Below are 57,462 nucleotides of genomic sequence, written 5' to 3' on the forward strand. Positions count from 1 at the left end.
GCCGTAATCGTCCAAAGAGTCCCTGCCCTTCCCTTGAGCATGCAAGACGATCCTAGCCAGCTCGGGGACAACGATTGCCTCGGCAATTCCTTCGACGAGGATCGCGCCTTTTGAGAAAAGAAGATTTGACTTGGTGACGTCGAGCCAGCGATCTACAAAACGCCGGCTCTGCTCAGGAAGCCCTGTTTTTCTCAGAGGAACGGCTGTTGGCATGCCTTCATTGGAGAGGTGAATCAGGTGCTCCACAGACACCGCAGCCGAAATCACAGTTGAGTGGGTTGTGATGATGACCTGGATACCTCGAGCTTCCGCCTCTGTTTTGAGGTGTCGTAGCAACCGTAGTTGGAGCTGCGGGTGTAGGTGCGCCTCCGGTTCCTCGATGAGCAGCAGCCGCAGGTAGGTCTCTTCACCACGACCCTCCTCTACCTCGAGGACGAGCTCCGCTAGGATGGATGCGATGTACAATAGGTTGTTGTACCCCAGGCTGTTCTCCCCCAGAGATCGGAACTGGGTGGGGTCGGCATTTGTGAGGTCGGGGAAGTAAAGTAGTCTCAATCCTTCAACGATACGGGAGAAGCTCACCTCGGAGAATTGGATCAACGTGCTTTGGGACAGATGCATTCCGAGCGCGGCCTTCAGGCTTTCACCGATGCGTTGGTTGGCCAGTTTGATAGCAAAGTCGTCGCTCTGAGAAAGCTCGCGGTTGAAGTCGCCAACGCGCTGCTCCAGCGCAGTTTGAGTACCGGCCTTTCTGGCAGCGTCCAGCTCTTTCCGACATAGGGCCTTCAACAGTCTGGACAAACGTGATTGGCGCCCCTCTCGGAGCTTGCTCTCTGCGTCGCGTAGTGGCGGCAGATAAACACAGTGAATCAAGTCGAGTGTTTCAGGATCTAAGGGCTGGGTGAATTCGTGACCGCCATAAGTGTGATACTTGAAGCGTCCACGTGACTCTTGGTTTTTGGCAATGAAGGTGAGCTTCGCTTCATCATAGTTCCCGCACCACTCATCAAAGGCAGTGGCATCCTTATCATCCAGGTCGGAAAACGTGGCCTGGATCTGGAGCTCCTCCGAGGCGAAAGCACCTGCCTCAAAACCCTTGTAGAAATCGTGCTCACCGATGATTCGTTTGCCCGACTCCGAGTCATTGAAGAGCTGACGCACCGCGCTGATTACACCGGTCTTGCCCGCGCCGTTTTCGCCCACCAACACGTTCAGCCCATCGTGAAATTCGATAGTGAAGGGTTCGCCAAAGCACTTGAAACCTCTAACGTCCAACGCGCGTAGATACATGAGAATCCCTTCTATCTGGAGTCATCCGGTGGCGAGCAGAGGCCGCGCCTAGATGGCGCTAGGCCTCGATGAACGACTCCTAGCTGAATAGTGGCAATACGTTACACCGGTTGGCTATCAGGGCCTACCTGTAGATGGGGCTTTAGCTTCCAGTTGAAGCGGACAAAAGCGCACGCAAGCCTGCCAATCCACAGAATCTCTGGGGCACATTAGCGCCGCTCTACGCGTGATGCCGGCAGAGCGGTATCATTTAACATCCTCAAATGGTGCGGCTCAGGTGTGGCCGAACCTCCAAAGAACGACCCTCACCAGGGTGCTGCTCAATTTTCAGTGGAGCCACGCGGCGTGATCGAAAAATTCATTGAGTTCAACGAAAAGCGAGGCAGAGAGCTGACTGAGCGCTACGTTCTCCATGTGTTCAACGTGTTCTCTCCCACTCAGCTGAAACGCAGGCTGGGGCACAAGCAACCGAAAGTGTGTCGGTATTGCGGGAAAGACGAGAGATCCACGACCTTCCGCGAAGAGTCGCATGCCATACCCATTTTTCTGGGGAACAAGACGATTATCGATGATCTGGAGTGTGATCAGTGCAATCACCACTTCGGGGATCATCTTGAAAACAGCTTCGCAGCCTACACCCACCCTCACCGTCCATTTCAGCGAATCCGGGGGCGCAATGGCATCCCAAAGTACAAAGCCCCAGACTTAGAGGTTTCGGCTGTCGACCAATCCAACCTAGTCATCTGTGTCGGTGATAAAGGTGGAGTCGATGCGTTGGAGGTCGAGGGCAAGAATCAACTCCGTTTCCAGGTTGTGCGCCAACCCTACTACCCGACCGCCATTCACAAGATGCTCATCAAAATGGCATTGGCCATGATGCCAGACGATGACCACCGCCAATTCGATTACCTGAAACCCTGGCTTCTGAGTAAAAACCATAAGCCTGGCTTGAGTGGCTCCGTGCCGGTTATCGAGTGGGGGATAAGCGGAGGCGTCAATCCAAACAAAATCACCTGCATCGTTGCCAAGGTGAGAGAGGCGTTTCAAGAATCGACATATAGGTATCAGTTCATATTTCAGTACGGGAATTTCCAGTACCAGATTGTGATTCCCCTGCCTGACGAGTGTGGCCATCGTAAGGATTTCGTCTACGCGCCCGTGTTCCTGCCTGATGAGCATTTCCGAGTATTTGGCCCATCCGACTATCAGGAGAAGCACTTCAACTCACCTGACCGGGTGCGTGGAGAAAAACTCAGCATCCTGCTTCAGTACAGCGACAAATCCTCTGGAGGGCCTGGGCAGGAGAACACTGCTGATTAGATTCTCAGTTTTCAGGCGGCGAGTTTCGCGCGTCGAAGCGCAACTCCTCGGAGTGAAGACCGGGCCGTAGTAAAACGAGCTCGTAGACCTAGACGCTGCCTGGCAAGGCATTCAAACCTAATACTAGGTACGTACTAGATCTCGCAGATTACTAATGATTTGGGCTGCAGCTTGCTCTGGCGATTGCTCTCGAAGCAGCGCCAGCGCCTGTACCGTTTTGGGGATATCGGTAGCAGGCCTGGTTGGCCGTCCTTCGATTTGCACGAACGGGCCATCGGTCTCGGTGAGAAGCCGGTCAGATGGCAGCGAGGCGACAAGGTTGCGATGCCTGGCGGAGCTCAGCATCTGCGAGTTGATCGAGAAATAGCATCCAAGCTCCACAGCCCGCCTGGCCTCGCTAGCGGAGCCGGTGAACCAGTGAAGCACCACCGTTCCCCGGTCAGTTGGAAGTAGGCGCTCGATATGGGACAGCACTTTTCCCACACTGCGTACGCTGTGGACAGTGAGGATCTTCCCGCCCTGCTCCGAGCAAGCCTCGAGCACCCTCTTGAACACCCGCTCCTGGGCCTCAAAGCTTCGATAGAACTGGGGCCCGGCATCAAGCCCCACCTCTCCAACGTATCGAGTCTCCTCAAGCAGGCGCTCCAGGAGTGGCAGCTCCGATTCACGCTCTGCCACCAGTTGGGGATGTAGCCCCAATGCCACCCGGACATGCCGAGCCGAGGCCGCAAGCTCACGATTGCGCCGCCATGCTTTCGGTGTAGTAGTCACGGCCAAGGTAGCGACCTCTGCCTGATCGCACTCCACGATGAGACGCTCGTGATCGGGATAGAGGTCAAGGTGGCAGTGGAAATCCACCCACTTTGGAATCGAGCTCTTCTGCGGTTTCATAGTGGTATGGCTGTCACACCCTCGAGGTAATTGTCGACTTCCAGCAGTCCATCTCGATAAACCTGTTCGAAGTCATCCAAGCTGTCAGGATGGTCGATCAAAGGCCCGGGCTCATGAATTGCGAATTTGGCGCGGTGTGGCGTACGTTTGAGGCGCGCGATGGCCAGCTGGAAAGAGCGCACATGTTCGCCATCAGATTTGTTCGTGTCCAGCGTTTGCGCATGTAGATCCGGGATGACATATCGGGTTTGATCCGGCCCGCACCCACGATGAATTGCTGCCCGCCTGATAATACAGGGGACGCAGAACCCGCAGTGCTTGGGTGATCGATTCGAGGGGTCGGGATGGTACCTTGCCTTTCCTGGCGAGGAGCACGACATCGTGAGATGCACATGATCCGCTAGGAACTCAGGGTCAGAGCACTGCTCTGCCATCTGGCCCTTGGTGAGATGGCTGAACATGTTGAATAGCCTCGTGCTCAGGCCCAAACGACCGAAAAGCTCATTCACCCGCGCCATGTAGTATGGATGAGTCGTGCGCGTGCTACATGCACCCAGGCGGCGCGGATCCAGGGGAACGTTCAGAGAGATCAGGCCATTTTCAGGCACATGGATGGTGATCGAGTCGCCGATCGCTTCCGCGGCCATGGCCGCCAGCGCGAAGAACAGGAATGAGCGCGCTCGAAGCGTATCTTCACTACCTCCCCCCTCCACGAGATCGTGCGGGAACCCCACACGGGCCTGGACGTGGTTGATCGACGTCTCGGAAAACCTCTCCTGCAGCGCTGCCCGGCAGTCGTTCTGATAGGTGCTGGTGCTGTTGGTGTCCCAGTAATGGCTCACAAGCAATGGTTTGCCGCCGCCACTGAGTAGATCGATCGCCCCAATGAAGCTGTCCATCCCCCCTGAGAACAGGCAGACGCTGTCCGACTCATCTGTTCTCAAGCTCTCCGGAGCGCGAGATAGCTCATCGATATCTGTGGGCCGCTCGCGGAAGACCAGGCGCCAGCGATCACCAGTGAGGAATTTCAAGGTCGAGGCCAGCAAGTCGGACGTTGCTGTCCATACTGCGGGATCTGCGACGGGGACGTAGAGGTCGATCTCCCTCGTCCAGGAATTCTCCGATTCGGTGTCTCGTGAGATTCTGGTGTCCGCCGCAGTAAGGGTCGCCGCCAACAGTGCCAGGTCGACGGCAGTCTCTCCTGGGCTAAGTCCCAGGTCAGCTAATTGCTCGATGGCTTGGCCGATCCCGAACTGCAGCCGTCCGTGTCCGTCGAGGAATTGGATATTGGTGATGACACTACCTGGCTCCAGCAGCGCTAGATCCTGGTCATCCGTTTCGCCGAGCCGGCAGATAATGCTGTGGTGCCTCATTCCAGCCCCTCCGCTGCACTCGCGATAAGATCGAATGCCGCCTCATAGATCGCAGACGTAACCTGATTGACCTCTTGGTCTGTGGGCGCCGGCCATTGCTCCAGCCGGTTGGCGAGCTGACCCCGCGTACAACCCGTGATGAACGAACTCAGCTGAGACTGGATGCGTTCAACCGCTTCCACATCATCTGGCATGGTGATGCCCCTACCACCCAAGTCCGCCATGATCATGCTCTCAATCGAATTCGCTACGAAGTCGAGGAAGAAGTTCTGCCGATCAGCTTGAGTCATGTCCTCGAAGCTACCGCTGCCTGCCTCGTCCAGTTCGGCGATCGTATTCAGTGCGGCCTGGCGAGCAACACCTTCGTCAATCGCGCCGCCAGGCGGGCAGATAAACTCAAGCAGTGTGAGCAGCACCTGGGATGCCGGTTGCCCTGGCGCCACGGTGAGCTGCAACCGCCGCAGTGTTTCCGCTGCCCCGTTGCGCTGAACATCTCCGAAGATGCTGAGCAGCTTTGCCGCAGTAGCGCGAGATGTCCCCATGCGGCGCGCGCCTCTCGATGATCCCCCTACGCCTTTACGCACATAGGAAGACAGGGCATTCCCCAAATCGCTGGGGCTTCCAGTGCGGGCGAACCGGGTGAAGCTGCTGCGAGCCCCTCGAAGTGAGCCAGTGCCGTCATTGTTCACCGGCCCTGACGGAGCTGAGCCTGGCTGAGATGGCGTAGAACCGGACTGAGATGGATTTGCTTGGCTTGGCCCGTTCGGTTGAGCGGCCGGGGCGGCTGGCTGCGCTACATCATCAATCCAGGAGGGCACCAAGCCGGAGCTCGGGCCTCCATATCCTTTGGAGGTACCCATATCAATCCTTATGATTTCCCGCTAAGCGTAAGTACGCGCTTAGCTGCATTCTGAAGATTCTCGTTCTCGATCTGCTGACTCCAACCTCTCAGAATTGCATCGAGACCCTGTATAGCATTTGTATCCTTGAGGCACTCATGCCATGGGGCGGGAGCCCACATCCCGAGTTTTGGCGTGGGCAGAGATCGGATAAATTCGACCAGGCGTTTCTGCAGCACGGGGCGTTGTTTGACAAGCTCGATCAACCCCGCGACACCTTTGGGTTGATCCGAAAAATCGTCCGCCTGGATTATCTGATCGCGGAGTGCGTCAAAAACATTCTCGGCATCAACCTCAGCCAATCCCACAATTTCTTTCTTCGTGGACGCTTGCCGGATCAGTAATGGTGGGCCCATTAGCTTGTCGACGAGCGCCTCGAGATGACTCACTACGACCTGCCCCATCAAGGAGCTGCGCTTATCGCGAGTCACGAAAATGTAGGGGCGCAGATCAACTCCGGTTAGCGCGGGGTCGATCGCCGCCCAGTTGCTGATCCAATCGCTCTTCTCCCAATCGTTCACATCGCCAGAATTGGCCACTGCCTTGAGCTTGCCAGAACTTTTCCCCTCATCCGGCTCTGAGGCGGCTCCCTTGGACTTCTTGGCCCGCTTTTCCAGTTCAGCGATGGCCGGTACCGCGCCGTCCGCATCCAGGCTCGCGATTCGAGCAAGTTGCTCGTAAAAATCAGGGTGGAAACGCTCAGCCAGCATGATTTTCGCAAGTATTGGACGCCGGATATCCTCAACAAACCCACGAGCCTCGGCGATGGCGTAGCGCAGCATCATTGAGTTCAGGAAGCGTTTGATCTGCCGGGGGTTGCCGCGGGTACCCTCACTCAAGATCCGGGCCAGCAAGGCACTGGTATCCAACGCTTCCTGGGCAAATTCGGGAAGCGGGTTACCGAACGCACCAGCTACAGCCTTGCGGTCGAGGCCTGTGCTCTTCCAGGGCCGGAGCATGTCCTGCTGCGCGGTGTTCAAGAGCGTCTTGAATCGATCGTCATCCGTTTTGACGAAGCTCTCGAGCTGGAGCAACGTGATGTAACTACGGGTTTCTGCCAGCCCCAGGGCCGGGATGCGGAACGGTACCTGAATGAGTTTTTCGAGGTAGTTACGTGCATAGGTCACTGGCCCGGTGCCCTGAGGTAGGTCTGGGAAGTGCTCGCGCACCGCGTACTCGATCATGGCCTCATCAGCACCTACCACGAATGCTGTCCGATTGACGAAGAGGAAGAGGCGGATGGCCTCAAGCGTGGCAATGGCTGTCTTGGGCAGGCATCGATCCAGGTCATCCACGATGACCACCAACTGGTCAATGTCAGCGGCTGTTAGAAGCTCTTCGAACTCGGCCCGGAACTGATGCATGTGCTCGGGAAGTTGCTCAGATTCGGTTTCAGCATCCTTTATGAAGCCCCCAGCCTTCTCAGCAAGGCCCGTGAGGCTTTCAATGCTCAGGTGGTCGCCCGGGTTCTGCACAAAGGCGGAAATCGACTCCACGGCCCCTTTTAGCTGGTCAATGCTGGGGAGGCCGGTCAACGCGGTAAGCCCAAGCCCTCCTGCTTGCTTGGCCAGCTTGAACCAATCAACGCGCCGCAACACCTTCTTCGCAGCATCAGCGACCTTTGTGGAGTTAGGGCGAGCGCGGCGCAGTTCATCGACAATGGTCTGGATAACGACAGTTTTCGCATCCTCAAAGCCTTCGAATGTCCACCCGTTGAACCAGATACAACATACGCGCTCATCAGCATTGAGGAGTTGCTGGGTCATCTTCAGGACACTGGATTTACCCGCCCCCCAATCACCGTGCACACCAATGGTTACCGGAGCTCCGCGTGATTCGCGAAGTAGGCGCTCCACTGTTTTGGCAATTGGGGTGTAATACAGCAGGTCAGTGGCTGTTTCCTGGTCGTTCAGGAACATGCAGAGAACTCCCTTCCTAGCATTTGAGATTAAACCACAAGCGTGAACTCAGCGCCGGAAAGCGCCCGTACTCACATCACGGTTACAGGTATGAAATTTATGCCGCGAGTAGGCCAAGCACACGCACCGATGTCAATACGCCATTCATCCACATCGTTGCTGAGGTGATTACGTAACAATGGTCTTTGAGTCAGCAGGGTGCGCCTGGTCAATCAAGCGTTACTTGCACCAAGACAGATCCAGGGACAACCTTTGATCGTCTGCTGGAGAAATGACTCTCTCGAATCTACAAGGGACTGCAAAACACGCCCGCTGGCGACCTGCCCCCGTACCGGATGACGCAGCCATAGTCAGAGTTCGTTGCGACGCTAACAGTGCGCTGGTGACAGCTAACCATTCGAAATCCCCTGATGCGCCGGCGCATGTCGGAAATCACATTGGCCTGTACCGAGCGGAGGACGATGGCCACGTTCACTACTTAGTGTCCCCATCCAGGCACCACAACAAGGAGTCGTCGCATCGCAATGCCAACCGGTACATCGCTGATGAATGGCTCGATAAACCATGGCATCAACTTGGCGTGACTGAGCTGGTTGTGCTCAAGTCGGGGGTTTTCGGAAGTGACGCCGTCGTAGCGGAAGGGATCGGCCTGCTGTGCCGGCATGCTCCCCTCTGGGACTGGTACATCCGATTGCCCAGCCCGATGCATCTTGGCGAGAAAATAGCGGTTGACCATCCGTACTTCGAAGCGCAGAGAAGCTCATTTGCCTAAAGCGCCAACGGAGTACATCTGTACTCTCTCCGTGCATCGCACCACTCACGGATGCGTGGCGCTGCTGCTATGGCAACGAGTCGTCTACCGCCGAGGCAAGTCTCAGTTTAAGTCCGTAATCCGGAAGCGATCCATTTAGTTGTTAATGTCACGTGCGCAGAATACTTTGAACACAACCCCTCTTCTCCCCGCCGGCGAGGTTAGCCAAGTGCTGACGGATGTCGCACTCGGCAAACGCATCATGATGCGAAGCACCATTCAGTCATGGAATGAGATCTACCACGGTCTCATGCCCGTGGAAATTGATGGCTGGCGACTTACCCTCTTCAATGACTGTGACACCCTGGACTACTGCGAGTACTGCAGGTCGCCTGATGGTAGAGTCGGTACACTCGAGCTCTGGCAGCGCGACGGAGCCGATCCTGTCGAACTATTGAGTACCAGGGAGCATGAGCAGCTCGAGCGTTTACTCGCTGCGCTCTGAGCCTGTACGCAAAAGCACGGTACCATTGTTGACTTAAAGCAATGGAGACCACACGTGAGAAAGCCACCTATGAAAATCATGATCGAAGATTGGGATGGTGACGGTGCGATTCGAATTCCCGATGAGGTATTGCAGGAGCTCGAACTGGATGTCGGCGATGCTGTGTACTTGATAGAAGAATTTGTCGGCAACACGCGCTGCCTTGTCCTCTCAAAAACGCCTCAAATCGTGGATCGAATAGACGAACTCACTGAGACCTGGAATAGCGGACAATTATGATGATTGACGCGAATCGTCTCTGGCAACGCGAAAGGAAACGACGCTACGCCTTGTGGGATTTAGAAAGGCTGCAGCCTGGATCTGATCGAGCGATTCAGTACCTTGCGATTCTTGATGAAATTGAGCAACAAGATCGAGATGACCCCATTGGCGATGCAGTCGACATGTCGGTTGATGAGCTACGTGAACTTGTTCCAGAAACCGAGATCGAGGGAGTCAGCGGATCCCACTTTGTAGTCGTGCTTGACGAGCACATACCGGAACCGTGGAAGACTCGGTTCCAAGAAGCGAGTACTGGATCTACCCGTCTACGGCAGGGTAGCTATGCGGGAGATTGGCGTCGTTTTTTACGACTATGGGAGCGGGAGATGCAGCATCTCGCAGCACATAGAGAGATGCGTTAAACCCTGGCCTGACGAAACTCACACGAGTATCGCCCTCTCCAGTCGACCGATAAGGTCGATGACGGCCTCCGTTTCCACACTCGTCCTCATCATATCCAGAGGACGCTTCGAACCAAGCCCACGAACCGGCGTACTAATCCATTTCGCTGCAGCGGCGACATCGTTTTCGAACAGGGAAAGGGCTTCCTGAAAGACAGCTACCAATGCGATCAGGCGGTCGCTTTCTAAAGCGCTGAATCGTGCTGCTTTCGCCCTTCGCGCCATCGTTGAGGGAGATACACAAATAGCCTTGGAGATATCCACTCGCTGCATTTGCAGAACTCTCGCTATCCGCTCGAGGTACTCGAAAGGCAGTCCTTCGCGAACCAGGTCATGAAGCCTGGTGCCGCGTGACGGCAGCCCGAGGATCATCCAAATGCTCTGTGGGATCTGAGGCACTGGTTGGTATTCCTTGATCGATGACAGCACTTTCACCTCCACCTGAAAACCTACCACCGAGCCGGGCCAAGTGGCCCGAATCAGCGATATCCTCATTCCTCGCCACGTAGGATCTGTCCGCCCCAGGAGAACATGGTATCGAGAGGTAGTTAGTTCATCCTAGCTTGTGAGCTTTCGTGACCTCCCTCGAAACGCTATGCACCTCTAAGCTCGTTTTAGAAATCTACAGTTGTTGCATGACAAGCGCTCCAAGCATGGATAGTGTCAGCGCCATGAATGTCTCAAACCCGGCCCTTCCCGACTCCATTCCTCCGTCAATGCTGGCGAGCGCAGACTTGCTTGTAACGAAGACAGCGTACCTAGCCGGCATGGTCGCGCCTGAAACCGCAGCGTGCTTGAGCAAATTGTTGATGGACTCTGACGCCCATTATTCAAGGGTCATCGACGAGTACCACACAAAGCCAGAAGTTCTGAAGAATGCACTGAACTCAGCGAACCAGCATTCCACGCTGGAGAAGGTACCAGAGCTTCGTCGACGTATCGTAGCGGCGCTAGCCCACCACTATCGCCTTCTACAAACTCCAGCTGGGAATGGGGTTGTGGCGAGAATAATTGCTCACCAGCATTTGGCTCAGCTCCGGTTACATTCTCAACTCTGGTCACTTTCTCGCGGCTTGGCCCGTAGGCAAGAGGAGTATCACGCCGCCCTGAACACGACTGATAGCACTCAAGATTTACAGGTTGCCGGTGGTGTCCAGCTATCTGACAAAGCCTTTCTCGGCTTCATTGAGCTCATGCTTGATGTCTGCCATCAAGAAGTGGATTACATGACTACCGCTCTAAATCGTCACCAGCTTCGTCGGTCTGTTGCCCATGCGTACAGAACAAACCCGCGATTGACGGAAGCAGGCGTTAGCCTAAAAACGATGCCGGCGCTCCTAGCGTTGCTGATACAAGGCACACTACCTCGCAGCGTATTCATAACCTTTACGGGTCTTCCGCCCAAAATAGCGAGTGACCAGCTTAACCGGCTGCTTAACCTCGATATCGTGGTGAGCCCGCCATCGAACCTCCAAAGGCTGGAGGTTGGCTTACCGGCCTGGTTTGCCCAGGTTCTCCTTCCCGATGTTGATTTGGCATTAATTTGACGGTAAGGCGCGCTAATAGCCCGGAGAGTGCGATAACGATGATAGCGTTAATTTGGGCTGCCGAGGTTCTTAGATTTCAGACAAGCCCATGTGTCTTAGTACCGCCAGCGGCACTTGACTCACGTAGCTCTCGCTAGTAGTTTCCAGTACATCCAGTGGCTCACCTCCAATGGCTTCCATCAGACTGTTAGCTAGCCAAACCGCGTCAAGCATGCTGAACGAATAGCACATAAACTCGAATACAAGCTCCACTCCACCTTCATCAACTGTGTAGACGCCAACATTTTTAGTTGTATCATTCGCATCCGTAACGAGTTCAACAAAGTAAACGTCACTGTCCGAACCGTGACAGTTGAAATCTCCGTCGGCGTTGTAAGTCCATCCAAAAAACCCCTTTCGATATTTTCTCTTAAGTAGGCTGTTCCGCGCAGCCGGAGTAGGCGCAAATCCTGCCAGGTTTCCGACTGTGATGAGGACAGCATCGTAAAGACATCGCGCGATCTCTTCAGCTACGGCGCCGGCGAACACGATTGATACAATATCTAAGTTTAGATTTACAGTATTCTCGCCCTGCCTGAAAACCTGACATGGATATTGGTCGTTGTACTCACGATCGCGCCAGCATGTAAAATCGCGAGCCGCGTGGAATATTCGAGACTCGCTTTCATCTTTACCCATAAACACCGCCACAAATTATGATTCTTAAAATCAAATCGGATGGTTTTGGGTCAATCTTTAACGCTGAAGAGAAATAAACCTCCGCGATTGCCACATAAAACTGCTCTCGTGGCAGCGTGGTCGCGCCCGAAAGCCCATAAACTAAGACCTTTATCTCAGGCAGGGACTATCGAGCGAAGACGGATTTCGAGTAATGGAAATGCAAGATGAGCGCTATAGATGCATCTAGGCCAACGGTTTGCTCATTGCTCTGTAATTTTTGCTCCTTCCCCCCCAATGCTGCATAGGATCAATGGCTCGGTGTAACCTGACCAAACGCCAAGTAAGGTCTCCCATACTATGAGCATTGAAGCAGAGCTCCTTCATCTCCAAGCCATCCAAAGCCTCCTCGCGCCATACCGCTACCTCTATTGCGTAGACCTTGAGGCAACCTGTGACGAGGTTGAAAAATCGGAATCACCTAGGCCGCTTACAGTCGTCCCCGATCAAATGGAAACGATCGAGATTGGCCTGGTGGTAATCGATTTGGAGTCGCTTGAGATCGTCGACGAATTCCAGCGTTTCGTCCGGCCTCTGATCAATCCTACCCTCACCGATTTCTGCAGAAAGCTTACGACCATTCAACAAGCAAACGTGGACGGTGCCCGAACCTATCAAGAGGTTGGCGACGAGCTACGAATGTTTACAGTGCGATATTCAAACGCGGCCTGGGCGTCATGGGGTGACTATGATGCAAGACAGCTTGAGCGCGATGCTGGCTTAGCTGGGTGCCCTTCCCTGCTCGAAGACTTGCCACACTTCAATGCCAGAAAATGGCATGCCAGCTTATATGACGATCGACCTACATCACTTAAGCAAACAGTAGAGTCGTTAGGTCTGGAATGGCAGGGTATCTATCACCGAGGAATCGACGACGCCAGGAATGTTGCGTCCATCGTTATAGAAATGCTCTGCTGATTAGGTGAGCCGGGCCCATTGGCCCGAAGGAGCGATCCCTCCATTTACGTCACATCAAAACTTAGCTTTGAGCATGTGATGCCTCGAACGCGGAATGACTTGAACACAACCTTCCCTCTTACCGCCTGCGAAGTCTGCCAGGTGCTGAAGGACGTCGCGCTCGGCAAACGCATCATGATGCGAAGTTCCATCCAGTCTTGGAACGAAATCTATAACGGACACATGCCTGTTGAGATCGATGGCTCGCGGCTCACGCTTTTCAATGATTGCGACAGCCTGGAATACTGTGAGGAGTGCTGGTTGCCTGACGGCCGTGTCGGGTATCTTGAAACCTGGCAGCGTTATGGCACTGATCCTGTCGACCTATTAAGTGGCTGGGAACGTGAACGGCTTGAGCGCCTGCTCAATGCGCTCTGACTCATCATCGGCGCGCTAGCGCATGTTTTATGCATCCTTCGTAGTAAACCGCCCTCACACTGTTCGGCTTGAGACGAGATTCGCTATCTTAGGTTTCGCTCAATGCAACCAAGATGAAGGCCCGCCAAGGGCTTAGCGCTGATACTCGTGAATAGCAGCGAACAGTGCTTCTGCCTCAAGGCGCAGCTTCTCCACTTTCTCCGCAGGCTTCGTCTCTTGCACTTCGTGGTAGCGGCGTGACGCCTGCACCGCGCGTTCCATCAACGGCTCGCCCGCCTTCATCTTGTCGCCTAGGCTCTGGTCTTCCCTGATATTTCTATTCTTGTTCATCAAATCCACCGCTTTCGATTACTTTGCCAGCGGAGTATAGGCGTCGTTAGGGAAGACATTTCCATGAGCTATTTCAACCAACATTGTCGCCGTCAAGTTCCTCGCCCCACTCAAGTTTGCGAAGAGCTATTGATGCTTCTGCTGAACGGTTCTCTGCCGCAATCCGCTGATCATGAATGCGGATCTGTTCGGCGGCAAAACTTCGCACTAACTCGCTGGGGTCATCCATCCAACTACCTAGCAATGCCTTACGCTGTTCGTGGAGCTCAGCAAAGCCGAACTCACCTGACACCACCCCCGACTCCTGGAGCACAGCTCTAGCTTCTCGCAACAAAACGCTCCCTGGTGCCAAGGATGCGATTACCGCTCGCACCAGTTCGTACACGCAGGGCCGCCCCTCATAAGCAGAGAGCACTCCCAGAACAAACGCCATATCGTGCTCATTACCACCCGTGACTAACGCTTTCAGTCTCTCCTCAAACCCGTCCGAAAGGTCTGGAAACACTGAGGCGAGAAGCTTTCCACCGTCGTAAGGGAAATGTTTAGGAGATCGATTAAACCAGGTCTGCGCAGCTTCCAACATGATCTCAGGGGCAGCTGCGAGCGGTACCCGTAGCTCATAAACTGAAAATGGAACGGCATCGTACCGAGGTGGCGCTTCGTCGGTTTGTGCGAAAACTTGTCGCTCCCCAATGAAGGCGGCAACGTTTGCGGGCCAACGCTTTGCAATGGAGGCTGCAATATATTCGGCGCCATATCCGAGTTCTGGATAACTGACTAAGCCCTTGAGTACGACGCGGGCCTGTTCCTCGTCAAGCGCCTGAATCAATGGGTTTCCAAGCCAGGAAAACCATGGCATCCGAACCCAACTGAAGTCTCCCTCCACAACAAGAACGGAGAGCGCCGGCAGGAATACGTCTTCAATCAATTTCCCGGGATTTGCGGGGAACTGAGTAACCGCCGCCACCAAGACATTCCGCAACGCGTGTAGGTCACTATGGGCAATCGCACTGTCGAGAGTGCAACGTAGAAGGACTTCGTCAAACTGATCCGTAAACCTCAGATACCAAGCGATATCACCAACATACTTGCCCTCCGCCAACCATATATTGATACGGGATAATGCAGCCGTACGTTCAGTGCTACGCATGAGCCCCGAAAGCATCCCTGGCAGGAAGTTTTGAAGCGTTCCCTCGAGGTGATCAATAAACTTGAGGACAATCGATGGTTGCGACTCAGCCATTCGCTCAAGGAATTTGCCGAAGACAGGGAAGGTAGCGGCGTCATTGGACTCTGTCTGCGAATAGCGGCAGACCCTGTCGAACCAGACATCTGCACTACCCTCCTCGACCGACTGAAGAAGTTTATCCACCTGCTCGGCCCTATAGGCCTCTGCTTCTTCATAGTGGAAGTCTTTGTTATTCCAGGCGGGAGGAAACACCGAATTGAATCCCACCAACGTCTTGTAAATCACAAAATCCGGATTGGCGTTCGCCACATCCCGAAATGAAAGAGCGGCGGTTTGCACCCGTGCACGCGCGGCTTCCAGATCTACGTCATTAGCCATATAGGCGGGCAGTTCTCCGTGCATCCAAAAGCAGCGGTGAACCCTTTCCTCTGTCGCCTGTAACAGCTGATAGTTTAGCGTGGTGGCAATCGCGGCCTGGAACTCGAGGATGGTCTTCGTGTTTTCCAGCAAAATCTCTGCAAGCTCCTTGGTATACCCTGAGCCAAGCGGGCCGTGAGTCGCGGTCTGCAGAGCCAACAACACAGTACGACGTTCAACTTCACTGCCGGCCAACGCGAAAAAACTTTTCAGTAATTCGATTGCTTTTGTCCGTATTGCACAGAGCTCAACGGAAGCAATGACGATTCCCCGATGCAAAATCAATCCCTCGAAATTGCTCGTGGTACCGCTTATCTCTACCCCCAAGATCTGATCGAGCATCTCGATGAGTAAAGGCTTCAGTGCCTCCTGCGAGTCTTTTCCGAGACTCTCTATGCGATCGATCAATACAAGCTGTGCAGCTGGGCCATAGCGCTTCCATACCTCCATCTGATGCTTAGAAAGCTCCTCACCTAGCTTCAGTAGCGGCTTTCGTTCTTCATCAGTCTCTGCTGTTGAATAGAGCCTACACAGCCCATCAAACGTCAACTGAATATTCAGATATCGATAGCGTGTGAGGATGTGTGCGATAGCTTCAAGAATGTCCCTATGGGTCTTCGCTGGTAGTGCGCCGTAGGGTGTCTCGATGGTGAGCGGCTGGGTAGCCTTAGAACGCTCCGCAGCGAGGAGTAACTGCGAAACAATGTCAGGATAGACTTCTAGTACATCGTCGTAGAATGGAAGGACATTTTCAGCAAACGTCTCAAGGGCCTCAGCCCGAATGTTGTTATCCGCAGCTTGTACGATGGACTCTAAGGCATCACCATCAAATAGAGCTTTTCCGTCGATCAAGCGCTGGAAATCACTCGCGATCTTTTGGAACTCGTAGCCCGCTGGCACTAGGTATTTACGAGCGACTTTTTGCATCCGGCTCTTGATGCCCTCGAACTCTTTTCCTCCAAAATTGTTGAGTGTCGGGGCCTTATAGATCGTGTCATGCGCCATCTCTGCCCAAGCATGATTGAGAATCGTCTGGATCTGGATTTCACATCGCATCCCAGCAAAGCGGGAATACTCAGGCAGGTTGATCCGCTCCTGCTTAAGGCTAACAAGATAATGATTGGAGATGTACAACTCAGCTGCGTCTTCTACCTCTCGCTGGGGGTGATGGAGCTTCGTTTCTAATACTTCGAAATTCTGGTGGATGATGCCGGAACTGATGAATCGCGTGACATCGCTGTTTGTATAGAAAACCGTACGACAGCCTGCTAGATCCTTAATATCATCTTCAAGCGTTGTAGTCGCTGCAATGCCACGCTGCTCAAGCTTCTTACGGAGAGAGCCAGGTTGCTTGGCACGATCTTTCACCTGCTGAAGGCGATACCCCTCCTCCGCCTCAATTGCCGCCGTTAGGATCGTGGCAATTGTCGTCGCCAAAGCAGCATAGGCCGCCCTACCGTCACGCTCATAGTCGTCGAAATTCATCCAATCCATTCCTTTGCAATGCGGGCTAGCAGAAATATCGCTCACATCCGCAATCGGCACCGTTAGTCTGTAAATCCCATTATATGAAGCACCAGATCATACATTCCGCATTCCCTGCTCGAAGGCTTGCCACATTTCAATGCCAGGAAATGGCATGCCGGCCTATATGACGATCGAACGAAATCACTTAAGCAAACGGTAGAGTCGTTGGGCCTGGTTTGGCTGGGTACTTATCACCGAGGGATCGACGATGCTAGAAATGTGGCCTCCATTGTGAAGGAAATACTTAGCTAATTGATGAGCCGGGCCCATTGGCCCGAAGGATCGACCTCCCCGTTGACGCCACTTCATACCGCAGCTTAGCTATGGGCACGCCCATCAGTACCCGGCCTTGCGAAACCAAGGCCGGGTCTCATTATCAAACGACGACACGATCACGCCAGCTTATACCTTCGAGTGTGCCGATAGCAGGTTGATACTCACACCCAACCCACCCTGTATAAGAATGTGAATTTACCAAATCAAGAACTCTAGCTAGGTTCAAATTACCGATATTTGGCTCATGCCGTCCTGGGTATCCGGCAATCTGTAAATGGTCGGATTGAGGAAGAAGGAGATCGAGGCAAGCAAGAGGATCCAACCGTTCCATCGCTGCATGATAAAGATCCAAGATCAGGCCTAGTCCTTCAAGTCTCTGCGTCCAACTGACGGCTCCCGCCAGTGTCCGAATGAAATAGCCTGGCACTGAATTTTGATTGATGGCTTCAATCACCACCTTTACGCCATGACGGCCAGCCTCCTCGATGGCCCAGCGCATGTTGTCGTCAAACTGCCCCCCCGATACAGCGTAATTTTTCTGCTCAACCACTCCAGATAGCACGTGAAGCAGTGGACTTCGTCCTTCGACGGCATACTCAAGTCCCAGGTTAAAATCCTCACGAAAGTCCCTTGCCATTCCGGACTGAGCAGCTAGCCCTTTACTACCAGGTCGTAGAGGAACTGTTGCCAATACTTGTTGAAGGCCTGTGCGACGTAAAGTTCCAGCTATTTTTGCTGCCGCCATGTCGCGAGGAAAACTGAACTCAACAGCCTCAAAGCCAGCGTCCCGTGCGGCGCTAAATCGATCCTGGAAAGACCATTCGGTAAAGAGCAAGGTTAGGTTCGCTGCATATTTGATCATTGAGTTAATCAAGCCATCGTGTTTTAGATGCACAACGAGTGCGGATTCAGCGCTGCTGAATCCGCACTCGTATTTGGAAATTACGCTGTTGCAGGAAAAGATTTTGGCTTGAGCAAAAAGTGCGCCAGTGCCGGAACCAGTACCAGCGCGCCCACCATGTTCCAGATGAACATGAACCCGAGCAAGATGCCCATATCAGCTTGGAACTTGATAGGTGACAGCACCCAGGTGAGGACGGCAATGCCCAGCGTGATCCCGGTCATCACCACCACTTTCCCCGTGGAAAGCAGGGCCAGGTAGTAAGCATCCGACAGGCTTGAGCCATTTCGCAGATTGGTGAGTGTTACGCTGAGGATGTACAACGCGTAGTCCACACCAATACCCACCCCCAACGCGATCACGGGCAACGTCGCGACCTTCACGCCGATGTGCAGTCCCACCATCAAGGCTTCACACAGAATGGAAGTCAGCATCAGCGGCAGTACCGTGCACACGACCGCACGCCAGGATCTGAACGTAATGAAGCACAGCGCGATGACGGCCGCGTACACCATGAACAGCATCTGCACGTTCGAACGCTTCACCACGATATTGGTAGCCGCTTCGATGCCGGCATTGCCTGCCGCATTGAGGAACTGGATCTGATCCGAGTTATGGGTCGCCGCGAACTGCTCGACGGTCTGAACCACGCTGGTGAGCGTGTCTGCCTTGTGATCCTTCAGATAGACATACACCGTCAGCAGATCGCAATTCTGGTTGAATAGCTCTCGCGGCGCTCGGGTGATGATTGCATTCAACAATCCCTGGTTACGGGGTATCTCGTACCAGGTCATGCTGCCTTCATTCATGCCGGCAGCTGCCTGCTTACTCAGCGCCGCTAAAGACGTCGTGGATACCACACCCGGCAACTGCTGAAGCTGCGCTTCCAGCGCATCGACTGACACCAAGGTTTGGTAATTGGCGCAGTAGTACTGGGGCGTTTTCACCATTACTACATACTTGTCACTGCTGGCGGAAAAGTTACTAACCATGAAGCGGTTATCGCTGTTGTAACGCGATTCAGGACGCAGTTCCGGTGCCCCAGGATTCAGATCGCCAATCTTCACATGAAGGCTCACCGCAAAACCTGCCACTCCTAGAATCACGGCGACAATGATTGCTCCGCTGGCCCATTTACGTTCGGTGAATCGATCCAGAAAAGCCCAAAATGGATGGCGGGTGTGATGAGTATCTAGCTGCGAGAACTCGTCGTTCGCCGCTTCACGCTGTGCAGCGGCTTTGCTGACACCAGTGTATGACAACAGAATCGGTAGCAGAATCAAGTTTGTGAAGATCAGCGTCAGAACACCAATCGTCGCGGCAACAGCTAGATCCTGAATGACTGGAATTTTGATGATCATCAACACGGCAAAACCTACGGCGTCCGCCACCAGTGCCATCAGCCCAGTCAAAAACAGCCGGCGAAAGGTGAAACGTGCGGCCACAAGCTTGTCGGCTCCGCGCCCAATGTCCTGCATGATACCGTTCATTTTCTGGGCGCCATGACTCAATCCGATCGCAAACACCAGGAACGGGACGAGGATCGAGTATGGATCGAGATCAAACCCCAAGGTGGGCAGTAATCCCAGCAACCAAACAACCGCGATAATCGAGCACAGCAACACCAACAATGTGCTGCGTACGCAACGGGTGTACCAGAACAGCACGATGCCGCAAATTATCAATGTCGCGGCGAAGAACAGCTGCATCTGCCGCATGCCGTCAATCAGATCGCCCACCACTTTGGCAAAGCCAGTGATGTGTATTTTGATGTTATCGGTTTCGTACTTGGCTCGGATCTGTTCGAGCTGGCCGGAAAGAGCGTTGTAGTCCAGAGGTTTGCCGTCGTCCGACGTAATGTCCTGAAGAGGTAACAGTACGATGCTGGATTTGAAATTGGAGGCTACAAGCCGACCTACTTCGCCCGACCGATCAACGTTTTGCCGAACCTGATCAAGACTCTTGGCAGAGCCATCGTAATCGTCAGGTATGACTGGCCCGCCATCGAAACCCTCTTCAGTCACGCCGATCCAACGAGTTGCCGGAGTCCACAAAGACTTCATGTATGAGCGGTCGACGCCGGGGAGTAGAAACACCTCATCGTTGATTTTTTTGACCGTCTCGAGGTAGGCAGCATCAAAAATACTGCCTTGTTTGGCCTCAACCGCAATCCTCAAAGTGTTGCCACCCTCCCCCAACTGCCCCCGGTTTTTCAGGTAGTTCTGCACATATGGGTGATCTGTCGGGATCATTTTTTCGAAGGCGGCATTAAGCTTCAGGCTCAATGCCTGATAACCCAGTATCAAACTGAGCAACACGCAAATGCCCAAAATGATGCTGCGATGATTGAATAGAAGCCTTTCAACCAAGGTGCCAGACGAAGGATCGAAAGCATCTGGCTGAGGGATGGTGTGATGCTCCGCAGAACGTGTATAGCTATTCATTGATCGTGCTCCGGCAAGTCCACTGCAACTGCGGACGAAAGCATGCCGCGCGCACTACTGATGATCAGGTTGCCGTTCGCGGCTTGTGCCATGCCTGTGAAATAACTGGGTTGAGCAATTTGGAGGACAGCTGCTTTGGCATTGCCATCTGCGAATCGCAACACTCTTCCCGACTCATCGGTGAGCAGCACCGATCCATCGGCAAGACGCAACCCACTGGTCAAAGTGACGGGCTGTAAGGTGTCGAGGGGCTGCCAAGTATCGCCGCGATTCTTAGACTCAAATGCTTTGCCGCGAAGCCCAAATGCCACAATGGAATTGCTGTTTGTCGCTTGGAGCCCGAAGGTCGTTCCCTCGTAAGGTGATGTCAGCGGCTCGAAGGTTTTTCCCTCGTCACTTGACCGCAACAGAGTGCCCTGTTCGCCGGCAATGAAGAGATCCCCTCCCACCCGTTCGATGCTGTAGAGATGCAATCCGTTTGGGTTATCGATACGAGAACGGATCGACTGCCAGCTGAGCCCGCCATCATGGGTGACAAACGCCAGACCGTAAGCGCCCACCACCAGTCCGTTTTTGGCGTCCAGAAAGAGCGTATCGAGCAGCGGTTTGTCGGGGCCATCGTCCACGAGTTGCTGTGCTTGAGCTAAACGCTCTTGCATCTTTTCAGCGTCGTCGGAACCTTCAGTTGCCTGCTTGGCTTCCTGGAGTTCGATTTCGGCCGCTTGGACGCCATCCAGTTGCTTGTTCCAGCTCAGTCCGCCATCGCGAGTGTGTAGAACGACGCCAGCATGCCCGACGGCCCATCCTTCGACATCGTCGATGAACCGAACCTTGACCAGCGTCACGCTGACAGGGGAACCAACTTGTGACCAGCTAACGCCATTGTCATCGGAAACAATGATGAACCCGCGCTCGCCCACAGCTACCAAGCGATGCCCAGCCCGCGCAACGCTGAGCATGACCGATTGAGCCGCCATTGAACTGATTATCGATGGCTGCATTGGCAAGCCATCGGTTTGTGCGGATGCTGAAGTGCTCAGGAACGCCGCCACGACCGACGCGCCCAACAACAGTGCCTTGAGCGGAAGACCTGAGTTTAACCTTAGTGTTTGATTACTCATTTGTGAGCCTCGATGATGCGTTTCCTTGGACACCGCGTCAGTGACCCAGCGTCCAAGTAACCCATGTGTGAATTAGCTGTTTCGAGGCTCAGCGCACTGACCCTGACGCTACCGAGTTACCGGTAAAGAAGTTCTCGGGCTTGCGCGGAATTACGCTATAGGTTTCGCCGTTGAGGCTTTGCACGACGCTGTACGTCTTGGCTTGCAGGTTGTAGATCACCACCGGTTTTACTACTACTGCTGGGATCGAAGGGACAACAAAGGGAAGCACTTGGGAGACGCGCCACAGTTTGCCCTCGGCGTCGTAGCCATCCGCCAGAGAGACCGTCCAACTATCTTCATCGATGAAGAATTTGCGTTTAGGTACTGCATGGCGCTTGCCTGGTGCAACAGTGGCCTCAAGCTCCCAAACACGATGGAGTTCCCAGCGCACCTTGTCTGGATTGAGGTGGTTAGCCACGAAAGCGTCGTCACGTTTTTCGGCATTGAACTTGTTGTCGTTGTACGGGATGTACATTTCTTTTTTGCCAACGAGCTTCCAGTCATAGCGATCCGGATGGCCGATGAAGCCATGCACTTCATCAAAGTAGTTAGCTCCCGACGCTACAAAATCGGGTGTGTCATAGCCGACAGTGGGAGCACGGCGCACTCGGCGCTGGCCTACCAAATACTGCCAGGCCTCACGTGGTTCTTGCACATTGATACTGTCGTGAGTCACCAGCGACTCACCAGCCTTAAAGGGTGGCTCGTTGGTCAAAAAGCGCAACAGCGCATATTGTCCCGACCATTTATCTGCACTGCCGTCTTTGTAGTAATACGGATATTGCCAATTTTCGACGCCACGGCTTGCGAGCGTACGGGTTCCGTCAGCATTACCAATGACGTTGGCATACCCCATCTGAATGGATTCTGCCTCTACGCGCAGCAGAAAATTCCAGATGACCTCATTACCTGTTTTCGGAATAGGAAACGGAATTCCGCCGTAACAGCCCTCTACTGACAAACCGTTGCTGGTCGTTTTGCAACGAGTCGCGTTGGCGAACGTGTTCTGATAAACGCTATCAGGTGCTGCGGCAGTACGGTGGGTCGGGTATACATCCAAATGGAAAGTATCGGGATATTTGGCCAGTAAGGCTTTCGTGCCTTCGCTCAACTTGTCCGCGTATTGCCCAGCGTTTTTGGCAGTTATCTGCAGCACCGGCTTCTCGCCTGGGAACGGATCCGCCGGCATATCGCCCAACTTTGCCCCTGCCACTTCCTTGGTCAACCCGCCTGTCCAGGCGGGGATGGAGCCGTCAGCATTTCCTGCTTTTTCGGCGCCCATGGGGGTCAATGTGGTCTTGAGCTTCGCCGCCTCTTCAGGGCTCACTGCCGCGAATGCGGTGCTGGCACACATTGAGATAGACAGGGTGGAAAGCAGCAGCAATTTAATTTTTGTCATTATCAGGGCCCGCCTTTACTTTGCTTAAAAGGTTCGCTGGATCGAGAACGCCACGAAGTCTCTGTCTTTCATGTTTTGCTGGTAGGTGAATGAGTTGGAGGAGTTGATGACAGGCCCCGCTTCGCCAAAGAAATTGGTGTAGCTCAGGGACGCATACCATTGCTTCTTGTAATCAGCCTTGAGACCTAGCGTCAGATCCCCACCATGCTCAGGGCCAAATGCTTGAGGTGTGACTGAAGAGCGCCCGGACGGGTTGTAGCCAATGGTGATTGGGGCTTGAACGTCGATCCCAGGAAAGACCTGGAAGTACTGAGGCTCAAAGGTGAACCGCAGTGCGAAGGCATCACGCGTTGTGTTGGGATCCAGCTGATCGGCATTCTTTGTCACACTCAACCGACGGTTGAATGCAAGCTCGCCGATGAATGAGGCACCATCCCAAAGTGCCGATCCGCCATACACATTGACCATCGACACTTGGGCATGCCACGAGCGACCAATGGGGTAAGCCGGGTTGGAATCGTTGTCAGATTCCAAGCCGGTAATAATCGTTCCACCAACACCTGCCAGCGGTGTATCGACCCGGATTGACGTCTCACCCGCAATGTTCGCTTCACCGACCAAGGTACTGAAACTTGCGCCAAATACCTTAATATCCTCGGGATAAACGTTGACGAAAGTGTCATCTGCTCCGGGCACCAAAGCTGCTGGTCGGAAGTAAAACACCGGAGTTTTTTCGTGGTACTTAGCCGCGTAGAGACCAAACTCCCAGTCTTCGATAGCAAATTTCAGTTGAGCGCCAAACTGGCCTGAATCCTTGGCTTCAATGTCCTTGCCGTGAAGTAGCGCACCCGTGGGGAAAAATACACGCTCGCCTCCTTCGCCGACAAAATCCGCGCCGCTGAAGTAGCTGCCCGCCGCAGGAAGACGAGTTTTGTTCCACTCAAATTGGTAGTAAGCGCCGACACTGACTGTATCGTTCAGCTGCCAGTTACCTGACACCTGTTTGGTGGGCATCAGGATCTCCTTGAACTGGGAACCGGGGACGGACTGAAGCTTCACCAGATCGACAGTGGACTGCGCGTTAGCGATACCGTTGGCCCCGAAAAATAGACTTTCGCCATAGATTTGCGTGAACTGCCCCAGCCGCCCAGACAACGAAGTGCTGCCGATCTCCTTAGAGCCGTAGACAAACGCATCGAGGATTTCGGTATTCTGTTCATGGATGCGGCGGGTGTCGCTGGTGAACTCATCGTGATCGACGCTCACGGAGTTGGCGGTACTAGGGGAGTCGTTATCATTGTCGTGGCTGTAAACAGTGTCGTACCAAGAAGCAGCACTGAGACGCGCGCCGACGTCCTTGTACTTGATGTCAAATTCGGACAAGACATCCAGGCGATTGGAGATGAGCCCGCGATCAAAATTTCGGTCGCCGTCGTCCAGGTTGGGATTACTGTTGGAAGTGCCTGGGCCAACCGCGACCTTGTGATCAAGTTTGTTTACACGCCAGGCGTTGCTGTACTTGATCGTGTTGTCCCAAGTCGCCGAAAGATCGGGGTTACCTGTGTCGATCTGAAAGGCTTGCGATGACGTTGAGAGGCTCAGCAATACCGTTGCGCTGACCGCGCAAGCAATGCTGGAAACCGGCAACGGGCAGAGCCGTTGGTTGGCTATTTTCATGAAGATGTTCCTGTTTTTTTGTTTTTGTAAAAGGTCATCAACTCGCAGCCTCAGCTGCGAATACTTCTGCGTACTGCATGACGCTCTCGGCTTCTTCCTTACCTACCGCTCCTGATGAGCAGCCAGCGCTTGCAAGCCGACCTCCACAAGGACGATGTCCAGCTGAGACATCAACCCGCTCACAGCAAACCCTCCTACGACCTCCCCATCGACAACGATCGGAAGCCCGCCTTCGATGGGAAAGACCCCGTGGATCATCGAAGCGCCAGATCTTCCTTCTGTGACCATGTCCTCAAAAAACTTCGTTGGTCGGCGTGTGACAGCTGCGCTGCGGGCTTTTTCAATGGCCGTTTGGACAGACGAGACGGATGCGCCATCAAGCTTTCTGAACGTCATGAGGCAGCCCGCCTCATCAACCACGGCCATGGAAACCTTCCAGCTTTCCCGGGTGGCTTTTTCCAAGGAGGCCACAAGCATCAATTCAGCGTCGTCCAACTCGAGTACCCGCTTCGTTTTCATGACGCACCTCTTGAGCCTATGGTTTGTGGTCAGCCTATGCGTGGAACAATCGTGCGTAAAAATATATTTACTGCATTACAAATCACTTTGTGCACAAAAAGTAATCCTGGGCAAATTCAAAGTCAAGGAGATTCTCGAGCGCAAGCATTTCCACGCATCGATACGGATGCACGCAAATAGGGCTGGTAAGGGGGCTCAAAGGGCGTAGAGCGCGTAAAGCAATGGGAGAGGGGAATTTGAAAGGGGGACAGCTAGCAGCTATAGGGCACACAGCGAGTCAATGTGGTTGAAACAATGGTCAGCAGATTTTCTGCTTGCCGCTCGCTGAAAATTATGAGCAATTCTGAAATTCATCCTTTGCACTAAATAAGGTTTTGCGCATAAAATTGATTTAGTGCAAATTTCAGGATGACTCCGACCATGATCACCTCACCCGGCAGTCCGCTGATCGATGTCGCGTTGACGAAGATGAAAAAAGCGATTGTTTGTTGCGAGCTGGCCCCGGGCGAAAAACTCAAAGTGGCCGAACTGTCTAAAACGTATGGGCTCAGTAGCTCCCCTATTCGTGAAGCCCTTAATCGCCTGACTCAGGACGGTGTCGTCGAGGCCAGCGATAACAAGGGATTCAGGGTCGCTCCGATTTCCACGACAGACTTTCGCGACATTACTCGATTGCGCTGCCTGCTCGAGTGCGAAGCGCTAAGCGATGCCATCCAGTATGGCGACGATGCTTGGGAAGCCGATGTACTGGGTGCATTTCACCGCCTGAATCTGATTGAGAAAAAACTCGGAAGCGGTGTGCTCGTACTCGATGATGAGTGGTCTATCCGGCATAAGGCTTTCCACTTTGCGCTGTTCGCGGCCTGCCCATCACCGTTGATGTTGAAGATGGTTGACTCCCTGTTCGACAGAGCAGAACGCTACAGACGCTTCTCAGCCAAGCAGCGGCAGACTCCAAGACACAAGGGAAATGAGCATCAAGAGCTAATGGATGCTGCGCTTGCACGTGATTCAGACAAAGCGGTGACGCTCTTGCGCAATCACATCCAAGGCACTTTGGGCCGAACTGTCGAAGCTATCGAACGCCAACAAGCCACGCTCCAATAGCTGAATCGATAACCTGTCGACCTCCCATTCGGGGCGACACTCAATGCTCTCCGCGTCGAATTCAAGCTCCAAAAAGCCCTTCGCATCGCAACTGCTTTCATGGACAGTGCAATGCGAAGGGTCTACAGCCCCTTGCAGGTTTACGCCTGCGCAAACCTGATTGTCGTGTCGCAAGCTCCACCATTACTTTGCCTAGCCTGTTCAGGCTCCTTGCACCACAAGGCAAGCTCCATTCCCTCTAGCAGCTCCATCGCCCAGGCGACAGTGACCGCCCCGCCGTACACGTAGTGATCCGGCCGCACGATGACCACATTGCAGCCTCGGCACTCAAGCCATTGTGTCAGTACGCCGTCGACCTCTTCATAATCATCAACAGTGCGAGCTCCAGTCTGCTGAGGGGTGACCAATCGTACGACCTGGATGGGCAGACCTTTAAGGGATTGGCTGCTGCGCAGACACCTCAGTAACGCGCTAGCGTCGAATCCAGGCGCAACCACCACTCGGAAGGATTGCCCGGTAAATTCATCCAGCAGAGCTTTTTTACCCGTATGGTTGATGACCATTGGCTGAGGAAACAGCTCACCGGCAGGAGCGACTTGCGCGACAAAGCCTTGCGACAGCCCAGGAATCAGCGATTGCCTGATGGTGCCTCCCGGATTTTCCGTCATCTGCTGGATCAATCGCGCATCCCGGATCGCTGCTCTCTCATTATCACGCTCACAGATCACACCACCAAACTCTTTGGCTGCCATGGTGGTTTGGCGGACATGTGGAATCCGTTCGGTTTGGTAGGTATTCAGGAAGGCCGGTGCTGCCAGACCTCCTTTTACCAGCGCTAGCTTCCAGACCAGGTTCAGCGCATCGCGGATTCCCTGACACATGCCTTGAGCCAGGAAGGGCGGCGTCATGTGTGCGGCATCCCCTAGAAAAAACACTCGATCGGACTTCCACTGTTCCAAAATCAGTGCATGGAATCGGTAAGCAGAAGCTCGCCAAAGCTGATAGTCGCCCTCAGGCAACCAACGGGAGATCAGTTTCTTGATCGCCTCTGGCTGGGAAATTTCCGTCGGTTGTTCATCAGGATTGATCATGAACTCCCAACGCCGATGTTGGCCCGGCCCGACGACAAAGGTGCAAGGTCTGGCCAGCTCGCAAAACTGCACATTCGTCTTTGGTAGATGTTCACCTGCACCTTCATTCAGGATCACGTCGACGACGAGCCACGGCTCATCGAAGGCGAGATCCTCCATTTTCAAACCTAGACGGGTTCGGATCGGGCTGGTGCCCCCATCACATGCCAAGACATATTCCGCAGTCACAGTGCGCTCGGCTCCATCCTTGGCTTGGATGCGAACATCAGCTTGTACGCCTGTGGAATTAACCGATAAAACCTCCGAACCGAGCTCTACCGTTACAGACTCGAAGTCCGAAATTTTATGGCGCAGCGCACGCTCTACAGGTGGCTGCGAGAATACGTAGTTTGGTGCCCAACCCAACGGAAATGGAGGTTTGGCGGCATCAATGCGTTTGATCAGCTGAGAACCGGTAGTGCGGTACTCCGAGGGACGATAAGGCATGACATGTTCGGCAATGTCATCGGCCAAGCCAATGTTGCCGAAGACACGCATCACCTCGTGGTCAAAACCCATAGCCCTTGGATTGGTGTACACCGTTTCGGACTTGTCCACTACGAGAGCATTCAGCCCCCACATGCCGGCGAGATTCGCGCACAGAGCACCGACCGGCCCCATTCCAACAATGATGACATCGTAGTCCATCGTCTACTCCGCTTTTTGTTTTTATCTATCGCAACGTCTGGCCGATGAACTGACTTTCACACGCTCACCCACCAGACCTCGGCATCCAACAATCAGAACAGCCTAATGGCCCTTCCCTACACGACTAACCGATTCGAATCCGTTGCTCTTCGATCTTCGCCCGAATGGAATCCATCCATTGCTCTCGCGTCTGGAAGCCGGGGCGTCGCTTACACATGGCTTCGGTCTGGGCCAGGATGACCTCAGTCGGCAACTCAAGATCAAGGGGCTCTTTGCAAGGTTGAGCGGTGTAAAACGGCGCATCGACATACATTTCGATGGGGTTGCCTTCAGGGTCTTTGAAGTACATAGACCATGCATTGCCGTGATCCACCTGAGCAATCCCTTCAATGCCGCTCTTTTTAGCAAATTGATAGTAGGCCTTCAGGTCATCCAGAGAGTTCAGCAGAAACGAAAGCTGGTTGATCGGATTGAATGGTAGGTCGACAGGTTTGCCGTCAAAGAGCACCACCTGGTGATGCAATTCGGGGTTCTGAGTCATAAAAAACAGCCGATGCCCCGTAGAAGCGACACCTTTGTCACTGACGATGAAGCCCAGGGTACGGCAGTAAAAATCGACCATAAGATCAAGGTCTGCGCAAAACACGCCGGTGTGGGTGAAATTGATAGTGGGCAGTGCGGGCATATGGAACCTCCAGTTTTTATGATTGTGTAGAGGACAACGCTTAGGCTTCGTCAATAACGCCGTTCGATAGCGTTCCGATCTCCGTGATGATCACTTCAAAAACATCACCGGGTTTCAGGAAGATTGGAGGCTTCCTCTTGAAGCCAATCCCGCTTGGCGTTCCGGTTGCCAAAATGTCTCCCGGGTTCCAGGGAAGTGCCTTCGATACATAAGAAATCAAATGGGGAATGTCAAAAGCCAACTCCGAAAGACTGCCTTCCTGCAACTGCTCGCCATTGAGTACTCCGCGCACTACCAGCTTACGGTAATCGGGAATTTCTGAAGCCGGAATCAGCCATGGGCCTAGCGCACCGGTTTTCCTGAAGGTCTTGCCCATACCGTACTGGTGCGTATGGAACTGCCAGTCGCGAACGCTGGCGTCGTTGAAGCAGGTGTAACCGGCAACGTGATCCATCGCATCTTTCGGATCGATGTGCGCGCCGCCTTTTCCGATCACAACGGCCAACTCTGCTTCGAAATCAAATTGCTCTGAAACCTGAGGTCTTACCAGTGGCTCTCCATGGGGAAGCAAGGTTTCGGCAAAACGCTGAAAAATCACCGGAAACTCTCCAACCTTTCTGCCGGCCTCTTCCGCGTGAGCGACATAGTTAATGCCGACGCAAATGACCTTACCGGGATTCGGTATGACGGCTTCCAGCTCGACACTTGAAAAGGGGTAATCGGGCTGCGCTGCTTCTACCATCTGCCGAGCCTCCTGCATCATCGTCGGCTCCGCCAGAAAAGAGGCGAGATCCGGAACCTGTACAAAACGACGAGTCAGCTCGACCACCCCATCGCCGGACACGGCGCCGAAATGGGCCTTTCCCTCTTTGCGGTACGAAATCAGCTTCATGTTCTTCTCCTATTTTTATGCACAAAAACTAACTTCTTGCACCATACATCATTAAATGCATAATGCAAAAGGCCGGTTTAAAAAATAGCGAGCCACTTGAGGCTCTCGGTTCTGGAGGTTAGGTATGCCGCTTGTGATGGTTCGTAAGGTCAAACTGGACGTCGAAGAAGTATTCCACGAAGGCGGGCCCCGCTCGTCCGTTCCGCTCAGGATTGCTGTGGCCACTGCCGTGGTTACCAATCCTTACGCAGGCCGATATGTCGAAGACCTGTTGCCGTTTATGCAGGAATTGCGAGCTTTAGGAGCAGAGCTGTCCGAGCAACTGATCCATGCGCTTGGTGGTGCAAAGCAGGTACAAGCCTATGGCAAGGGTGCAATCGTCGGCGAAGACGGCGAGTTGGAACACGGAGCTGTCTGGCATGAAGCCGGTGGCTGGGCAATGCGCGAAGCCCTCGGTAACCCGAAGGCGATCGTGCCGGCGGCGAAGACCATCGGTGGCCCAGGTTGCCGGGTGATGATCCCTCTGGGCCATACACAGGCTGCTTATGTTCGTAGCCACTTCGGTGTGGCTGAAATGACCGTATGGGACGGCCCTCGCCGTGGCGAAATCGCCTTTGGTTTAGCTATGGCTACAGGCGGCCGGATACATGCACGATTGGGCGGTCTAGCGGCCTCCGATGTGAAGGGCGAAGACGGACTGCGCTAGTGTCGAAGCTTTAAAGCTTGCTCCAAGGTTACGTATCACTACAAAAACAATATGTGTTGGAGAACATCATGACTGCAAAAACAATGCGCGCTGCACGCCTGTACGAAGGCGGTAAACCCATGGTCATCGAGCAAGTTTCAGTACCCGAAATTCGCCCTACCGAGGTGCTGGTCAAGGTTAAAGCATGTGGGATCGTCCCAAATCTGCACAACATTCTCACCAATTGGGTTAAGTGGTTCCCTCAAAATCCGCTACCGAAACTTCCTGCCATTTTCGGACTCGATCCGTCGGGTGTCGTCGAAGCGGTAGGTGCTCAAGTCTACGACTTCAAGGTCGGCGACCGGGTGTATGTCAATCCGGGCCGACACTGCGGCTCCTGCAGGGCTTGCCGTGCGGGTAACACAATTGCCTGCACCGCCTATACCTTCAACGGCTATTTTGGCTTCACACCGAAAAGCCCGCGCATGTTTGAAGACTACCCCTACGGCGGCCTTTGCGAGTACATCCCGGCCCCGCAATACAGTCTGGTCAAACTGCCGAACAACATCAGTTTCGAAACTGCCGCGCGCTTAGGCTATCTGGGCACCGCCTACAAGGCTTTGATCAAGGCCAACGCGGGCCCCGGCAGCACGGTGCTAATTAACGGGATCAGCGGCACACTTGGCTTAGGTGCGGTCGCCCTGGCGCTGGCAATGGGTGTGCGTAAAATCCTCGGCACTGCGAGAAACCAGGAACTGTTCCAAAAAGTGAAAGACCTAGCTGCCCCAGGTCGGATTGAAATTCATACCCTTGGTACGATTCCCACTAATGAATGGGTCTTCGAAGTCACCCATGGCGAAGGCGTCGATGTGGTCATTGATGCCTTGGGCCCAGGGGCCCCCCACGAAAGCCTGACCCAAGCCCTTAAATCTCTCCATCGCGGTGGGCACCTAGTCAACGTCGGCGCCATCGCCGGCGAAGTCCCCATCGACCTGCATTGGATCATGGACAACGACATCCAGATCAGCGGGTCAGCCTGGTTCACCACAGGACAAGGCCAAGCCATGGCGGACATGGTTGAATCAGGAGTGCTGGATCTCTCATTTTTTGAAAACACGGCCTTCAACCTTGAGGACGTCAACAACGCAATTACCGGTATCGAAAACCGCCACGGTGGCTTCAGCAACTACGTCATCTGTCCTTGATGCAACGCAGCGAGCGGAGCGGTTCGCCCTCCCCTCGCAGCCCTCTTTGACTGCTCGTTGAGTAATCCACATGAAAATAAGAAGAATCGTGACCGGTCATGACGAACATGGAAACTCTGTGTTCGCCTCAGATGACTACGCCCCGAGAGCTCAATCTTTTACCTCAATCCCGGGGCATGCCATGGCGCAGTTGTGGGCGACCCCAGCAAATCCAGTAAGCCTCGAACAAGAACGTGATCCTACGCTTGATTACTCTTCGCTGATTCCTCCTCAGGGCGGCACCAGCATTGCCATGTTCGACTTTCCACCTGACTTGGTCATGCAGAACCCTGTCGATGGTGTCCTGGCTTACGAGGAGTTGGGGGCGGCGTTGCCTGGCTTGATCGAAAGCTTTGAACCGGAAAATCCGGGCATGCACACCACCACCACCATCGATTACGGAATCATTCTGGAGGGTGAGATGTGGCTGGAGTTGGATAACGGTCAGAGCCGTCTCGTCAAAGCCGGCGACATTGTGATTCAAAATGGCACACGGCATGCGTGGCGCAATAAAAGTGAGCGGATTGCCCGGGCACTGTTTGTGATGATCGGTGTGTCAAATCGAGAGAAATAGGCCGTGTAGTTTTTTGATTTATCCAACTCTCTGGTAAGGATTTTTATGGCCACTGTCCCTCATCGTCTACTCGGTATTTCAGGCAGCCTACGTTCACAATCATCTAATACAGCGGTACTCAAGACCCTCTCTGATCGATTGAGCAATCAGGCAGAAATGAGTCTCTTCGCACTGAATGAGATACCCCTTTATAACGCAGATCTTGAAGCGCAGATGCCTGCATCGGTGGCGGCGCTGAAAAATGCTATCGCACAAGCCGATGGCTTGATCATCTGCTCGCCTGAATATAACTACGGCACTTCCGGCGTACTGAAAAATGCGCTGGATTGGGCATCCCGCCCAGGATTCAACTCAACGTTAAAAAATAAACCCGTGCTCATCATGACGTCGTCACCAGGCGTGCTCGGCGGGGTGCGCGCCCAGGCACAACTGAGGGAGACGCTATCAGCGACCCTTTCCAGAGTCATTCGCGGCCCTCAGATAGTCATTCCAAGTGTCAATGAAAAGATCCAGGACGGAAGCTTCACTGATGAAAAAACGATTGATTTCATGCTTGCCGCTGTTGATGACTTGATTCGTGAAATCAAAGCAGCCTCGTAGAAGGCTACGTGACAATCAGCCTATCGTTAAGTCGGTCAGCCACTCCTGATTCCCTGGCCCCGATCACAAAGGAAGGGGCCTATCCTGGACGACTCGTTTCATTACAAGCGTTGAGGTCAGACGTTGCACGTTGGGCAGCGTCGAAAGGCTCTCATCGTAGAGCCGTTGAAACGCAGGCAAATCCTGAGTAATGACGTGCAACAGGTAGTCGGGCTCGCCAAACAATCGTTGAGCATCGACGACTTGCGGGATATCAACAAGTGCCCTTTCGAAGGCTTCAACTGCCTGCCTATCACCTTCACGCAAAGTGGCAAATACCATCGCAGAAAAGTTGAGGCCCAACGCGCCTGGATCTAGTTGTGCTCGATATCCGAGCAACACACCTGACTCTTCCAGTGCTCGTACCCGTCGATGACAAGGGGAAAGGCTCAGCCCTACACGCTCGGCGAGTTCGGTGACAGAAAGGCGCCCATCCTTTTGCAGCTCAGAAAGAATCTTTCGATCAATCCTATCCATCTAGAAGAATCTCCTAATCAGCAGCAATCTGATGAGCAACTTTGGAATTAAATTCTAACAAGAATTCATTATTCTTCCTCGTGTCAATAATTAGAGGAGAAGGACGATGCAGGTGGCGGTGTGTCAGCAGCAGCGGTGGGTAGCGCCATGACCTTGAGCGTTTTCGCTGCATTTTGGGCAGTGTCGATTCTATTCGTCATCACTCCGGGCGCAGATTGGGCCTATGCGATTTCGGCGGGCCTGAAGGGCCGAGTCGTCATACCCGCCGTGGGCGGGCTCTTGTCCGGCCATTTGATCGCAACCATGATCGTTGCCGGTGGTGTCGGCACGCTGGTTGCCAACCATCCCACTGCCTTGATCGTACTGACCGTTGCCGGGGCGTGTTACCTGCTTTGGTTAGGTCTAAATATGCTTGCCCACCCCGCTACGCCGCATGTTGATGGCATTCAAGTGTCGGCTTCCTGGAAGCACTGGGCCATCAAGGGGCTTTGCGTGAGCGGACTGAATCCGAAAGTGTTCCTGCTGTTCCTGGCGCTTTTGCCTCAATTCACCGACGCCACCGCTGCCTGGCCGGTGCCGATCCAGATGATTGCGCTGGGGCTGATCCACACGGTCAGTTGTGGTGTGATTTATTTGCTGGTCGGGTTTGGCTCACAGGTCGTTCTACATGCCCGCCCCGCCGCCGCTCGAGTTGTCAGTCGCTTCTCCGGAACGGCCATGATCATCATCGCCGTCATTCTACTCAGCCAACAGGCGCTGGGATGATCCAATTTTCAGTGTGAGAACACCAATGAGCGACCAACCTTCACCGTATGGCAGCGCCCCTCCCGCCCAACAGGCGATACGAGTCCGAATCCCGCATCTGAAACAGATGAAAGTGGAGGGCAAGAAATGGGCGATGCTCACCGCGTATGACATGTACAGCGCTGCCATTTTCGAAGAAGCCGGAATACCTGTCCTGCTGGTAGGCGATTCCGCCTCAAACAATGTGTACGGTCACGACTCCACGCTATCAGTCACCGTTGACGAACTTATCCCTTTGGTTCGCGCGGTCACCCGATCGACACGGCGGGCGCTGGTGATTGCAGATCTACCTTTCGGTTCTTATCAGGGCTCGGCTGAGCAATGTTTCCACACAGCCGTACGTTTCATGAAAGAGGCTGATGCGCATGCGGTCAAGCTGGAGGGTGGTATTGAGATGCTGCCTCAGGTTGAGAAGCTCGTCAGCTCTGGAATTCCTGTAATGGCGCACATCGGCTTCACACCACAGATGGAACATCAACTGGGCGGTTACCGCGTCCAGGGGCGGGGCGAGGATGCGCAGCGCCTGATTGAGACTGCCAAAGCGTTTGAAGCAGCCGGTGCATTCGCTGTTTTGATTGAGATGGTACCCGGTGATGTGGGGCGGGCGATCACTGAGGCGATTTCAATTCCGACTGTCGGAATTGGTGCAGGAAACCAATGTGATGCCCAAGTGCTGGTCTGGCAGGATATGGCCGGCCTGCGCACCGGTCGCATGCCGCGATTCGTCAAACAGTACGCCGACCTTCGTTCGGTACTTCACATGGCGGCAACCGACTTTGCACGCGAGGTCGATGACGGAACATTTCCAGGCCCTGAACATACGTTTTAACCACCCTCATCATCTGCTAAGGATTCGACATGAAGAGCCTAAGAGAACGTGCTGCAGAAGGCCTCCAAGTCGGAGACCGGTTCGAGATAGCCCGCTGTTTTTCAGATGACGATATTCGTCAATTCGCGCAGATTTCTCGGGACTACAATCCGGTTCACTGCGATGCGCGCTATGCAGAGATGCGAAGATTCAAAGCGCCTATAGCCCATGGGCTTCTGACGGCAAGCCTCGTCACTGAAATTGGCGGACAGATAGGCTGGCTGGCAACCGGGATGACCTTCGAATTTAAGCGACCGGTTTACGTGGGGGAGCAGCTCACCTGTCATTGGCTCATCGCGGATATTGATGATCGTGGACATGCCAAGGCTGAAGTACGAATACTCAACGCAGAAGGTGTCACCGTGCTAGAGGCCAATACCTCTGGTGTGCTGCCCGGAGCTCCGGAGCGCTGTCACCTCAAACAAATGCTTGCCGAAGGAGATCCTACGAATGGTGCGGCCCAATCCGCGAGTTGATCCATCGGGATGAGCGGCTGCAGCTGCATTGCCCAATTGAGTCAGCATGGTCGCAGCACCTAACCGAGCTGCCATTCGAATTCATCAGGGCACAAGCAAAGCTTGGTGGATTTCAATAGAGGGAATCGCAACATCCACGCGCTGATTTTCCAGCCATTCCCGCATTCTGCTTACATCAAAAATTTGGCCAAGATCCATCAAAGCCAGTACGAGCTCATCAGAAATTCGATAACGTCCACATTCCGGGCAATTCCTCTCCTCCCAGGGGCCGTGGCACTTGATGCGCTCTGCGGTACTGACACAAATTAGGCAATTCATAGCGACCACCATTTTTTATAATTGTCATCGATTCATCATGGCTAGCTGGCAGTGGAAGACCTAACAGTCGGCACAGGGTTACACGGAAAAACGAATGACACCACAGGAGGACATCACCCCTGCGGCATCATTCGTTCATCCGAATATTACAAGGACATCGCGGCGATTCTCGCTGTTTCTGCTCCCACTCTAAAGCTCGCGATTTGATCGAAGCTGAGGTATTTGTAAATGTCTGACGACATTTTCCCTATGACCTCTGAGTAACGCATGTACTCGTCCACCTCTGGTAGTCTGCCTAGGATTGACGCAACAGCAGCCAGCTCAGCAGAAGCTAGGTAGACGTTCGCGCCATCACCCAAGCGATTGGGGAAATTACGGGTTGAGGTAGATACAACAGTGGAATTAGCAGCGACTCGAGCCTGGTTACCCATGCAAAGCGAACAGCCTGGAATTTCTGTTCTGGCGCCGATCCTTTTGAAAATGCCGTAGTAGCCCTCTTTGATCAGTTGGTGTTGATCCATCTTAGTCGGTGGCGAAAGCCAAAGCCGTGTGGGAATAGAGCCGACTACACTGTCAAGAAGTTTACCCGCCGCCCGGAAGTGACCGATGTTGGTCATGCATGATCCGATGAATACTTCATCGATCTTGTTACCCGCGACTTTCGATAGTGGTCTCGCGTCATCTGGGTCGTTAGGGGCGCAGAGAATGGGTTCACGGATCTGGCTCAAATCGATTTCAAGTACAGCTGCGTATTCGGCATCGGGGTCTGCCGATAGCAGAGACGGTGAACTCAGCCACTCCTCCATGGCTCTTGCGCGACGCTCCAGCGAGCGAGCATCCCCATAACCTTCTGTGATCATCCAGCGAAGCAATGTGATGTTAGAGCTCAGGTACTCAGAGATCGCCTTTTCGGGAAGCTTAATTGTGCACCCGGCAGCAGAGCGCTCGGCTGATGCATCGGATAACTCAAAGGCTTGCTCAACCGTCAGATGATCCAGGCCTTCAATCTCCAAGATCCGACCTGAGAAGACGTTGAGCTTTCCTTTTTTCTCAACAGTAAGCATCCCTTCCTGGATGGCGTAGTACGGGATCGCGTGCACGAGATCTCGCAAGGTGATACCCGATTGCAGTTTTCCGGTGAACCTCACCAAAACAGATTCGGGCATGTCCAAAGGCATCACGCCAGTGGCCGCTGCGAATGCGACGAGCCCGGAGCCAGCAGGGAACGAAATGCCAATCGGGAACCGAGTATGAGAATCTCCGCCTGTGCCAACTGTGTCAGGCAGAAGCATACGGTTTAACCAGCTGTGAATGATTCCATCGCCAGGCTGCAACGACACACCACCTCGGTTTTTCACAAAGTCCGGAAGGGTATGGTGAGTTACGACATCCACTGGCTTCGGATAAGCAGCGGTGTGGCAGAACGACTGCATGACCAAATCAGCTGAGAACCCCAAGCATGCCAGATCCTTAAGCTCGTCTCGCGTCATTGGCCCGGTAGTGTCTTGGGAGCCAACAGTAGTCATCTTCGGCTCGCAGTAAGTACCAGGACGTATGCCTGCCACTCCACAAGCGCGTCCTACCATTTTCTGCGCGAGGGAGAATCCCTTTCCGGTATCAACAGGCTGCTCTGGTTTTTGAAAGAGTGTTGAAGGTTCGAGCCCCAACTCTGTACGGGCTTTCTCTGTGAGTCCTCGACCAATGATCAAGGGGATGCGTCCACCTGCACGAACCTCATCTAGGAGCACAGGAGTTTTCAGACTGAACGTAGCCAGAACTTCATCGGTACCGTGCGGGCACACCTTTCCTGACAGAGGGTAGACATCAATGACATCACCCATGTTGAGACCCGAGACATCGAATTCGATCGGCAGCGCACCGGCGTCCTCCATGGTGTTGTAGAAAATCGGAGCGATCTTGTTCCCAAAGCAAAATCCACCAGCCCGCTTGTTTGGCACGTAGGGGATGTCATTCCCAAAGAACCAGAGCACCGAGTTTGTGGCGGACTTTCGAGACGATCCTGTACCAACCACATCGCCAACATACGCAACTGGATAGCCTTGGGCTCGAATGCTCTCGATTTGTTTGAGAGGGCCAACCTCTCCCGGCACTTCGGGCTCGATGTCGTCACGACTCATCTTGAGCATCGCTCGAGCGTGAAGAGGAATATCTGGACGCGACCATGCATCGGGAGCCGGCGACAGATCGTCAGTGTTCGTCTCACCAGGCACTTTGAATACGGTCAGCGTGTATTTGTGCGCAATCGCTGGCCGCTTAGTAAACCATTCGCCATCAGCCCAGGATTGAAGCACCTCCTGGGCCGCTCGATTTCCCGCCTTCCTTTTCTCCGCAACGTCATGGAACGCGTCGAACATGAGTAGGGTGTGCTTGAGCTGCCCGGCAGCAGCTTCCGCCAGCTCATCATCGTCTAGAAGGTCGACAAGCGTAGCGATGTTATAACCACCTTGCATCGTACCCAGTAGCTCAACTGCATGCTTAGGTTCGATAAGCGGTGAACTCCCCTTCCCTGTTGCGATGGCGGACAGGAACCCAGCTTTCACAAAGGCGGCCTCGTCTACACCTGGCGGCACGCGGTGGGTAATCAGATCGAGCAACTCCTGCTCTCGCCCAGTCGGAGGAGATTTCAAAAGCTCGACCAAACCTGAGGTTTGTTCTGGATTCAATGCCAATGGAGGCAGGCCATCGTCTGCTCGTTCACGCACATGATTCAGGTATTGTTCTAACACGGTCGGGATTCCGGATTAACGTGATGTCTGAGAACAGGCCGTTAAGCCCGGCTACGTGCGAAGAGTTCGTCGAGCTTCTGCTCAAATTCGTGGTAACCGATGGATGCATACAGCTCCATTCGGGTTTGCATGGTGTCCACAACGTTTTTCTGTGTGCCATTCTGGCGAAGGGACTGGTACACGTTTTCCGCTGCCTTGTTCATGGCTCGGAATGCTGAAAGCGGGTACAGCACCATCGACACATCGACCGAGCCCAACTCTTCAGTCGTGTAAAGAGGCGTTGAGCCGAACTCGGTGATGTTGGCCAAGATAGGTGCACCAACTCGTTCAGCGAACTGCTTGTACATGGAGAGTTCAGTGACGGCCTCTGGGAACACCATGTCAGCACCGGCCTCGACGCATGCCGATGCCCGATCTAGGGCCGACTCAAGCCCCTCAACTGCAAGCGCGTCGGTACGGGCCATGATCACGAAGTTCTCATCTGTCCGAGCATCGACTGCCGCTTTGATCCGGTCGATCATTTCACGCTGGCTGACGATTTCCTTGTTGGGCCGATGACCACAGCGTTTGGCACCCACCTGGTCTTCGATATGGATCGCCCCCGCGCCAAATTTGATCATCGACTTCACTGTGCGTGCAATGTTGAACGCTGAAGAGCCAAACCCGGTGTCCACATCTACAAGCAAAGGAACGTCGCATACATCGGTGATACGTCGAACGTCGGTCAGAACGTCATCGAGACTGCTGATACCCAGATCCGGAATACCAAGAGAACCAGCAGCAACTCCCCCTCCAGACAGATAGATGGCTCGGAACCCAGCACGCTTGGCGAGCAGTGCGTGATTGGCGTTGATGGCCCCCACGATCTGCAAGGGATGCTCTTGCGCAACGGCGTCACGGAAACGCTTACCGGCAGAAAGTGCAGTCATACCTACCTCCATTATTTTTATTGAGCTGTGTTCAGTCAGTGGAATTCGATGTTGCGGCGTGATGCGCCGATATGTCGTCGCATTAGATCGCCCGTACTCTCTCGTCAGTTCGGGTTCAAAAAATTACTGCCAGATTCGATATTGCCTTTGGCAATAGCTGACTACTTTGTCTGCTCAGACATCGTTCTAATTCGCTGCCAGAGAAGCACTGATTCTCTTCCCATAGTGTCGACACTTACGGTCAGCCGACCTAGAACGACCCTCTTGGCCAGGATCAACATAGCCAGATTGTCGACACATTGAAATAGATGGCAAAAACTGAAAAACCATAAAAACCTGAAAAAACACCTCAGACAAAAGATTTAACAATAAAAATATCTATCTAATTCATGCAATTACGATGTTTTATTTAAAGGTTTTTTGCAGATCATGAAAAAGTGTTGTGCACGAAACGAAATAGCTCGAAAACGAACCATGGAGAGATTGTCGACATTTTGTGGGTTTTTCGCGCGAACGAAAACTGCCGGCAATGGCCGGCAGTTTTGTTGGACAACATCTCAGGCGCGTCTAAGGCCGCACTTCATTGGTTTAGGGAAGGCCCCTAGCAATTGGTTAGCTAGCAGCGGGAAAGCCACAGCAATCGTCCCCCAAAGCACAGCTTGAACTCCAATTGATGCAAGCCGGAAATCCCACAGCACATTGACAGGGAATTGATCAGGTACTTCATTAAACGACGGGAAGGAACCACCAATGATTACCATGATGATTACGTAGCTCAAAAGGCCTGCAACGACCGAGCGCCAATGCTCCAACGATTCCGCAAGCTTTCGAGTGACATTCACGGCAATCAATGCCGCAACAACTGACATCACAATCATCAAGAAGAAAAGTTGGGTACGCTCTTGGAATGTCCCAGGGTTACCAATCGCTGGAGGATTGGGCGGATATTTGAGGGCGGGTATCAGGTAGATGATCACAAAGGCTGCCAAGGCAAGCAGCACCGCCAGCGTCCTGGGACTCGCTTTCACGATCCGTCCCACATAAAACGCGTAGACCAGAGCGAAGATTCCGCCCATGGCGACGCTGTAGGCGATGATCGCAACGAACAACCCGAGGGTGCTTTGGACTTCCCTACTAACGCCCTCATCAGAGGGCGCAGCATGTTCATGGGAGTGCTCGACATCGTGCGAGTGCGGAACTGCCTCTTCAAACGCGATGGCACGATCGATGAGAGGCTCGCTAACAATCTTAGCGAAGCCAAATGACAGAAGGCCTGCCAAAAGCCCTGCCAACATACCCCGGAAAAGTAAACGACCAGTCATGGCTGCCCCCTAATGGCAAGGAAAGCCAAGAGAGTGCCGGCCATCATGCACAAACTCGTGGATATCGGTACCGGCGAACATCGACACAGCACCCTGCTCGGCACCAACGAAATAGAGAGCGAGTAGCAGTAGAAAACCTGCGAAGATTGCCCATGGCAAAACATCACGTAGAGGGATAGCGGGGACAGCAACTTCGATTTTGGAAATGGCACTCAGAGTCATGACAGCCTCCAGCAAAGCATGTAGGGGATAGGTACGCTGCCCAAGAATCGCCTAAAACTCGCTGTAACTGCTTGGCTACCACCGCCAATTCATTGGTCTGAAACCGCCAATATTCCGAGCGTGGAAAGCGGCGCTGGGCACCACTGTGATCACTAAACTCGCGAAAATACCTTGCCAGGAGATACGCCATATTCTTTGCGGAAAACTCGACAGAAGTGCGAGACGTCATTGAACCCGGTTTGGTAGGCGGCCTGAGTGACAAGCTTCACTTGTCCAGTCTCCAATAAGTCATAGCTTCGCTTCAGACGTGCAAGCCATAGCTGCTGCATCGGTGTTGACTGATGCTTAGCAAAAGCACGAAACAGCGTGCGCTCAGACACATGCATTGCAGACGAAATCGTCCCCATGCTCAGAGTCTCATCTTCAATATTTGCTTGTAGATAAGCCATAGTCTTAATGTAGAGTGAATCCGCGTGAGTGCATGAGAAATCCTCCCCCGCCTGCAGGTCTATCGCCACCGACAGAGTTTCAAGGAACGCCGTCGCCAAACGCCCAAGAGAAGAGCTGTCTGAACCGTCGGGAAGGCAAAGCGAGGCTTTCATCAGGCCGCCAAGTACATTGGCCATACCATTCTGATTTCCAATTTTCATGCCTACGATTCGTTCAGCACGATTGGTTCTTGCCATAAGCGCACTACGTGGCATTCTCATGAGCAGCAACGACTTAGCGGAAACCTCTTGTATGAAGGGAGTAGCAGCGTCATACAGCGCCATTTCGCCGGAGCCTAAGGTGATATTATTGCCATTTTGCTCCAACCTAACACAACCATCTTCCACAAAGTACGCTACTAAATCATCCCCAGGACTATATCTTATGTTATTTGGTGTCCTATGCCAGGAGTGTTCACTGGCATCATACTGACCGACAAGTAAACTACCCAAGTTATGACCTTTCAGCTCACCAACAAACCCATTACTCTTTGGCTTCCAACTTTCAGCAGGAATAAAATGCGTGCAAATAGCATGATGCCAATATTCAAAACGCTGCGGGGAGTCAACTAACGAAGTCGCATAGAGAAATTGCCCGCTGGACATCTTCGAATTTCCTTGTGGAGCGTGCAATAGCTCAACACTATTAGAAACTGAATTAGCCATGTTTATATCCTCTCAAAAGCTTACGCCAGGCATAGCCTGACGCGGCCTACCCCCTTTAACCAAGCAAAATCAGGGCCAAGAGCTCGGCTATACACCCTGCCCCCGCGACTCCTCAGAGAGGGGCCAGCACTTACGCGAAAACATCTCAAACAATCAATAAAATACCGCACAAGACTGGTTCGGTGCGCACCAGATGAGAGCAACACTCCAAACTCCTAAACAAAAAAGGGGAGCTGTAGCTAAGCTACCTGCTCCCCATAAAGGTACTGCACAAATTAAATGTTTACGATGGAAACACTTGTTACCTAGAATCGGGGGCATTTGACCCAACGATCATTTATTTCGTCAGAAAACCTCATCACGCTCGTGATGCTCGAACTCGTGCTCCCTCTGGTGGATGGCTTCCGCATCAAGGACTTTAGTGCGAGTCAAACACATTTCTAGTGCTTCCAGCCAACACAAATAGTATTCATCTAGACCATTCTGGTTATTCCGCTTTATCGAACTGGCCAGTTCTCCCCGAAATGTGGCCCAAGTAAAAAGCCCCTGCTGTGAAAGACTAACTGCCATACCAAAAGCCCGGCTTTGCCATGGCGCTTCAAAGATTAGTTCTCCGTTTACTCGAGGCATCGATTCAGATCCAGTCATGGAACTGATCTGCAGATTTACGGCATCGCCTGATGATGCGGGCTGACAGTTGGTAGTCGATTGGACGGACATTACTTATCCCCTACAATTGCTGGGAGCACTGTGACACCAACCATCGAGTCCCTAGTGATGAGGCTAGCCAACTCACTTTCAGACATGCTTTCGGAGCCCAAGGGTCGTTGAGGCATGATGAAATAGCGCACCTCAACATTACTGTCCAAAACTTTCACCTCTTTAGAGGCGGGAATCTCAGTACCGAACTCAGCCAAAACAGCTCGAGGTTCACGCACAACTCGAGAGCGGTAGGGAGCATCTTTATACCAGCGAGGGGGTAGTCCCAGAACCGGCCAAGGGTAGCAAGAGCAGAGAGTGCAAACGATGACGTGATGAACATCATCAGTGTTCTCAACCGCAACCAGGTTTTCCCCTTCCATACCGCTGATCCCAAGCTCTGCGACAGCTTTGGTTGCATTAGCCAGAAGTCGCTGTTTGTACTCAGGGTCGACCCACGCCTTGGCGATGGCTCTAGCACCATTCATAGGCCCAATATCCTGGGTGTACATGGATACGATGGTATCGACTACATCCCCCTGCAGAATCCCTTTTTCCTTAAGCAAGGACTCTAACGCTTTCGCTCTGACCTCCCCTTCAGAAAGGTCATGCTGATGATGTTTATGCTCGGACATAGCTGCTCCTCGAAACTGGTTATTGTTCTGTGACGGGATCCATGTAGCACTCATAGAGATCTATGGTGATGGAGGTATTCGGCTCCGCACTGTCACCCCAAATCTCACTGCCCTCGAAGCGGACGGCATATGTCGGTTGGGCATGTTCACCACGTCGGTGAGCAACCGTGTCCGCAAGAGGATAGGTACCGCTATAAGAGAGGATCACCCCAACCCTGCCCCAAATGTAACGAGGCAACCTGGTATGTCCTGGCACTGCTAATGTCCGAGCTCTGACCTTTGCGCCGATTGAGAATGCCTGCGGCTGGTCTGGGCGCCGAGCCTCCAATCCCACGTAAGCGATTTTCCGGGCTCCGGCGATGAGTCGGTCGACAACCTCTTGATCGAGCTTGCCTTTAAATTCAGGAAATTTGGTCTGTCCGGCCAGAATAGACATACTCCTTTCTGCGAGCTCTTCTCTAGTGACGTGGCCATCCCTTACGCACAGTTCTTCAATCGCTTCGAGCCAGTGAATGTAATAGGGAGTTTTCAAATAATCTGCTGGTGGCATACGCTCGATAATGTGACGGAATTCGTCAAGCGCCCACGTCCCCACAGTCCCGGAGACAAGTAGTAATGCGAAGGTCAAACCCTCCCAGTGCTCATGAAAGACCTCGTCATCACGAGTATTGATAGGGCCAAGGTGATGCAGGCCGCCTATATCATGAATACCAATCATAATTTTCCCCTCACCCGCCATGCTACGGTTGGTTTTATAGTCAGACTGACCTACATCGGCAGACCCACTCGAGGTGATTGGGTCGATGGCGGCACAGTTACTACCGACATCCGGAGGCAGGCTCTGAAGACGAGAATAGTCTTGGGCGAGGAATGTGTCTTGGCTGGGACTGACAAGCTGCCTTGACCAAAACCGTCATTCACACTTCACAAATTGAGTCCCTACAACACAGTTTGCGCCCTATCCAGCATCTTCCCGTGCCAGCCCCTTTTAAAGAAAAAAAGCCCGGAGTATGAGCCCCGGGCCAAAGAGTGAAATTCGGCGAAATGAATGATAAATCAGGCGATTGCTTTCTTAGGCATGGCGTTTTCCGCAGCTTCTTTCAGCGTCAACACCAACGAGGTTGCGTCCATATCGGATCCGCCTCTTTCCATGTGATTTTTGAGTAGTGCATGCGCAGCTTCGGCAGTGGCGATGGTAGCGCCGACTTCACGACCAGCGTCCATGGCAAGAGTCAGGTCTTTGGCCAATAACCAGGTTTTAAAGCCGGCCTTGTAACCTTTAGAAGCTGGTGAGCTAGGAACAACGCCCTCGCCTGGGTTCCAGACGCGGAATGTCCAGTTATCAGCGGTCGAGCGAATTGCGATCTCAAAGAACTCTTTGAGATTCAGACCCAAGCGCTCGGCTAAAGCAGTAGCTTCACAGTTTACCGCTACACAAACACCCATAATGAGGTTGTTCACAACCTTTGCAGCCTGACCAGCTTCAGGGCCACCAGCGTGAGCAACGTAATCGCCCATTGGGCCCAGCAACTCTTTGGCTCGAGCGACGTGAGGATCTTCACAGCCAATCATGAAGGTTAAGGTACCGTCGATTGCGCCCTCGGTGCCGCCCGATACTGGCGCTTCGGCGAAGATACGCCCTGCTTTCTTGGCAGAAGCATGGAGTGACCGAGCATTTTCAATTCCGATGGTGGAGCAATCGATAACGATGGTGTTGGGATCGATGCTAGCAAACACGCCGTTCGGCCCAGCAAGAACTTCCTTCACTTCAACGCCGGTGGGCAGCATGGTGAAGACTGCCTCCACGCCCTTACAAGCTTCGGAAATCGTTTGGCAGATCTGAACACCGTTTTTGGCTGCAAGTTCACGTGCAGCTGGATCGATGTCTACACCTTTGACAGCGTAGCCAGCGTTCATCATATGTTTGGACATCGGAATGCCCATGAAACCCAGGCCGATCCAAGCGATAGTCTTCATTTTTGTTCTCCATTGCTTACGAGGGATTGTACAAATTAATTGGGTAATGCAACTATTTCCTGCGCACTAACGTCGAGCACAACTTATCAATTAGCTTCGTGACATTATCTTTAGCGCTGATCTATCGACTTTAAATAGGGATTTACGCTTACGCTGTTCCAGACACCATTCAGAGCGAAAGGGTCGTTTTTCTGAAAGTCGATAGCTTGTTGAAGCGACTCGGCTTCAACAACAAGCATGCTGCCGATTTTTTTGTCACTGTCGGTAGCGGTATAAGGGCCAGCTACCACAATTTTGATGGAGGCACTCTTGAGATAAGTGCGGTGCGCGTCATAGAACTCATCACGCCGGGTAGGCGTAGACGGATCATCTTTGCAGTAGATGACATATAGCATGTTGCACCTATTATTATTTGTTTGGCTCTGTGAACGAATCTAAGTCACTTATAAATGGCTTAACTCGATGGAACTCACATTACTCCCGCTGGTTGTGCCTTCACAACACAATAAACACACAGCCGGCGTGCAAAAATTCACTGATGGCGGTGCGAGCCATCAGCAAATTTTTCAGAGAAAGATCGCCCGGTTCGCATCCACCTGCTCTGCGATGAACCTCGCGACCTCTCGGATATGAGCGGCCTTTCTGTGATCCTCATGAACGTGCATGTAGAACGAACGCTTGATGCTGACCTCGTTTGGAAGGACGGCGATCAGTTTAGGAAATGAGGTCGCGATATAGGCGGGAAGGATACCGAGCACCTTACCACCCAAAACCGTATGCACTTGGGTTAGCAGGTTGGTACTGCGCAGGCGCGAGACTAACTCCACGTCCAATCCACTGGAAAAATTGAGCTGGGGGGCGAACAAGAGATCCTCAACGTACCCCACAAAGGGATGCTGCTCGAGATCCTTCTGGGTATGTATCGGGGGAGATTCATCAAGGTACTGACGCGTCGCATAGATCTGAAGGCGATAGTCCGTCAGGCGTCGAGAAGCAACCCGCATATGTTCAGCAGTCGCCAAGCTGATGCCGATATCCGCCTCTCGTTTGGAAAGACTAAATACCCGCGCCGCTGCATAGATCTCTACCTCTAGATTAGGATACTTCCTTGTGAGTTCTGCCATTCTAGGTGCTAGAAATACACTTCCGAAACCATCTGGAGCACCAATCCTGACGAGCCCCGAAATTTGTCCAGGATCACTCTCGTCGCTTTTATAAGAAAGTAAAATGCTTTCCATACTTTCAACAGCATTTAAAACCCGCTCCCCTTCGGGAGTTAATTCGTAACCAGAATTACTTTTGTGGAATAGTCTTATTTTCAATCCTTCTTCCAAGGCTGAAATATGACGCGCTACCGTTGTATGCTCGGTACCAAGTCTTTCGGCAGCACCTGAAAGCGTGCCAGCTCTTGCTACAGCTAAAAAGTATCGAAAATCATCCCAGTTTTCGTTTTTTTGTTTTTTTGCCATAACTCAACTCTCAATGACGGTAAAAACTTACTCATCAGAAACCTCCCAAGGTGCCTTGGCAGAAAAATGGGACTCAATGAAGGTTTTGAAAGCATCGACTTTCGCAGATGTGTAAGCAGATGAAGGTCTAACAAAGTACACGCCTGAGTCGGTACTGAATGTCCACTCAGTAAGAACTCGAACTAGCTGCCCTTTCTTAATCCCCTTGGCCATCAACCACGTACTACCAGCCACGATGCCCAATCCATGACTGGCAGCAATGAGAAGACCTTCGTTGTCATTACTTTTGATCGACCCTTTTGGCCTGATTGTGACGGCCTTACCGCCGGACACGAGGCGCCAATCAGGAAAAGTGCTAAATCCGGTGTAGGACAGACATTGGTGTTTCACCAAGTCGTCAGGGTGCGTGGGCGCTCCATGTTGCTCAATGTACTCAGGCGAGGCACACATGATGCGTCTTTGATCGCAAAGCTTCCGTGCAATTAGCCGGCTGTCCGGCAAATCCCCGATACGTATCGCCAAGTCATAACCTTTCGAGACTATATCCACGAAATCATCCGTGTACTCGAGCTCCAGGGAGAGATGGGGATGGAGTTTGGCGAACTCGGCAATCAGCGGGCTCAACCACATCCGCCCCATCGCGGAGGGCAGGGACATCCTGAGCGTTCCTTGAATCTGCGAAGAGTTCTGTAACGCTTCAGATTGAGCCTCTCCTATCAATCGAGCAGCGAAACGGATGTTCTCAACGAAACGAGCACCGACGTCGGTGAACCGTACAGTCCGGGTAGTTCTCTCCACCAGACGAACACCCAACCTCATTTCCAAGGCTGAAATACGCTTGGACAAAACGGATGGATGCCGCTCGAGAACCTTCGCTGCCGCTGAAAACGTCTGATGATCTGCAAGCGCAAGGATTGCGGAGAGCTCATCTGCTTTACGGCTATCGAACGGATCCATCAACAACCTCACCAGTGCGGTTTGCTAACTAAGGAACAAGGACGATCGAACCTTTTGAATGTCCGTTCTCAATGTCCTGCTGGGCCTTGGAGGCTTCATTCAAAGGATAAATTTTCGAGACATTGGCCTTGATGATGCCCTTGGCAATAGCATCCAGCACATCTGCTGCACGCTCTTGATAGGCTTCAGTAGTAGCAGTATGTGCCAACAAGGAAGGTCGTGTGAGGTACAGCGATCCTTTGGCGTTGAGCGTCCCTACTGCTATGGGCTCAGGCACACCACTGGAGATGCCATAGGAAACCATCAGACCACGCACTCTCAGGCAATCCAGCGAAGTGTCGAAGGTTTGCTTGCCGATCGGGTCATAAACAACGTCGGCCTTGTTTCCGCCGGTAACTTCTTGGACGTTTGCTGCCAATGTCGCGCTATCAAACACGAACACATGGTCACAACCAGCAGCACGTGCCCGCTCTACGCTGGCTTCTTTCGACACAACACCAATTACGTTCGCACCCAAGTATTTCGCCCACGATGCCATCAGCTGGCCAACTCCGCCTGCAGCGCCGTAGAGCAAAATGTTTGTGCCCTTGCTAACCGGGTAAGTGGTTTTTAGCAGGTATTGAGCGGTAATGCCTTTAAACAGGATAGAGGCCGCTTCTTCAAAACTCACAGAGTCAGGCAGCTTAACCAATCGCTCAGCTGGATAAAGTCTGACAGCTGCATAGCTACCGATAGGGCCAGTTGCGTATGCAACGCGATCACCAACCTTAACGTTCGTCACGTTTGGCCCAATGGCCTCTACAACGCCAGCGCCTTCCAAGCCAATGCCAGACGGAAGAGGAATCTTCACCTCACCACGGCGCTGACTGATATCCAGAGGATTCACACCTACAGCATGTTGCTTGAGACGCACCTGCCCCTCAGCCGGCTCACCGACCTGGATGCTGCCCAGATGAAGTTGCTCGGCACCGCCAAAGCTTTCTAAACGCACTACATCGACCATGACTCACCTCCAGTGATTGCACTGCACCCAAGGTCGCACCTTGCACCATTTGCAACAAGCCACACCCCATGCATTACAGAGCTGCACCATTTGCACAAATAAGCCGCCATACCTCTCCGTGACCCGTTTAAACGGCTGTGCAGCAGATATAGGGCGACCCACAGTGCATCCCCTATTTTATGCACATCCATTGAGCAGATTCTGCTCTGTGCCACTCGTTAGACCACTCATAGACTCGGCTCCACTACCACAGGTAATTGGAGACGTTGCCCCCCGCTGTCCGCACTACGAACCATCGAGCATGACCGAGTTATCGGGGCGCCAGCTTCAGATAAATCCAACGATGGCGGCCAGTTCAATTGGCCGGCAGTCAAGAACAAAAACAAAACGAGCCCACAGGGCCGAGGAACTGCAAAATGAATGAGATAGCCCAAGAGCGAGCCATTGGCTCATCCGAAATAGGACGCCAAGACAAGAAGGTTATTTTCGCCTCTTCTCTTGGAACGATTTTCGAGTGGTACGATTTCTTTCTGTATGGCGCCATGGCAGCCATCATCGGCAAGCACTTCTTCTCCGGCGTCAACGATACAACCGCCTTCATCTTCGCGCTCATGACCTTCGCCGCCGGCTTCCTCGTAAGGCCTTTCGGTGCGCTTGTGTTTGGGCGCCTGGGCGACATGATCGGCAGAAAATACACTTTCATGGTCACCATTATATTAATGGGCGTATCGACGTTCTTTGTTGGCTTACTTCCGACCTATGCCTCTTGGGGTATCGCTGCGCCGATCATTCTTGTGGCTTTGCGTATGCTCCAGGGCCTTGCGCTCGGTGGCGAATATGGTGGCGCCGCCACTTACGTTGCCGAGCATGCACCTAGGAACAAACGCGGCATGTTTACCGGCTGGATTCAATCCACCGCAACCTTCGGCCTGCTTCTTTCCCTTCTGGTCATCCTGATCTGCCGTAAGGTCACCGGCGATCAGTTTGAAGAATGGGGCTGGCGAATCCCTTTCCTGCTCTCCCTAGTGATGGTCGGTATCTCTGCATGGATTCGCATGAGCATGCATGAGTCTCCTTCCTTCAAAAAAATGAAGGAAGAAGGTACGACGAGCAGCTCGCCAATTCGCGACTCGTTCGGCTCTTGGTCAAATCTCAAGATAGTGTTGACTGCGCTGTTCGGCATCAACGCCGGCCAGGCGGTGACCTTCTACACCTCTCAGTTTTACGTCTTGTTCTTCATGAACCAGTTCTTGAAGATGGATCCGGCACAGTCCAACACCCTGCTGATTATTAGCGTGGTTATCGGAGCACCTTTCTTCGTCATCTTCGGCTCACTCTCCGACAAGATTGGTCGTAAGCCAATTCTGATGGTCGGTTTATTACTTGCCACTCTTCTGTACTTCCCTCTGTTCAAAGCTCTGAGCTACTACGGGAATCCTCAGATCTCGCAAGCCACCGCAACAGCTCCTGTCACAGTTACCGCTGACCCGGCCACTTGCACGTTCCAATTCGATCCAGTCGGTAAAGCCAAATTTGATAGTGCTTGCGATAAGACTAAGACATACCTGGCCAAAATGGGCATCCCATATGAGTCAATTGCAGGCCCAGTAGGTAGCGACATAAAAATCGCCGTAGGTAGCACAGTCCTCAGCGGCTTTGACGCAGCGGCTATCAAGAAGGTGACTGTAGAGGCTGGTTACACGGCGACTGCTGACCCCGCCTTGGTAAACCAGCCAATGGTGGTAGCTATCATTGTTGCTCTGATCCTCATTGCCTGTATGACATACGGCCCTCTAGCAGCAACCATGGTTGAGCTTTTCCCGACCCGTATCCGTTACACCTCGATGTCTCTGCCGTATCACATCGGTAACGGCTGGTTTGGTGGTCTTCTGCCGACCGTATCCTTCGCCCTGGTGGTGTACACCGGCGACATCTACTACGGCCTTTGGTACCCGGTGCTCGTAACTGGCATCAGCCTCGTGATCGGCACCATCGCGCTGAAAGAGACAAAAAACGTCGATCTCGATGCCGTCGAAACTTCGAAGTAAAAGCATCGATTTCAAAAACTGCTACCCAAGGAGACACTCATGAATGCTTCACTGAACAAGAACGACACCACAGTGGCTCAGGTTAAGTTGCTGATCAACGGCGAGTGGGTTGATTCCAAAACCACCGAGTGGCTCGAAGTGGTAAACCCTGCCTCGCAAGAGGTACTGGCAAAAGTGCCTCTGGCCACCCAGGAAGAAGTTAAGGCCGCAATCGACTCCGCAGAACGCGCTTTCCAGAACTGGAAAAAAACGCCGCTCGGCGCCCGCATGCGCATCATGCTCAAGCTCCAAGCCTTGATTCGCGAGAACTCCAAGCGTATCGCGGCTGTCCTGAGCGCGGAGCAAGGCAAGACGATTGCCGACGCTGAAGGCGATATCTTCCGTGGTCTCGAGGTTGTGGAGCACGCGTGCTCGATCAGCACTCTGCAAATGGGTGAGTTCGCCGAGAACGTCGCCGGTGGTGTTGATACCTACACCCTGCGCCAACCGATCGGCGTCTGCGCCGGCATCACTCCGTTCAACTTCCCGGCGATGATCCCGCTGTGGATGTTCCCAATGGCGATCGTTACCGGCAATACCTTCGTCCTGAAACCTTCGGAGCAAGATCCGCTGTCTACCATGATGCTGGTGGAACTGGGCCTCGAAGCCGGGATCCCTCCAGGCGTCCTTAACGTCGTTCACGGCGGCAAAGAAGTCGTCGATGCTTTGTGCACTAACCCAGACATCAAGGCCATTTCGTTTGTAGGCTCGACCCACGTCGGCACCCACGTGTACAACTTGGGCAGCCAGCACGGCAAGCGCGTTCAATCGATGATGGGCGCCAAGAACCACGCAGTGGTGCTGCCTGATGCGAACCGTGAGCACACCCTAAACGCATTGGTCGGTGCTGGGTTCGGTGCTGCTGGCCAGCGCTGCATGGCGACGTCAGTAATTGTATTGGTGGGTGAGGCCCGCACCTGGCTGCCGGACATCAAGGAGCTGGCTCTGAAACTGAAAGTGAACGCCGGCTCTGAACCTGGCACCGATATCGGCCCAGTGATTTCCAAGCGCGCAAAACAACGCATTCTGGATCTGATCGATAGCGGTGTTCGTCAAGGCGCCAAACTGGAACTGGATGGCCGCGACATCAAGGTACCAGGCTACGAAGATGGCAACTTCATCGGCCCTACCTTATTCTCGGGTGTGACGACTGAAATGGACATCTACACCCAGGAAATCTTTGGCCCGGTGCTCGTTGTTCTGGAAGCCGAGACGTTGGACGATGCAATCGAGTTGGTGAACGCCAATCCATTCGGTAACGGCGTTGGTCTCTTCACTCAAAGCGGCGCTGCTGCTCGCAAGTTCCAGAGCGAGATCGACGTCGGTCAGGTGGGTATCAACATTCCAATCCCGGTACCCGTCCCAGCCTTTAGCTTCACTGGCTCTCGGGGCTCCAAGCTGGGTGACCTCGGCCCGTACGGCAAGCAGGTTATTCAGTTCTACACCCAGACCAAAACCGTCACCAGCCGCTGGTTTGATGACTCCACCGTCAATGACGGTGTGAACACCACCATCAATCTCAAGTAAAACGGCACGAGGCTACCTGGCGCAAGCCAGGTAGCCTACTCTCCCCGCTGCAGCTTTCCCTATTCTCAGTTCTTGCCCCCAAATAGTGTTCTGACTCCCTCAGGCGCAAGGCGTCTTTGCATCGCAACAAACTCAATGTCCTCATACTCATCAACATCGCCGTTTGGGAGGAAATTGTGTCGTTCCCAAAAACCTCGCGATTGTTCATTAGTTTTTGCATAGCACAAGAATACACACTCAACACTCTTTGACATCAGGCAGTCCAGCGCGTCTTTAAGATGTTAGAGCCAATACCCTGTCCATCGGCATGCTTCGACGATGAGGAGGCCGATCATCGCCGTTGTAGGCAAGCGTCCGGTCAAGGTACATCGTCATGGGCTACGCTGTGATCGTTGAAGATTGAGGCTCCCAACATGGAATGTGAGGTTCGCCCCGCTACAAGCGAAGATACAGCAGCGATTAGCAGTGTGGTGATCGCCGCTCTGCGTGAGTCAAATTCACAGGATTACTCACCTGACGTTATCGCTCAGGTAGAGCGGAGCTTTGCTCCTGAAGTCATCGGCGCACTGTTCGATAAGCGCAAGATTTTCGTAGCCTTGCTAGGCGAAAATATCACCGGTACTGCAAGCCTCGACGGCGATGTAGTTAGAAGCGTTTTCGTTGATCCTGCGTACCAAGGTCGCGGTATCGGTGGGCAGTTGATGGATGCCATTCATGCTACTGCTACCAGCTCTGGTGTTGGAGCTTTGCGGGTGCCGTCTTCGATTACAGCGTAATAGTTTTACGCTGCGCTGGGTTATCAGATAATCCGCGACGAGTTTCATGGGGCTGAGCGCACCATCATTATGGAAAAACGGCTTGCGGGCCAGTCCAGGCCATTCACCCACTTATGCGGCAGGCGGTCAGTGATTTCACTCGCCCGCTGCGCTGGCAGACGAGTCAGAACGCCCTTTTAGATACGCGTACGGATCATGCCCGTTCATACCCGCAGACTGGATCAAACTCATGATCGCCGCCGCCCACTAGCCGCTGCGCAGCGACCCAGCATGCAACCAATTCGAGCGGCCAAGCGTCAATGGCAGGATCTGATTCTCGACCTGATGGTTGTCGACGGGGCTGTATCCAGGGCCCGGCACAGAGGAGGCCGCTTTGAGCCCCAAAAAAATGGCGCCACGAAGGGCGCCCTTTTCTGGCGAGATCACCCTAGCTCGAAGAGCCCACTGTCGTAGTACCCTGGTAGGTAACATTCGGCTTCCAATTTGTCTCCACATCCTGGGGAAACTCGGAGAAGTAGTAACGCCCTTCCGTCATCTTGGTTGCGATGACATGCAAGATCGGGCCGACGATCATGGCAATGAAGGATGCGTAGTACATTGGATATGCTCCGAGTACACCTGCTGCACCAATCGCCACCGCTATCAGCAGACTAAACACGCCGCAAGGGTTCCACTTGCAAAGATACTCTTTGCGGAATTCGATGAAGTCGTCAGGAGCGAGCTTCATGACCTTCCGACAGATGTAGTAGTCAGCAAGGATGATGAATACCCAGGTGTTGGTGAGGATGCCGGTGATGGCAAGGAAGGTGCCCGTGTACTGGAGGATATTGCATACGTAGAACACGATCCCGAGTGCCAGTACCAGCAGCATCCACCATTGACGACCAGGTCGGAAATTGAAGGTCATGTCCATGGTGTTGGACAAGGCGATCGAGCCTGAGTACAGGTTCAGTACGTTGATGCGTACCTGGGTGATGATGGTGAAGACGACACCTGTCAGCGCCATGACAGCTGGGAAAACAAAACCTGGGTCTTTCGCCAGTGCAAATACATCACCCGAGCCAAGCGTTGGAATCAAGGTATAGGCGAGGAATGCCCCGCAAAGCATCACGAACACGATAGGGAGCAGCATGCCGAGCATGATGACCGAAGTCCCCCTGTGGGTAATGCCTGGCTTGGCGAAACGTCCATAGTCAGTCGCCAGTAAGCCCTGGAACACGATCTGTCCATTGGCCATGTTCATCACCGCCCAGAAAGCAGCAGAATTAACTTCACCCTTAGGTTTCCAGTCACTCGGCATCACGACATCGTAGTTGTGGGTCAACTGGTAGAGACAAAAACCAAAAAGAACGATGAAGATCGGCACACCCCAAGTCTGAAGGAACTGCATGGAAGACATGCCCTTCCAGACAAACCAAATAGTGATGATCCCGATACCTGCGAAGATTCCGATCCCCGCCGGCGAGGCGACCTCTATGCCCGCGTAATGGGCAATGCCGTGGGAGACGATGGTACCTTCGAAAAGGAAGTAGAAAATGAAGTTGACCGCGTAGATGAGCGAGGTGAAAGCAGACCCCATGTACCCGAAACCCAACCCTCGGGTCATCAAGTTCATCGACAGACCTTCTTTGCTCGCGAGCTTCATGATGCAGGAGCCGATGACCGTAGCGATGACAGTCATGTATAGCAGTGGCCAAATCATGTTTGGCCAACCCACCTCATAACCCATATCGGCTCCAAGGCTGAACCAGAACATAGCAGTAGAGTTGCCGAGCAAAACTAGGATGATGGCAGGGATAGGCCACCGATATCGCGCCGGCACACGGCCAACCGCATAGTCTTCAACCGCTTCAGCCTCAGTAATATCCTGAGGCCCTTGGAACCAATCTTTGAGCTTGCTCATAAACCACCCTCACACTTTTGTAGTACCGCCTGGGTAGGCAGCTGTTTTGTCGCGGGCAGAGAAACACGACGACAGCTGGAGCAGCTGCCGCCATGAACACGTATTCTTATTAGGAGTAGAACTTTCTTACTTAGCGAAACTTGCCTTCGCCGGTACTCTCGAACGCTTGAGCAACACGGAAAATGGTCGACTCATCGTAGTGACGACCGACTAGCATCAGTCCTACTGGAAGACCTTCAATGCCACCGCAAGGCAGGCTGATCGCTGGGTGATGAGTCATATCGAATGGCGCCGTATTCAAGGCCATCGGGTGCGAAGTCTTGAGTTCTTGCTCAACCGTCGTACCAGCATCAGGGAGCGTCAGCGCTGTCATCGGCGTGGTCGGCATGAGGAGCAGATCAACCTTGTTGAGTAGGTTGTCGTACTGTCCACGAAGGATCCGCGCGGCGTTGATACCGTTGCCATAACCAACGCAACCGATGTGCTTACGCGCATATTCGGAGATCAGGAAGAAAAGCTTAATACTTGGCGGAGCCAGGTGGATGCCTGCGCCCTGTTCGTGCACCCATTTCATCAGGTGAACCGGATACTGGTCATTACGCATGATTCCGAAGCCATTGGTCTTGATGGCGGTCTCAGTCATGCCCGTCCAACCAACGGTCGTCCAGATATCCAGTCCATGGCGATGCATGGGGACAGATACATCCACCACAGTAGCGCCCAGCTTCTCCAAGATGCCAGCAGCATCACGCACCCGAGCCCCCACACGAGGGTCGCTGCCAGGCACTTCGAAGCCTTCTTTGAGAATGCCAATGCGCAGGCCTTTCACCCCTTGAGTGAGTGCTGCTTCGTAGTCGGAAGCTTCAACACCTTGCTGCCGACCATCTATACCGTCTGGGCCTGCTAACACGCTCATCATAAGAGCACAGTCCGCCACGTTGGCGGTCATTGGGCCGACGTGGTCGAATGAAGCATCGAGCGAAGGAATGCCGGTATAGGGAACCAGGCCAAAAGTTGGCTTCAGTCCTACGATGCCACTGAAAGACGCAGGCATACGGATGGAGCCCGCTTGGTCAGCCCCCAAGGCCATATCCACCTGGCCAGAGGCGACCAGTGCAGCCGAGCCCGAAGATGAACCACCGGCAGAACGACTTTCATCCCAAGGGTTTCCGATGCGGCCACCAACACTGGTGTGGCTGCTACCGGAGAAGCACAAATACTCGCAATTCGCTTTTCCAGTGATAGTGCCGCCAGCGGCGAGAATCCGCTTCACGACTTCTGCATCAAAGTCTGGCACGTAGCCGTCGAAGATGTTGGAGCCGGCTAGCATCGGCAAGCCTGCCACTGGAATGCTGTCTTTTACAGCAATGGTACGACCAGCAAGCTTACCGGTTTTGCATTCTTGAACGTTCGAGCGAACGTACCAGGCGTTGTTTCTGTTATCCCCCACTGAGGGGATCAAGAATTCGCGCTGGATCTTCGATGGACTGATGTGATCTGCCAGCAACCCATCCACAATGTCGTAGTTGTGAAGGCTTGTACCAACTACCTCAGCATATGCAATAGCATCTTCCTGGCTTATTTTCAGGCCGAGGTTTGCCGAGATTGACAGGATGTCGTCCGGCGTTGGAGCCGGGATTCCCAGGCCGTTCGGTTTGCTTGCGTTGGACATTGTTCTACCTTCTTTTGTCAGCTCAAAAACGCTGGATTCGGTGCTGCATGCGCCATATCCAAGTCCTGATCTAACCTAACGCCCACACGTCAGCTTGGCCTGCCTGTCACCGCCAATCTTCATTGACCAAAACTGACACATACCCCCTGCACTCCTCTGGAGGGGTATTGTTGGAGCAGAAATATCCATTGGGCTAGCTACATTCCGTCATGCCACAAGCCCCGCGATCATTGGTGAAAGCACCACCATCAGTACACCACTGAATATCATCGTCAGACTCGCTACCGCGCCTTCCTCGCGGCCCAGGCTTCGAGCAATGCTCAAACCAAATCCGTGTGCGGCTGTGCCAAGCGGGGCTCCTTTAGCAAGACGACTACGCAACGGAATCAAGGTCAGAATGAGCTCTCCGAGGACGATCCCGAACAAACCAGTGATGACTACAAATACTCCTGTCAGCTGTGCGGTACCTCCGAGGTTCGCAGTAGCTTCAAGAGCAAAGGGAGTGGACACCGATCGGGAAAGCAGGCTCCGCGTGATCACGTCATCCAAGCTCAGCGCTCGAGCTACCAGAAGCGTTACCACAACCGATACCAAGATGCTGACCAAGCTCCCTGCCACCAGTGCAATCCAATATTTCCGGACGATCCTCCGATTCTGATAAATCGGGAGAGCGAAAGCGACCGTTGCCGGCCCCAACAGCCATACCAACCACTGCGTGTCCTTAA

The 57,462-nt window shown here is 53.3% G+C and carries 53 protein-coding genes and 2 pseudogenes (2 of these 55 only partly in view); 18 read left to right on the forward strand and 37 right to left on the reverse strand.

The window, feature by feature from the left end; translation table 11 throughout:
* A protein-coding gene (locus tag KUF73_RS11625) for an ATP-dependent endonuclease (protein ID WP_218438179.1) crosses the window boundary here: on the reverse strand, positions 1 to 1,290 show its 5' portion. Its footprint begins 615 nt before the window's first position; the window shows 1,290 of its 1,905 coding nt (coding positions 1-1,290); the start codon lies at positions 1,288 to 1,290; its stop codon lies off the left edge, out of view.
* Positions 1,291 to 1,569: 279 nt separating this feature from the next.
* On the opposite strand from KUF73_RS11625, the gene KUF73_RS11630 reads away from it, so the two are divergent.
* Positions 1,570 to 2,610 (forward strand): HNH endonuclease, encoded by a 1,041-nt coding sequence (locus KUF73_RS11630; RefSeq protein WP_218438180.1) that lies wholly within the window; start codon positions 1,570 to 1,572, stop codon positions 2,608 to 2,610.
* Between the two features lie 123 nt (positions 2,611 to 2,733).
* On the opposite strand, the gene qatD is transcribed toward KUF73_RS11630, so the two are convergent.
* Genes qatD through qatA form a run of 4 tightly spaced genes read right to left on the reverse strand, consistent with a single transcriptional unit; the run spans position 2,734 to position 7,692 of the window.
* Complete coding sequence (qatD, locus tag KUF73_RS11635; protein WP_218438181.1) at positions 2,734 to 3,501, reverse strand: Qat anti-phage system TatD family nuclease QatD; 768 nt, start codon at positions 3,499 to 3,501, stop codon at positions 2,734 to 2,736.
* Positions 3,498 to 4,874 carry a Qat anti-phage system QueC-like protein QatC gene (qatC, locus tag KUF73_RS11640; protein ID WP_218438182.1) on the reverse strand — a complete coding sequence of 459 codons (1,377 nt, stop codon included), beginning with the start codon at positions 4,872 to 4,874 and terminating at the stop codon, positions 3,498 to 3,500. Before qatC ends, qatD begins: the two co-directional genes overlap by 4 nt.
* A complete protein-coding gene (gene qatB / locus KUF73_RS31560) occupies positions 4,871 to 5,734 on the reverse strand; it encodes a Qat anti-phage system associated protein QatB (RefSeq protein WP_305516104.1) in 864 nt (287 codons plus the stop codon). The genes qatC and qatB overlap by 4 nt, the downstream gene beginning before the upstream one ends.
* Positions 5,735 to 5,742: 8 nt before the next feature.
* Positions 5,743 to 7,692, reverse strand: coding sequence for a Qat anti-phage system ATPase QatA (qatA, locus tag KUF73_RS11650; RefSeq protein WP_218438183.1), 1,950 nt, complete (start codon positions 7,690 to 7,692; stop codon positions 5,743 to 5,745).
* 271 nt (positions 7,693 to 7,963) lie between these two features.
* Between qatA and KUF73_RS31695 the strand changes: the two genes are divergently transcribed.
* The 3 genes from KUF73_RS31695 (at position 7,964) to KUF73_RS11665 (ending at position 9,631) form a co-directional block, all read left to right on the forward strand.
* Positions 7,964 to 8,464 (forward strand): RNaseH domain-containing protein, encoded by a 501-nt coding sequence (locus KUF73_RS31695; protein ID WP_218438184.1) that lies wholly within the window; start codon positions 7,964 to 7,966, stop codon positions 8,462 to 8,464.
* A 553-nt stretch (positions 8,465 to 9,017) separates the two neighbouring features.
* Positions 9,018 to 9,227 (forward strand): AbrB/MazE/SpoVT family DNA-binding domain-containing protein, encoded by a 210-nt coding sequence (locus tag KUF73_RS11660; RefSeq protein ID WP_256345593.1) that lies wholly within the window; start codon positions 9,018 to 9,020, stop codon positions 9,225 to 9,227.
* Positions 9,227 to 9,631 carry a hypothetical protein gene (locus tag KUF73_RS11665; protein WP_256345594.1) on the forward strand — a complete coding sequence of 135 codons (405 nt, stop codon included), beginning with the start codon at positions 9,227 to 9,229 and terminating at the stop codon, positions 9,629 to 9,631. Before KUF73_RS11660 ends, KUF73_RS11665 begins: the two co-directional genes overlap by 1 nt.
* Before the next feature lie 18 nt (positions 9,632 to 9,649).
* Here KUF73_RS11665 and KUF73_RS11670 read toward each other — a convergent pair whose 3' ends face one another.
* On the reverse strand, positions 9,650 to 10,165 hold the full coding sequence (locus KUF73_RS11670) for an antitoxin Xre/MbcA/ParS toxin-binding domain-containing protein (RefSeq protein ID WP_218438186.1): 516 nt from the start codon (positions 10,163 to 10,165) through the stop codon (positions 9,650 to 9,652).
* A 158-nt stretch (positions 10,166 to 10,323) separates the two neighbouring features.
* Between KUF73_RS11670 and KUF73_RS11675 the strand changes: the two genes are divergently transcribed.
* Positions 10,324 to 11,217 (forward strand): hypothetical protein, encoded by an 894-nt coding sequence (locus tag KUF73_RS11675; RefSeq protein WP_218438187.1) that lies wholly within the window; start codon positions 10,324 to 10,326, stop codon positions 11,215 to 11,217.
* 69 nt (positions 11,218 to 11,286) lie between these two features.
* Here the strand turns inward: KUF73_RS11675 and KUF73_RS11680 are convergent, their stop codons facing one another.
* Positions 11,287 to 11,895, reverse strand: coding sequence for a hypothetical protein (locus KUF73_RS11680; RefSeq protein WP_218438188.1), 609 nt, complete (start codon positions 11,893 to 11,895; stop codon positions 11,287 to 11,289).
* Between the two features lie 339 nt (positions 11,896 to 12,234).
* Between KUF73_RS11680 and KUF73_RS11685 the strand changes: the two genes are divergently transcribed.
* Together KUF73_RS11685 and KUF73_RS11690 are read left to right on the forward strand one after the other, a co-directional pair.
* Positions 12,235 to 12,852 (forward strand): 3'-5' exonuclease, encoded by a 618-nt coding sequence (locus KUF73_RS11685; RefSeq protein ID WP_218438189.1) that lies wholly within the window; start codon positions 12,235 to 12,237, stop codon positions 12,850 to 12,852.
* Between the two features lie 99 nt (positions 12,853 to 12,951).
* Positions 12,952 to 13,269, forward strand: coding sequence for a hypothetical protein (locus tag KUF73_RS11690; RefSeq protein WP_371135451.1), 318 nt, complete (start codon positions 12,952 to 12,954; stop codon positions 13,267 to 13,269).
* A gap of 132 nt (positions 13,270 to 13,401) precedes the next feature.
* Here KUF73_RS11690 and KUF73_RS11695 read toward each other — a convergent pair whose 3' ends face one another.
* The 8 genes from KUF73_RS11695 to KUF73_RS11730 all read right to left on the reverse strand — a co-directional run bounded on the left by KUF73_RS11695 (position 13,402) and on the right by KUF73_RS11730 (position 25,111).
* Positions 13,402 to 13,599 carry a hypothetical protein gene (locus KUF73_RS11695; protein ID WP_218438191.1) on the reverse strand — a complete coding sequence of 66 codons (198 nt, stop codon included), beginning with the start codon at positions 13,597 to 13,599 and terminating at the stop codon, positions 13,402 to 13,404.
* 73 nt (positions 13,600 to 13,672) lie between these two features.
* Positions 13,673 to 16,690, reverse strand: a complete 3,018-nt coding sequence (locus KUF73_RS11700) for a RelA/SpoT domain-containing protein (RefSeq protein ID WP_218438192.1) — start codon at positions 16,688 to 16,690, stop codon at positions 13,673 to 13,675.
* Positions 16,691 to 17,108: 418 nt separating this feature from the next.
* Entirely contained in the window at positions 17,109 to 17,870 is a 762-nt protein-coding gene (locus KUF73_RS11705; protein WP_218438193.1) for a hydroxypyruvate isomerase family protein, read from the reverse strand.
* Positions 17,871 to 17,950: 80 nt separating this feature from the next.
* Entirely contained in the window at positions 17,951 to 20,353 is a 2,403-nt protein-coding gene (locus tag KUF73_RS11710) for an RND family transporter (protein WP_218438194.1), read from the reverse strand.
* Positions 20,350 to 21,474 (reverse strand): YCF48-related protein, encoded by a 1,125-nt coding sequence (locus KUF73_RS11715; RefSeq protein ID WP_218438195.1) that lies wholly within the window; start codon positions 21,472 to 21,474, stop codon positions 20,350 to 20,352. The genes KUF73_RS11710 and KUF73_RS11715 overlap by 4 nt, the downstream gene beginning before the upstream one ends.
* A gap of 88 nt (positions 21,475 to 21,562) precedes the next feature.
* Positions 21,563 to 22,915, reverse strand: coding sequence for a DUF1329 domain-containing protein (locus KUF73_RS11720; protein ID WP_218438196.1), 1,353 nt, complete (start codon positions 22,913 to 22,915; stop codon positions 21,563 to 21,565).
* A gap of 24 nt (positions 22,916 to 22,939) precedes the next feature.
* Positions 22,940 to 24,592 (reverse strand): DUF1302 domain-containing protein, encoded by a 1,653-nt coding sequence (locus KUF73_RS11725; protein ID WP_218438197.1) that lies wholly within the window; start codon positions 24,590 to 24,592, stop codon positions 22,940 to 22,942.
* Positions 24,593 to 24,694: 102 nt separating this feature from the next.
* Entirely contained in the window at positions 24,695 to 25,111 is a 417-nt protein-coding gene (locus KUF73_RS11730; RefSeq protein WP_218438198.1) for a heme-binding protein, read from the reverse strand.
* A gap of 420 nt (positions 25,112 to 25,531) precedes the next feature.
* On the opposite strand from KUF73_RS11730, the gene KUF73_RS11735 reads away from it, so the two are divergent.
* Entirely contained in the window at positions 25,532 to 26,218 is a 687-nt protein-coding gene (locus tag KUF73_RS11735; RefSeq protein ID WP_116264904.1) for a GntR family transcriptional regulator, read from the forward strand.
* Positions 26,219 to 26,358: 140 nt separating this feature from the next.
* On the opposite strand, the gene KUF73_RS11740 is transcribed toward KUF73_RS11735, so the two are convergent.
* From KUF73_RS11740 to KUF73_RS11750, 3 genes are all read right to left on the reverse strand, one after another.
* Positions 26,359 to 27,996, reverse strand: coding sequence for a bifunctional 3-(3-hydroxy-phenyl)propionate/3-hydroxycinnamic acid hydroxylase (locus KUF73_RS11740; protein ID WP_218438199.1), 1,638 nt, complete (start codon positions 27,994 to 27,996; stop codon positions 26,359 to 26,361).
* A 124-nt stretch (positions 27,997 to 28,120) separates the two neighbouring features.
* On the reverse strand, positions 28,121 to 28,681 hold the full coding sequence (locus KUF73_RS11745; protein WP_218438200.1) for a VOC family protein: 561 nt from the start codon (positions 28,679 to 28,681) through the stop codon (positions 28,121 to 28,123).
* Positions 28,682 to 28,721: 40 nt separating this feature from the next.
* On the reverse strand, positions 28,722 to 29,573 hold the full coding sequence (locus KUF73_RS11750) for a fumarylacetoacetate hydrolase family protein (RefSeq protein ID WP_218438201.1): 852 nt from the start codon (positions 29,571 to 29,573) through the stop codon (positions 28,722 to 28,724).
* A 124-nt stretch (positions 29,574 to 29,697) separates the two neighbouring features.
* Here KUF73_RS11750 and KUF73_RS11755 point away from each other — a divergent pair, with 124 nt between their 5' ends.
* From KUF73_RS11755 to KUF73_RS11770, 4 genes are all read left to right on the forward strand, one after another.
* Positions 29,698 to 30,279 (forward strand): amino acid synthesis family protein, encoded by a 582-nt coding sequence (locus KUF73_RS11755; RefSeq protein ID WP_218438202.1) that lies wholly within the window; start codon positions 29,698 to 29,700, stop codon positions 30,277 to 30,279.
* Between the two features lie 68 nt (positions 30,280 to 30,347).
* Positions 30,348 to 31,463 (forward strand): alcohol dehydrogenase catalytic domain-containing protein, encoded by a 1,116-nt coding sequence (locus KUF73_RS11760; RefSeq protein WP_218438203.1) that lies wholly within the window; start codon positions 30,348 to 30,350, stop codon positions 31,461 to 31,463.
* A 70-nt stretch (positions 31,464 to 31,533) separates the two neighbouring features.
* Positions 31,534 to 32,076, forward strand: a complete 543-nt coding sequence (locus KUF73_RS11765) for a cupin domain-containing protein (RefSeq protein WP_218438204.1) — start codon at positions 31,534 to 31,536, stop codon at positions 32,074 to 32,076.
* Between the two features lie 45 nt (positions 32,077 to 32,121).
* Positions 32,122 to 32,676: an NADPH-dependent FMN reductase gene (locus tag KUF73_RS11770; RefSeq protein ID WP_218438205.1), complete on the forward strand. Its 555-nt coding sequence runs from the start codon at positions 32,122 to 32,124 to the stop codon at positions 32,674 to 32,676.
* A 63-nt stretch (positions 32,677 to 32,739) separates the two neighbouring features.
* On the opposite strand, the gene KUF73_RS11775 is transcribed toward KUF73_RS11770, so the two are convergent.
* On the reverse strand, positions 32,740 to 33,192 hold the full coding sequence (locus tag KUF73_RS11775) for an Lrp/AsnC family transcriptional regulator (protein WP_008004522.1): 453 nt from the start codon (positions 33,190 to 33,192) through the stop codon (positions 32,740 to 32,742).
* A gap of 147 nt (positions 33,193 to 33,339) precedes the next feature.
* On the opposite strand from KUF73_RS11775, the gene KUF73_RS11780 reads away from it, so the two are divergent.
* Genes KUF73_RS11780 through KUF73_RS11790 form a run of 3 tightly spaced genes read left to right on the forward strand, consistent with a single transcriptional unit; the run spans position 33,340 to position 35,340 of the window.
* Positions 33,340 to 33,957, forward strand: coding sequence for a LysE family translocator (locus KUF73_RS11780; RefSeq protein WP_218438206.1), 618 nt, complete (start codon positions 33,340 to 33,342; stop codon positions 33,955 to 33,957).
* Positions 33,958 to 33,982: 25 nt separating this feature from the next.
* Positions 33,983 to 34,825: a 3-methyl-2-oxobutanoate hydroxymethyltransferase gene (gene panB, locus KUF73_RS11785; RefSeq protein ID WP_218438207.1), complete on the forward strand. Its 843-nt coding sequence runs from the start codon at positions 33,983 to 33,985 to the stop codon at positions 34,823 to 34,825.
* Between the two features lie 29 nt (positions 34,826 to 34,854).
* Complete coding sequence (locus KUF73_RS11790; protein WP_218438208.1) at positions 34,855 to 35,340, forward strand: MaoC family dehydratase; 486 nt, start codon at positions 34,855 to 34,857, stop codon at positions 35,338 to 35,340.
* 84 nt (positions 35,341 to 35,424) lie between these two features.
* Here the strand turns inward: KUF73_RS11790 and KUF73_RS11795 are convergent, their stop codons facing one another.
* The 14 genes from KUF73_RS11795 to KUF73_RS11860 form a co-directional block, all read right to left on the reverse strand.
* Positions 35,425 to 35,658 (reverse strand): hypothetical protein, encoded by a 234-nt coding sequence (locus tag KUF73_RS11795; protein ID WP_218438209.1) that lies wholly within the window; start codon positions 35,656 to 35,658, stop codon positions 35,425 to 35,427.
* A 146-nt stretch (positions 35,659 to 35,804) separates the two neighbouring features.
* Positions 35,805 to 38,405, reverse strand: coding sequence for a bifunctional aconitate hydratase 2/2-methylisocitrate dehydratase (gene acnB / locus KUF73_RS11800; protein WP_218438210.1), 2,601 nt, complete (start codon positions 38,403 to 38,405; stop codon positions 35,805 to 35,807).
* Positions 38,406 to 38,446: 41 nt separating this feature from the next.
* Positions 38,447 to 39,334: a methylisocitrate lyase gene (gene prpB / locus KUF73_RS11805; RefSeq protein ID WP_218438211.1), complete on the reverse strand. Its 888-nt coding sequence runs from the start codon at positions 39,332 to 39,334 to the stop codon at positions 38,447 to 38,449.
* A 557-nt stretch (positions 39,335 to 39,891) separates the two neighbouring features.
* Positions 39,892 to 40,656, reverse strand: a complete 765-nt coding sequence (locus KUF73_RS11810; RefSeq protein ID WP_218438212.1) for a CbtA family protein — start codon at positions 40,654 to 40,656, stop codon at positions 39,892 to 39,894.
* Between the two features lie 9 nt (positions 40,657 to 40,665).
* Complete coding sequence (locus KUF73_RS11815; protein WP_218438213.1) at positions 40,666 to 40,878, reverse strand: CbtB-domain containing protein; 213 nt, start codon at positions 40,876 to 40,878, stop codon at positions 40,666 to 40,668.
* A gap of 152 nt (positions 40,879 to 41,030) precedes the next feature.
* Complete coding sequence (locus KUF73_RS11820; protein WP_218438214.1) at positions 41,031 to 42,032, reverse strand: helix-turn-helix domain-containing protein; 1,002 nt, start codon at positions 42,030 to 42,032, stop codon at positions 41,031 to 41,033.
* A gap of 345 nt (positions 42,033 to 42,377) precedes the next feature.
* Entirely contained in the window at positions 42,378 to 42,752 is a 375-nt protein-coding gene (locus KUF73_RS11825; protein ID WP_218438215.1) for a nitrile hydratase accessory protein, read from the reverse strand.
* Positions 42,752 to 43,366, reverse strand: coding sequence for a nitrile hydratase subunit alpha (nthA, locus tag KUF73_RS11830; RefSeq protein ID WP_218438216.1), 615 nt, complete (start codon positions 43,364 to 43,366; stop codon positions 42,752 to 42,754). The genes KUF73_RS11825 and nthA overlap by 1 nt, the downstream gene beginning before the upstream one ends.
* Before the next feature lie 19 nt (positions 43,367 to 43,385).
* Positions 43,386 to 44,084 (reverse strand): nitrile hydratase subunit beta, encoded by a 699-nt coding sequence (gene nthB, locus KUF73_RS11835; RefSeq protein WP_158568277.1) that lies wholly within the window; start codon positions 44,082 to 44,084, stop codon positions 43,386 to 43,388.
* A 338-nt stretch (positions 44,085 to 44,422) separates the two neighbouring features.
* The gene (locus KUF73_RS11840) at positions 44,423 to 45,343 is read right to left on the reverse strand and encodes an NAD(P)-dependent oxidoreductase (RefSeq protein ID WP_218438217.1); all 921 of its coding nucleotides are present in this window, start codon (positions 45,341 to 45,343) and stop codon (positions 44,423 to 44,425) included.
* Between the two features lie 110 nt (positions 45,344 to 45,453).
* Positions 45,454 to 45,738: a YciI family protein gene (locus tag KUF73_RS11845; protein ID WP_218438218.1), complete on the reverse strand. Its 285-nt coding sequence runs from the start codon at positions 45,736 to 45,738 to the stop codon at positions 45,454 to 45,456.
* Positions 45,739 to 45,909: 171 nt separating this feature from the next.
* Complete coding sequence (locus KUF73_RS11850; RefSeq protein WP_218438219.1) at positions 45,910 to 46,812, reverse strand: LysR family transcriptional regulator; 903 nt, start codon at positions 46,810 to 46,812, stop codon at positions 45,910 to 45,912.
* A gap of 27 nt (positions 46,813 to 46,839) precedes the next feature.
* Positions 46,840 to 47,769 (reverse strand): LysR family transcriptional regulator, encoded by a 930-nt coding sequence (locus tag KUF73_RS11855; RefSeq protein ID WP_218438220.1) that lies wholly within the window; start codon positions 47,767 to 47,769, stop codon positions 46,840 to 46,842.
* A 28-nt stretch (positions 47,770 to 47,797) separates the two neighbouring features.
* A complete protein-coding gene (locus KUF73_RS11860) occupies positions 47,798 to 48,772 on the reverse strand; it encodes a quinone oxidoreductase (protein ID WP_218438221.1) in 975 nt (324 codons plus the stop codon).
* A 416-nt stretch (positions 48,773 to 49,188) separates the two neighbouring features.
* Here KUF73_RS11860 and KUF73_RS11865 point away from each other — a divergent pair, with 416 nt between their 5' ends.
* From KUF73_RS11865 to KUF73_RS11875, 3 genes and pseudogenes are all read left to right on the forward strand, one after another.
* Positions 49,189 to 50,820, forward strand: coding sequence for an MFS transporter (locus tag KUF73_RS11865; RefSeq protein ID WP_218438222.1), 1,632 nt, complete (start codon positions 49,189 to 49,191; stop codon positions 50,818 to 50,820).
* 39 nt (positions 50,821 to 50,859) lie between these two features.
* Positions 50,860 to 52,386: a CoA-acylating methylmalonate-semialdehyde dehydrogenase gene (locus tag KUF73_RS11870; protein ID WP_218438223.1), complete on the forward strand. Its 1,527-nt coding sequence runs from the start codon at positions 50,860 to 50,862 to the stop codon at positions 52,384 to 52,386.
* Between the two features lie 413 nt (positions 52,387 to 52,799).
* Positions 52,800 to 53,246 (forward strand): annotated as a pseudogene (locus KUF73_RS11875) (GNAT family N-acetyltransferase); the annotation flags it as partial.
* Here KUF73_RS11875 and KUF73_RS11880 read toward each other — a convergent pair.
* From KUF73_RS11880 to KUF73_RS11895, 4 genes and pseudogenes are all read right to left on the reverse strand, one after another.
* Positions 53,207 to 53,504 (reverse strand): annotated as a pseudogene (locus KUF73_RS11880) (transposase domain-containing protein); the annotation flags it as partial. The pseudogenes KUF73_RS11875 and KUF73_RS11880 overlap by 40 nt on opposite strands.
* Positions 53,505 to 53,589: 85 nt before the next feature.
* Positions 53,590 to 55,065 carry a cytosine permease gene (locus tag KUF73_RS11885; protein ID WP_116264873.1) on the reverse strand — a complete coding sequence of 492 codons (1,476 nt, stop codon included), beginning with the start codon at positions 55,063 to 55,065 and terminating at the stop codon, positions 53,590 to 53,592.
* Between the two features lie 130 nt (positions 55,066 to 55,195).
* On the reverse strand, positions 55,196 to 56,737 hold the full coding sequence (locus KUF73_RS11890; protein WP_218438224.1) for an amidase: 1,542 nt from the start codon (positions 56,735 to 56,737) through the stop codon (positions 55,196 to 55,198).
* A 207-nt stretch (positions 56,738 to 56,944) separates the two neighbouring features.
* Positions 56,945 to 57,462: the 3' portion of an LrgB family protein gene (locus KUF73_RS11895; protein WP_116264913.1), read on the reverse strand. The gene runs 172 nt beyond the window's last position; only the last 518 of its 690 coding nucleotides appear in the window; its start codon lies beyond the right edge, outside the window; it ends in the stop codon at positions 56,945 to 56,947.

The sequence above is a fragment of the Pseudomonas sp. PD9R genome (genome assembly GCF_019200975.1).
Lineage (GTDB): Bacteria > Pseudomonadota > Gammaproteobacteria > Pseudomonadales > Pseudomonadaceae > Aquipseudomonas.

Bases quoted from the DNA above. Each gene is read 5' to 3' on its own strand.
- qatD (WP_218438181.1), bottom strand. From the start codon at position 3,501: ATGAAACCGCAGAAGAGCTCGATTCCAAAGTGGGTGGATTTCCACTGC.
- qatC (WP_218438182.1), bottom strand. From the start codon at position 4,874: ATGAGGCACCACAGCATTATCTGCCGGCTCGGCGAAACGGATGACCAG.
- qatB (WP_305516104.1), bottom strand. From the start codon at position 5,734: ATGGGTACCTCCAAAGGATATGGAGGCCCGAGCTCCGGCTTGGTGCCC.
- qatA (WP_218438183.1), bottom strand. From the start codon at position 7,692: ATGTTCCTGAACGACCAGGAAACAGCCACTGACCTGCTGTATTACACC.
- KUF73_RS31695 (WP_218438184.1), top strand. From the start codon at position 7,964: ATGACTCTCTCGAATCTACAAGGGACTGCAAAACACGCCCGCTGGCGA.
- KUF73_RS11660 (WP_256345593.1), top strand. From the start codon at position 9,018: ATGAAAATCATGATCGAAGATTGGGATGGTGACGGTGCGATTCGAATT.
- KUF73_RS11665 (WP_256345594.1), top strand. From the start codon at position 9,227: ATGATTGACGCGAATCGTCTCTGGCAACGCGAAAGGAAACGACGCTAC.
- KUF73_RS11670 (WP_218438186.1), bottom strand. From the start codon at position 10,165: ATGAGGATATCGCTGATTCGGGCCACTTGGCCCGGCTCGGTGGTAGGT.
- KUF73_RS11675 (WP_218438187.1), top strand. From the start codon at position 10,324: ATGGATAGTGTCAGCGCCATGAATGTCTCAAACCCGGCCCTTCCCGAC.
- KUF73_RS11680 (WP_218438188.1), bottom strand. From the start codon at position 11,895: ATGGGTAAAGATGAAAGCGAGTCTCGAATATTCCACGCGGCTCGCGAT.
- KUF73_RS11685 (WP_218438189.1), top strand. From the start codon at position 12,235: ATGAGCATTGAAGCAGAGCTCCTTCATCTCCAAGCCATCCAAAGCCTC.
- KUF73_RS11695 (WP_218438191.1), bottom strand. From the start codon at position 13,599: ATGAACAAGAATAGAAATATCAGGGAAGACCAGAGCCTAGGCGACAAG.
- KUF73_RS11700 (WP_218438192.1), bottom strand. From the start codon at position 16,690: ATGAATTTCGACGACTATGAGCGTGACGGTAGGGCGGCCTATGCTGCT.
- KUF73_RS11705 (WP_218438193.1), bottom strand. From the start codon at position 17,870: ATGATCAAATATGCAGCGAACCTAACCTTGCTCTTTACCGAATGGTCT.
- KUF73_RS11710 (WP_218438194.1), bottom strand. From the start codon at position 20,353: ATGAATAGCTATACACGTTCTGCGGAGCATCACACCATCCCTCAGCCA.
- KUF73_RS11715 (WP_218438195.1), bottom strand. From the start codon at position 21,474: ATGAGTAATCAAACACTAAGGTTAAACTCAGGTCTTCCGCTCAAGGCA.
- KUF73_RS11720 (WP_218438196.1), bottom strand. From the start codon at position 22,915: ATGACAAAAATTAAATTGCTGCTGCTTTCCACCCTGTCTATCTCAATG.
- KUF73_RS11725 (WP_218438197.1), bottom strand. From the start codon at position 24,592: ATGAAAATAGCCAACCAACGGCTCTGCCCGTTGCCGGTTTCCAGCATT.
- KUF73_RS11730 (WP_218438198.1), bottom strand. From the start codon at position 25,111: ATGAAAACGAAGCGGGTACTCGAGTTGGACGACGCTGAATTGATGCTT.
- KUF73_RS11735 (WP_116264904.1), top strand. From the start codon at position 25,532: ATGATCACCTCACCCGGCAGTCCGCTGATCGATGTCGCGTTGACGAAG.
- KUF73_RS11740 (WP_218438199.1), bottom strand. From the start codon at position 27,996: ATGGACTACGATGTCATCATTGTTGGAATGGGGCCGGTCGGTGCTCTG.
- KUF73_RS11745 (WP_218438200.1), bottom strand. From the start codon at position 28,681: ATGCCCGCACTGCCCACTATCAATTTCACCCACACCGGCGTGTTTTGC.
- KUF73_RS11750 (WP_218438201.1), bottom strand. From the start codon at position 29,573: ATGAAGCTGATTTCGTACCGCAAAGAGGGAAAGGCCCATTTCGGCGCC.
- KUF73_RS11755 (WP_218438202.1), top strand. From the start codon at position 29,698: ATGCCGCTTGTGATGGTTCGTAAGGTCAAACTGGACGTCGAAGAAGTA.
- KUF73_RS11760 (WP_218438203.1), top strand. From the start codon at position 30,348: ATGACTGCAAAAACAATGCGCGCTGCACGCCTGTACGAAGGCGGTAAA.
- KUF73_RS11765 (WP_218438204.1), top strand. From the start codon at position 31,534: ATGAAAATAAGAAGAATCGTGACCGGTCATGACGAACATGGAAACTCT.
- KUF73_RS11770 (WP_218438205.1), top strand. From the start codon at position 32,122: ATGGCCACTGTCCCTCATCGTCTACTCGGTATTTCAGGCAGCCTACGT.
- KUF73_RS11775 (WP_008004522.1), bottom strand. From the start codon at position 33,192: ATGGATAGGATTGATCGAAAGATTCTTTCTGAGCTGCAAAAGGATGGG.
- KUF73_RS11780 (WP_218438206.1), top strand. From the start codon at position 33,340: ATGACCTTGAGCGTTTTCGCTGCATTTTGGGCAGTGTCGATTCTATTC.
- panB (WP_218438207.1), top strand. From the start codon at position 33,983: ATGAGCGACCAACCTTCACCGTATGGCAGCGCCCCTCCCGCCCAACAG.
- KUF73_RS11790 (WP_218438208.1), top strand. From the start codon at position 34,855: ATGAAGAGCCTAAGAGAACGTGCTGCAGAAGGCCTCCAAGTCGGAGAC.
- KUF73_RS11795 (WP_218438209.1), bottom strand. From the start codon at position 35,658: ATGAATTGCCTAATTTGTGTCAGTACCGCAGAGCGCATCAAGTGCCAC.
- prpB (WP_218438211.1), bottom strand. From the start codon at position 39,334: ATGACTGCACTTTCTGCCGGTAAGCGTTTCCGTGACGCCGTTGCGCAA.
- KUF73_RS11810 (WP_218438212.1), bottom strand. From the start codon at position 40,656: ATGACTGGTCGTTTACTTTTCCGGGGTATGTTGGCAGGGCTTTTGGCA.
- KUF73_RS11815 (WP_218438213.1), bottom strand. From the start codon at position 40,878: ATGACTCTGAGTGCCATTTCCAAAATCGAAGTTGCTGTCCCCGCTATC.
- KUF73_RS11820 (WP_218438214.1), bottom strand. From the start codon at position 42,032: ATGGCTAATTCAGTTTCTAATAGTGTTGAGCTATTGCACGCTCCACAA.
- KUF73_RS11825 (WP_218438215.1), bottom strand. From the start codon at position 42,752: ATGTCCGTCCAATCGACTACCAACTGTCAGCCCGCATCATCAGGCGAT.
- nthA (WP_218438216.1), bottom strand. From the start codon at position 43,366: ATGTCCGAGCATAAACATCATCAGCATGACCTTTCTGAAGGGGAGGTC.
- nthB (WP_158568277.1), bottom strand. From the start codon at position 44,084: ATGATTGGTATTCATGATATAGGCGGCCTGCATCACCTTGGCCCTATC.
- KUF73_RS11840 (WP_218438217.1), bottom strand. From the start codon at position 45,343: ATGAAGACTATCGCTTGGATCGGCCTGGGTTTCATGGGCATTCCGATG.
- KUF73_RS11845 (WP_218438218.1), bottom strand. From the start codon at position 45,738: ATGCTATATGTCATCTACTGCAAAGATGATCCGTCTACGCCTACCCGG.
- KUF73_RS11850 (WP_218438219.1), bottom strand. From the start codon at position 46,812: ATGGCAAAAAAACAAAAAAACGAAAACTGGGATGATTTTCGATACTTT.
- KUF73_RS11855 (WP_218438220.1), bottom strand. From the start codon at position 47,769: ATGGATCCGTTCGATAGCCGTAAAGCAGATGAGCTCTCCGCAATCCTT.
- KUF73_RS11860 (WP_218438221.1), bottom strand. From the start codon at position 48,772: ATGGTCGATGTAGTGCGTTTAGAAAGCTTTGGCGGTGCCGAGCAACTT.
- KUF73_RS11865 (WP_218438222.1), top strand. From the start codon at position 49,189: ATGAATGAGATAGCCCAAGAGCGAGCCATTGGCTCATCCGAAATAGGA.
- KUF73_RS11870 (WP_218438223.1), top strand. From the start codon at position 50,860: ATGAATGCTTCACTGAACAAGAACGACACCACAGTGGCTCAGGTTAAG.
- KUF73_RS11885 (WP_116264873.1), bottom strand. From the start codon at position 55,065: ATGAGCAAGCTCAAAGATTGGTTCCAAGGGCCTCAGGATATTACTGAG.
- KUF73_RS11890 (WP_218438224.1), bottom strand. From the start codon at position 56,737: ATGTCCAACGCAAGCAAACCGAACGGCCTGGGAATCCCGGCTCCAACG.